The sequence below is a fragment of the Streptomyces sp. NPDC005820 genome, from assembly GCF_040630255.1.
Lineage (GTDB): Bacteria > Actinomycetota > Actinomycetes > Streptomycetales > Streptomycetaceae > Streptomyces.
On sequence record NZ_JBEXXE010000018.1, the window covers coordinates 1 to 57,671 of the forward strand.

44 protein-coding genes and 1 pseudogene (1 of these 45 running past the window's edge) are annotated in these 57,671 nt (G+C 69.1%); 36 read left to right on the forward strand and 9 right to left on the reverse strand.

The window, feature by feature from the left end; translation table 11 throughout:
• Window positions 1-93 (forward strand): annotated as a pseudogene (locus ABZ464_RS22530) (RNA polymerase subunit sigma-70); the annotation flags it as partial.
• Between the two features lie 46 nt (window positions 94-139).
• Here ABZ464_RS22530 and ABZ464_RS22535 read toward each other — a convergent pair.
• Window positions 140-1,132 (reverse strand): hypothetical protein, encoded by a 993-nt coding sequence (locus ABZ464_RS22535; RefSeq protein ID WP_359279417.1) that lies wholly within the window; start codon window positions 1,130-1,132, stop codon window positions 140-142.
• 135 nt (window positions 1,133-1,267) lie between these two features.
• Here ABZ464_RS22535 and ABZ464_RS22540 point away from each other — a divergent pair, with 135 nt between their 5' ends.
• From ABZ464_RS22540 to ABZ464_RS22600, 13 genes are all read left to right on the forward strand, one after another.
• Window positions 1,268-3,892, forward strand: a complete 2,625-nt coding sequence (locus ABZ464_RS22540) for a valine--tRNA ligase (protein WP_359279418.1) — start codon at window positions 1,268-1,270, stop codon at window positions 3,890-3,892.
• A 104-nt stretch (window positions 3,893-3,996) separates the two neighbouring features.
• The gene (locus ABZ464_RS22545; protein ID WP_359279419.1) at window positions 3,997-5,481 is read left to right on the forward strand and encodes a folylpolyglutamate synthase/dihydrofolate synthase family protein; all 1,485 of its coding nucleotides are present in this window, start codon (window positions 3,997-3,999) and stop codon (window positions 5,479-5,481) included.
• 11 nt (window positions 5,482-5,492) lie between these two features.
• Window positions 5,493-5,831 (forward strand): DUF4233 domain-containing protein, encoded by a 339-nt coding sequence (locus ABZ464_RS22550; RefSeq protein WP_359279420.1) that lies wholly within the window; start codon window positions 5,493-5,495, stop codon window positions 5,829-5,831.
• Window positions 5,832-5,938: 107 nt separating this feature from the next.
• Window positions 5,939-6,352, forward strand: coding sequence for a nucleoside-diphosphate kinase (ndk, locus tag ABZ464_RS22555; protein ID WP_020940057.1), 414 nt, complete (start codon window positions 5,939-5,941; stop codon window positions 6,350-6,352).
• 228 nt (window positions 6,353-6,580) lie between these two features.
• A complete protein-coding gene (locus ABZ464_RS22560; protein WP_030779466.1) occupies window positions 6,581-7,600 on the forward strand; it encodes a rod shape-determining protein in 1,020 nt (339 codons plus the stop codon).
• A gap of 163 nt (window positions 7,601-7,763) precedes the next feature.
• The gene (mreC, locus tag ABZ464_RS22565) at window positions 7,764-8,699 is read left to right on the forward strand and encodes a rod shape-determining protein MreC (RefSeq protein WP_359279421.1); all 936 of its coding nucleotides are present in this window, start codon (window positions 7,764-7,766) and stop codon (window positions 8,697-8,699) included.
• Window positions 8,700-8,714: 15 nt separating this feature from the next.
• Entirely contained in the window at window positions 8,715-9,386 is a 672-nt protein-coding gene (mreD, locus tag ABZ464_RS22570) for a rod shape-determining protein MreD (protein WP_359279422.1), read from the forward strand.
• Between the two features lie 137 nt (window positions 9,387-9,523).
• On the forward strand, window positions 9,524-11,809 hold the full coding sequence (gene mrdA, locus ABZ464_RS22575; protein WP_359279423.1) for a penicillin-binding protein 2: 2,286 nt from the start codon (window positions 9,524-9,526) through the stop codon (window positions 11,807-11,809).
• Entirely contained in the window at window positions 11,806-13,005 is a 1,200-nt protein-coding gene (rodA, locus tag ABZ464_RS22580; RefSeq protein WP_359279424.1) for a rod shape-determining protein RodA, read from the forward strand. The genes mrdA and rodA overlap by 4 nt, the downstream gene beginning before the upstream one ends.
• Before the next feature lie 93 nt (window positions 13,006-13,098).
• On the forward strand, window positions 13,099-14,601 hold the full coding sequence (locus ABZ464_RS22585) for a CYTH and CHAD domain-containing protein (protein WP_359279425.1): 1,503 nt from the start codon (window positions 13,099-13,101) through the stop codon (window positions 14,599-14,601).
• 111 nt (window positions 14,602-14,712) lie between these two features.
• Entirely contained in the window at window positions 14,713-16,665 is a 1,953-nt protein-coding gene (locus tag ABZ464_RS22590; RefSeq protein ID WP_359279426.1) for a TIGR03960 family B12-binding radical SAM protein, read from the forward strand.
• Window positions 16,666-17,320: 655 nt separating this feature from the next.
• Window positions 17,321-17,638 carry a trypco2 family protein gene (locus tag ABZ464_RS22595; RefSeq protein ID WP_359279544.1) on the forward strand — a complete coding sequence of 106 codons (318 nt, stop codon included), beginning with the start codon at window positions 17,321-17,323 and terminating at the stop codon, window positions 17,636-17,638.
• A gap of 73 nt (window positions 17,639-17,711) precedes the next feature.
• Complete coding sequence (locus ABZ464_RS22600; RefSeq protein ID WP_359279427.1) at window positions 17,712-18,962, forward strand: serine protease; 1,251 nt, start codon at window positions 17,712-17,714, stop codon at window positions 18,960-18,962.
• A 544-nt stretch (window positions 18,963-19,506) separates the two neighbouring features.
• On the opposite strand, the gene ABZ464_RS22605 is transcribed toward ABZ464_RS22600, so the two are convergent.
• Window positions 19,507-22,167: a hypothetical protein gene (locus ABZ464_RS22605; RefSeq protein ID WP_359279428.1), complete on the reverse strand. Its 2,661-nt coding sequence runs from the start codon at window positions 22,165-22,167 to the stop codon at window positions 19,507-19,509.
• A gap of 460 nt (window positions 22,168-22,627) precedes the next feature.
• Here ABZ464_RS22605 and ABZ464_RS22610 point away from each other — a divergent pair, with 460 nt between their 5' ends.
• Window positions 22,628-23,542, forward strand: a complete 915-nt coding sequence (locus tag ABZ464_RS22610; protein ID WP_359279429.1) for an aminoglycoside phosphotransferase family protein — start codon at window positions 22,628-22,630, stop codon at window positions 23,540-23,542.
• A 3-nt stretch (window positions 23,543-23,545) separates the two neighbouring features.
• Here the strand turns inward: ABZ464_RS22610 and ABZ464_RS22615 are convergent, their stop codons facing one another.
• The gene (locus ABZ464_RS22615; RefSeq protein WP_359279430.1) at window positions 23,546-24,919 is read right to left on the reverse strand and encodes a sporulation protein; all 1,374 of its coding nucleotides are present in this window, start codon (window positions 24,917-24,919) and stop codon (window positions 23,546-23,548) included.
• Window positions 24,920-25,130: 211 nt separating this feature from the next.
• Between ABZ464_RS22615 and ABZ464_RS22620 the strand changes: the two genes are divergently transcribed.
• Window positions 25,131-25,691, forward strand: a complete 561-nt coding sequence (locus ABZ464_RS22620) for an ATP-binding protein (protein ID WP_359279431.1) — start codon at window positions 25,131-25,133, stop codon at window positions 25,689-25,691.
• Between the two features lie 309 nt (window positions 25,692-26,000).
• Window positions 26,001-26,306 carry a hypothetical protein gene (locus ABZ464_RS22625; RefSeq protein ID WP_359279432.1) on the forward strand — a complete coding sequence of 102 codons (306 nt, stop codon included), beginning with the start codon at window positions 26,001-26,003 and terminating at the stop codon, window positions 26,304-26,306.
• A gap of 410 nt (window positions 26,307-26,716) precedes the next feature.
• Here ABZ464_RS22625 and ABZ464_RS22630 read toward each other — a convergent pair whose 3' ends face one another.
• The gene (locus ABZ464_RS22630) at window positions 26,717-27,496 is read right to left on the reverse strand and encodes a GntR family transcriptional regulator (protein WP_359279433.1); all 780 of its coding nucleotides are present in this window, start codon (window positions 27,494-27,496) and stop codon (window positions 26,717-26,719) included.
• A 167-nt stretch (window positions 27,497-27,663) separates the two neighbouring features.
• On the opposite strand from ABZ464_RS22630, the gene ABZ464_RS22635 reads away from it, so the two are divergent.
• From ABZ464_RS22635 to ABZ464_RS22655, 5 genes are all read left to right on the forward strand, one after another.
• Window positions 27,664-28,014: a hypothetical protein gene (locus ABZ464_RS22635; protein ID WP_359279434.1), complete on the forward strand. Its 351-nt coding sequence runs from the start codon at window positions 27,664-27,666 to the stop codon at window positions 28,012-28,014.
• A complete protein-coding gene (locus ABZ464_RS22640) occupies window positions 28,014-29,315 on the forward strand; it encodes an FtsK/SpoIIIE domain-containing protein (protein WP_359279545.1) in 1,302 nt (433 codons plus the stop codon). The genes ABZ464_RS22635 and ABZ464_RS22640 overlap by 1 nt, the downstream gene beginning before the upstream one ends.
• On the forward strand, window positions 29,312-29,509 hold the full coding sequence (locus ABZ464_RS22645) for a hypothetical protein (RefSeq protein WP_340377378.1): 198 nt from the start codon (window positions 29,312-29,314) through the stop codon (window positions 29,507-29,509). The genes ABZ464_RS22640 and ABZ464_RS22645 overlap by 4 nt, the downstream gene beginning before the upstream one ends.
• 242 nt (window positions 29,510-29,751) lie before the next feature.
• Window positions 29,752-31,164, forward strand: coding sequence for a replication initiator (locus tag ABZ464_RS22650; RefSeq protein ID WP_359279546.1), 1,413 nt, complete (start codon window positions 29,752-29,754; stop codon window positions 31,162-31,164).
• A gap of 185 nt (window positions 31,165-31,349) precedes the next feature.
• On the forward strand, window positions 31,350-32,129 hold the full coding sequence (locus ABZ464_RS22655) for a hypothetical protein (RefSeq protein ID WP_359279435.1): 780 nt from the start codon (window positions 31,350-31,352) through the stop codon (window positions 32,127-32,129).
• Here ABZ464_RS22655 and ABZ464_RS22660 read toward each other — a convergent pair.
• Entirely contained in the window at window positions 32,126-33,745 is a 1,620-nt protein-coding gene (locus ABZ464_RS22660) for a recombinase family protein (protein WP_359279436.1), read from the reverse strand. The two genes, ABZ464_RS22655 and ABZ464_RS22660, sit on opposite strands and share 4 nt — an antisense overlap.
• Before the next feature lie 138 nt (window positions 33,746-33,883).
• On the opposite strand from ABZ464_RS22660, the gene ABZ464_RS22665 reads away from it, so the two are divergent.
• The 14 genes from ABZ464_RS22665 (at window position 33,884) to ABZ464_RS22730 (ending at window position 53,179) form a co-directional block, all read left to right on the forward strand.
• Window positions 33,884-34,366 carry a hypothetical protein gene (locus ABZ464_RS22665; protein WP_359279437.1) on the forward strand — a complete coding sequence of 161 codons (483 nt, stop codon included), beginning with the start codon at window positions 33,884-33,886 and terminating at the stop codon, window positions 34,364-34,366.
• 82 nt (window positions 34,367-34,448) lie between these two features.
• Window positions 34,449-35,318: a GNAT family N-acetyltransferase gene (locus ABZ464_RS22670; protein ID WP_359279438.1), complete on the forward strand. Its 870-nt coding sequence runs from the start codon at window positions 34,449-34,451 to the stop codon at window positions 35,316-35,318.
• On the forward strand, window positions 35,204-35,551 hold the full coding sequence (locus ABZ464_RS22675) for a GNAT family N-acetyltransferase (RefSeq protein ID WP_359279439.1): 348 nt from the start codon (window positions 35,204-35,206) through the stop codon (window positions 35,549-35,551). Before ABZ464_RS22670 ends, ABZ464_RS22675 begins: the two co-directional genes overlap by 115 nt.
• 163 nt (window positions 35,552-35,714) lie before the next feature.
• Window positions 35,715-36,644 (forward strand): VanZ family protein, encoded by a 930-nt coding sequence (locus ABZ464_RS22680; RefSeq protein ID WP_359279547.1) that lies wholly within the window; start codon window positions 35,715-35,717, stop codon window positions 36,642-36,644.
• Between the two features lie 156 nt (window positions 36,645-36,800).
• Window positions 36,801-37,814, forward strand: a complete 1,014-nt coding sequence (locus tag ABZ464_RS22685) for a polyphosphate kinase 2 family protein (RefSeq protein ID WP_359279440.1) — start codon at window positions 36,801-36,803, stop codon at window positions 37,812-37,814.
• The gene (locus ABZ464_RS22690) at window positions 37,811-40,549 is read left to right on the forward strand and encodes an HAD-IC family P-type ATPase (RefSeq protein WP_359279441.1); all 2,739 of its coding nucleotides are present in this window, start codon (window positions 37,811-37,813) and stop codon (window positions 40,547-40,549) included. The genes ABZ464_RS22685 and ABZ464_RS22690 overlap by 4 nt, the downstream gene beginning before the upstream one ends.
• Window positions 40,550-40,592: 43 nt before the next feature.
• On the forward strand, window positions 40,593-40,949 hold the full coding sequence (locus tag ABZ464_RS22695; protein WP_359279442.1) for a carboxymuconolactone decarboxylase: 357 nt from the start codon (window positions 40,593-40,595) through the stop codon (window positions 40,947-40,949).
• A gap of 82 nt (window positions 40,950-41,031) precedes the next feature.
• A complete protein-coding gene (locus ABZ464_RS22700; protein ID WP_359279443.1) occupies window positions 41,032-42,144 on the forward strand; it encodes a hypothetical protein in 1,113 nt (370 codons plus the stop codon).
• Between the two features lie 48 nt (window positions 42,145-42,192).
• Complete coding sequence (locus ABZ464_RS22705; RefSeq protein ID WP_359279444.1) at window positions 42,193-42,942, forward strand: TIGR03936 family radical SAM-associated protein; 750 nt, start codon at window positions 42,193-42,195, stop codon at window positions 42,940-42,942.
• A 307-nt stretch (window positions 42,943-43,249) separates the two neighbouring features.
• The gene (locus ABZ464_RS22710; RefSeq protein ID WP_359279445.1) at window positions 43,250-47,575 is read left to right on the forward strand and encodes an Rne/Rng family ribonuclease; all 4,326 of its coding nucleotides are present in this window, start codon (window positions 43,250-43,252) and stop codon (window positions 47,573-47,575) included.
• A gap of 497 nt (window positions 47,576-48,072) precedes the next feature.
• Window positions 48,073-49,188, forward strand: coding sequence for a DegT/DnrJ/EryC1/StrS family aminotransferase (locus ABZ464_RS22715; RefSeq protein ID WP_359279548.1), 1,116 nt, complete (start codon window positions 48,073-48,075; stop codon window positions 49,186-49,188).
• The gene (locus ABZ464_RS22720; protein WP_359279446.1) at window positions 49,185-50,210 is read left to right on the forward strand and encodes a Gfo/Idh/MocA family oxidoreductase; all 1,026 of its coding nucleotides are present in this window, start codon (window positions 49,185-49,187) and stop codon (window positions 50,208-50,210) included. Before ABZ464_RS22715 ends, ABZ464_RS22720 begins: the two co-directional genes overlap by 4 nt.
• 32 nt (window positions 50,211-50,242) lie before the next feature.
• Complete coding sequence (locus tag ABZ464_RS22725; RefSeq protein ID WP_359279447.1) at window positions 50,243-51,886, forward strand: glycosyltransferase; 1,644 nt, start codon at window positions 50,243-50,245, stop codon at window positions 51,884-51,886.
• Window positions 51,887-51,895: 9 nt separating this feature from the next.
• Complete coding sequence (locus ABZ464_RS22730; RefSeq protein WP_359279448.1) at window positions 51,896-53,179, forward strand: nucleotide sugar dehydrogenase; 1,284 nt, start codon at window positions 51,896-51,898, stop codon at window positions 53,177-53,179.
• 77 nt (window positions 53,180-53,256) lie between these two features.
• Here the strand turns inward: ABZ464_RS22730 and ABZ464_RS22735 are convergent, their stop codons facing one another.
• The 4 genes from ABZ464_RS22735 to wecB form a co-directional block, all read right to left on the reverse strand.
• Window positions 53,257-54,387 (reverse strand): acyltransferase, encoded by a 1,131-nt coding sequence (locus ABZ464_RS22735; protein WP_359279449.1) that lies wholly within the window; start codon window positions 54,385-54,387, stop codon window positions 53,257-53,259.
• 11 nt (window positions 54,388-54,398) lie between these two features.
• On the reverse strand, window positions 54,399-56,060 hold the full coding sequence (locus ABZ464_RS22740) for a hypothetical protein (protein ID WP_359279450.1): 1,662 nt from the start codon (window positions 56,058-56,060) through the stop codon (window positions 54,399-54,401).
• Window positions 56,057-57,328 (reverse strand): glycosyl transferase, encoded by a 1,272-nt coding sequence (locus ABZ464_RS22745; protein WP_359279549.1) that lies wholly within the window; start codon window positions 57,326-57,328, stop codon window positions 56,057-56,059. The genes ABZ464_RS22740 and ABZ464_RS22745 overlap by 4 nt, the downstream gene beginning before the upstream one ends.
• A 205-nt stretch (window positions 57,329-57,533) precedes the next feature.
• A protein-coding gene (gene wecB, locus ABZ464_RS22750; protein ID WP_359279451.1) for a UDP-N-acetylglucosamine 2-epimerase (non-hydrolyzing) crosses the window boundary here: on the reverse strand, window positions 57,534-57,671 show its end. It continues 939 nt past the right edge of the window; 138 of the gene's 1,077 nt are visible here — the last part of the coding sequence; its start codon lies beyond the right edge, outside the window; its stop codon occupies window positions 57,534-57,536.

A 57,671-nucleotide genomic window follows, 5' to 3' on the forward strand; every position in this document is an offset into this window, starting at 1 on the left:
CACGACCTGTTCGCGGTGCCGTTCGACGAGATCGGCCAGATCCTCGGCAAGTCCACCGCCGCCGCCAAGATGCTCGCCAGCCGCGCCCGCAGGAACCCCGGTCGACCGACCGGGGCCCCCGCGCATGTCCTGCCTGGGGTCACGCCTTGACGCGGACCTCGTCACGCAGCTTCGTGGTGATGTCGGCCGCCACGTCCTTGGTGATGCCCTGTGTGACGTCACCCGGCGAGACCATGGCGATGGTGCTGTAGTCGGCCCAGGCGCAGAACCAGTCGGTCTTCTCCTGCTTGGTCACCGTGTTCGTGCCGGTGGCCGCCTGGCACTTCATGACCGCGCCGTCGAGGTCGACCTCCTCGGGCTCGCCGACCAGCTTGGTGTCCGAGCCGCTGCTGCTGGAGGAGGAGCTCTCCTGCGAGGACTTCTTGAAGTTGGCGAAGAACGTGTCCAGCGCCTTCTCGGGGTCGGCGATCGTGCCGTAGGCGCCGGCGAAGGTGATGCCCTTGGCCGTGGCGAGCTCCGCCGCGTCGGGCGCGGTGCTCGGGTCGGAGGGGTCGTACCCGCTCAGGTCGGCCGTCGAGTAGACGCCGAGCACGGTCTTGCCGCCCTTGACGCCGCTCTTCTCCAGCTCGGCCGCCGAGTCGTCACCGGCGCTCGCGCCGTCGTCGGAGGCCCGCTTGTAGTCCGAGAGCACGGTGGCCGGGGTCTCCAGCTTGTGCGCGCCGTCGTCCTCCAGGCCGCCCGCCCCGCTGCCCGTGCCGAGGACGAAGAACGCGCCCACGCCGATCGCCACGACCACCGCGACCGAGCCGAGGATGATGCCGACCTTCTTGCCGCCGCCTCCGCTCGGCGCCGGGGGCTGCGGGACGCCGTAGGGGGCCTGCCCGTACGGGGGCTGCTGGCCGTAGGCGGCGACGGTCGGCGGCTGCTGGCCGTACGCCGGCTGCTGGCCGTAGGGCCCGGCCTGCGGGGGCTGGGTCGGGTAGCCGTAACCGGGCTGCGGGGCCGGGGGCTGCTGGGGGTAGCCGTAGCCGGGCTGGGGCGCCTGCGGCGGCTGGCCGTACGGGCCGGGCTGGCCGTACGGTCCGGGCTGCTGGGGCTGCCCGCCGTACGGGCCCGGCTGCTGGTGACTCATTCTGGGTTCCCCTCCAGATGCTTATGTGATTTTCACATCCTGGCTTAAACCCAGTACCTGCTAGGCGGCGGGGGCCCGACCGTTACAAGGCAAACACGTTTCGGGACGGCCCCGTGACACCCCTAAACTGGCCCCGTGACCGAGAACGCTCATCAGCAGCCATCAGCGCCCCACACCGAACTGCCGACCCAGTACGCGCCGGCCGATGTAGAGGGGCCGCTGTACGAGCGCTGGGTGGAGCGGGGTTACTTCGAGGCGGACGAGAAGAGCGACAAGCCGCCGTACACCATCGTCATTCCGCCGCCGAACGTCACGGGCAGCCTGCACCTGGGCCACGCCTTCGAGCACACCCTCATCGACGCCCTCACCCGCAGGAAGCGCATGCAGGGCTTCGAGACGCTGTGGCAGCCCGGCATGGACCACGCCGGCATCGCCACCCAGAACGTCGTCGAGCGTGAGCTGGGCAAGGAGGGCAAGTCCCGCCACGACCTCGGCCGTGAGGCGTTCGTCGAGCGCGTCTGGCAGTGGAAGGGCGAGTCCGGCGGCCAGATCAGCGGCCAGATGCGCCGCCTCGGCGACGGCGTCGCGTGGTCGCGCGAGCGGTTCACCATGGACGAGGGGCTGTCCCAGGCCGTCCAGACCATCTTCAAGCGGCTCTACGACGACGAGCTCATCTACCGCGCCGAGCGCATCATCAACTGGTGCCCGCGCTGTCTGACCGCCATCTCGGACATCGAGGTCGAGTACCAGGACGACGACGGCGAGCTCGTCTCCATGAAGTACGGCGAGGGGGACGACACCATCGTCGTCGCCACCACCCGCGCCGAGACGATGCTCGGTGACACGGCCGTCGCCGTCCACCCCGACGACGAGCGCTACAAGCACCTGATCGGCAAGCTGATCCGGCTGCCGCTGACGGACCGTTCCATCCCGGTCGTCGCGGACACCCACGTCGACCCGGAGTTCGGCACCGGCGCCGTCAAGGTGACCCCGGCGCACGACCCGAACGACTTCGAGATCGGCCAGCGCCACAACCTGCCGTCCCTCACCGTCATGGACGAGCACGCGGTCATCACCGCCCACGGCCCCTTCCAGGGACTGGACCGGCTCGAGGCCCGCTCCGCCATCGTCGCCGCCCTGCGAGCCGAGGGCCGGATCGTCGCCGAGAAGCGCCCGTACGTCCACAGCGTCGGCCACTGCTCCCGCTGCAAGACGACGATCGAGCCGCGCCTTTCCATGCAGTGGTGGGTCAAGGTCGGCCCGCTCGCGAAGGCCGCCGGTGACGCGGTCCGCGACGGCCGCGTCAAGATCCACCCGCAGGAGATGGAGAAGCGCTACTTCGACTGGGTCGACAACCTCCACGACTGGTGCATCTCACGGCAGTTGTGGTGGGGCCACCGCATCCCCGTCTGGTACGGGCCCGAGGGCGAGGTCGTCTGTGTCGGACCGGACGACGAGCCCCCGAGCGGCGAGGGCTGGCGTCAGGACACCGACGTCCTCGACACCTGGTTCTCCTCCGGCCTGTGGCCCTTCTCGACCCTCGGCTGGCCCGAACAGACCGAGTCGCTCGCGAAGTTCTACCCGAACTCCGTCCTGGTCACCGGCTACGACATCCTCTTCTTCTGGGTCGCCCGGATGATGATGTTCGGCCTGTACGCGATGGACGGCACCCCGCCGTTCCACACCATCGCCCTGCACGGCATGGTCCGCGACCAGTTCGGCAAGAAGATGTCGAAGTCCTTCGGCAACGCGGTCAACCCGCTGGACTGGATGGACAAGTACGGCTCCGACGCCCTGCGCTTCACCCTCGCCCGCGGCGCCAACCCGGGCGTCGACGTCCCGATCGGCGAGGACTGGGTCCAGGGCTCCCGCAACTTCGCCAACAAGATCTGGAACGCGACCCGCTTCGCCCTGATGAACGGCGCGACGGTGGACGGCCCCCTGCCGGACGCCTCCGCCATGTCGGCGACCGACCGCTGGATCCTCTCCCGCCTCAACTCGGTCATCGCCGAAGTCGACGCGTTCTACGAGGACTTCCAGTTCGCCAAGCTCTCCGACGCGCTGTTCCACTTCGCGTGGGACGAGGTCTTCGACTGGTACGTCGAGCTCTCCAAGACGACGTTCCAGGCGGGCGGCGAGCCGGCGGAGGTCAGCAAGCGGGTCCTGGGCGAGGTCCTCGACGTCACCCTGAAGCTGCTCCACCCGGTGGTCCCGTTCGTCACCGAGACCCTCTGGACCACCCTGACCGGCGGCGAGTCGATCGTCATCGCCGACTGGCCCACCGACTCCGGCTTCCGGGACCTGGCCGCCGAACAGGAGATCGAGAGCCTGCAGTCGGTCGTCACCGAGGTCCGCCGCTTCCGCGCCGACCAGGGCCTCCAGCCCGGCCAGCGCGTCCCGGCCCGGCTGGAGCTGGACGGCACGCCGTTTGCGGCGCACGAGGCGGCCGTCCGCCAGCTGCTCCGCCTCCAGCCGGAGGGCGAGACCTTCTCGGCGACGGCCACCCTCCCGGTCGCCGGCGCCACGGTCGCCCTCGACCTCTCCGGCACGATCGACGTGGCGGCCGAGCGCAAGCGCCTCGCGAAGGACCTCGCCGCGGCCGAGAAGGAGAAGGCCCAGGCCGACGCCAAGCTCGGCAACGAGGCCTTCCTGGCGAAGGCCCCGGACAACGTGGTGGACAAGATCCGAGGCCGCCTGGCGAAGGCGGAGGAGGACATCACGAGGATCCAGGCCCAGCTGGAAAGGCTGCCCCAGCAGTAGCCAACCCAGGGGCGCGGGGAACTGCGCGACAAGCCACACACTCCCCGCGCCCGCCCTACGGGACCAGCCGTCCCCCTCCACGGGCGCAGTCATAGACTGACCCCGTGACTGAAAGCGACCCGTTCGACGAGATCATCGAGGCCGAGACCGACCGCGACCCGGATCTCGCGGTCATCGAGGCCGGCAGCCGCACCCTCCGCACCCAGGGCGGAGCCCCGAGCGCCGACGTCCCGACCCGCCCCGAGGACCCCGAGGTCGACAAGGCCCTCCGCGCGGTCGAGGCCGACCTGGCCACCCGCTGGGGCGAGACCAAGCTGGAGCCCTCGGTCAGCCGGATCTCCGCGCTGATGGACGTCCTCGGCGAGCCGCAGCGCTCGTACCCCTCGATCCACATCACGGGCACCAACGGCAAGACCTCCACCGCCCGCATGATCGAGGCCCTCCTCGGCGCCTTCGAACTGCGCACCGGCCGCTACACCTCCCCCCACGTGCAGTCCGTCACCGAGCGCATCAGCCTCGACGGCGCCCCGATCACCGCCGAGCGGTTCATCGAGACGTACCAGGACATCAAGCCGTACATCGAGATGGTCGACGCCCAGCAGGAGTACCGGCTCTCCTTCTTCGAGGTGCTGACCGGCATGGCGTACGCCGCCTTCGCGGACGCCCCGGTCGACGTCGCCGTCGTCGAGGTCGGCATGGGCGGCTCCTGGGACGCCACCAACGTCATCGACGGCGATGTCGCCGTGGTCACGCCCATCGACCTCGACCACACCGACCGGCTGGGCGAGACCCCCGCCGAGATCGCGGGGGAGAAGGGCGGGATCATCAAGCAGGACGCCACGGTCATCCTGGCCCAGCAGCCGGTCGACGCGGCCCAGGTGCTGCTGAAGAAGGCCGTCGAGGTCGACGCCACGGTGGCCCGCGAGGGGCTGGAGTTCGGTGTCGTCGGCCGGCAGGTGGCCGTCGGCGGACAGCTGGTCACCCTGCGCGGGCTGGGCGGCGAGTACCCCGAGGTGTACCTCCCGCTGCACGGCGAGCACCAGGCGCACAACGCGGCCGTCGCGCTCGCCGCCGTGGAGGCGTTCTTCGGCGTCGGCTCCCAGCGGCCCGAGCCGCTCGACGCCGACGCGGTCCGCAAGGCCTTCGCGGCCGTGACCTCGCCGGGCCGGCTGGAGGTCGTACGGCGCTCCCCGACCGTCGTCCTGGACGCCGCCCACAACCCGGCCGGCGCACGGGTGACCGCCGACGCCATCGGCGAGGCCTTCGACTTCAGCCGGCTGATCGGCGTGGTCGGGGCCAGCGGCGACAAGAACGTCCGCGGGGTCCTGGAGGCCTTCGAACCGATCTTCGCGGAGGTCGTCGTCACCCAGAACTCCAGCCACCGCGCCATGGACGCCGACGAGCTGGCCGCGATCGCCGTGGAGGTGTTCGGCGACGAGCGCGTCCAGGTCGAGCCGCGGCTGCCGGACGCCCTGGAGGCGGCGATCACGCTCGCCGAGGAGGAGGGCGAGTTCGCCGGCGGCGGTGTGCTGGTCACCGGTTCCGTCATCACGGTCGGCGAGGCCCGGCTGCTCCTCGGGAAGGGCTGAACACACCCGCCATGCGTACGCTCTGTTCCTCGACCCTGATCGGCGAGTTCTTCATCATCGGATTCGCCGGTCTGGTCGCCATGAAGGATCCCGACCTGTCCATGACCACGGTGTGGACGGTGTGCGGGATCGCGATGTTCCTCAGTCTGCTGCTGTGCGGCATGGTCACCCGGCCCGGGGGCGTCGCCCTCGGCTGGGCGCTGCAGATCGCGCTGGTCGCGTCCGGTTTCTTCGTCCCGATGATGTTCGTCGTGGGGGTGCTGTTCGCCGGCCTGTGGTGGGCCTCCGTGCACTATGGCCGCAAGATCGACGAGGCGAGGGCCCGCTTCGCCGCGCAGGCCGGGACCTGACCGCCGATCCTGCTGACGCTGTGTGACAGGTTCACGGACACGCCCTGTAATCTCGTCCCACCGCACCCCGGCAGTAGTGCACCTCAGCAGTCCATAAGGAGTCTCCCGTGAGCCAGCGCACCCTCGTCCTCCTCAAGCCCGACGCGGTCCGTCGCGGCCTGACCGGCGAGATCATCAGCCGTATCGAGCGCAAGGCCGGCTGGCGGATCACCGCGCTGGAGCTGCGCACCCTGGACCAGGACACGCTGGAGCAGCACTACGGCGAGCACAAGGGCAAGCCCTTCTACGAGCCGCTGGTGGAGTTCATGGCGTCCGGTCCGGTCGTCGCGCTGATCGTCGAGGGCGAGCGGGTCATCGAGGGCCTGCGCGCGCTGGCCGGCCCGACCGACCCGATCGCGGCCGCGCCCGGCTCGATCCGCGGCGACTACGGCGTCATCGTCCGCGAGAACCTGATCCACGCCTCCGACTCCGAGGAGTCCGCCGAGCGCGAGGTCAAGATCTTCTTCCCGGGTCGCGCGTAACCGCCGAGAGACGACTGAGACGGGCGATCGAGGGAACGTGATTCCCCGAACGCCCGTCTCCAGAAGCGAACCCACACAGCATCTGCTGACAATGGCCAGGACCCTTCCGCAGTGTCCGTGAAGGCGCGTCTACGATGGAAGCCTTCACGTCACAGCACCCACTTCGCCCTACCTGAAAAGCCCTCAAAAGCTCATGGGAAGGCCAGTCGAATCCTGATGGGGAACTCAATGTCGTTCATCGGCCGTGACATGGCTGTCGACCTCGGGACCGCCAACACGCTGGTGTACGTCAGGGGTCGCGGGATCGTACTCAACGAGCCGTCCGTCGTCGCGATCAACACCAACACCGGTGGCATCCTCGCGGTCGGCGCCGAAGCGAAGAAGATGATCGGGCGCACGCCGGGCAACATCGTCGCCGTGCGGCCGCTGAAGGACGGCGTGATCGCCGACTTCGAGATCACCGAGCGGATGCTCCGCTACTTCATTCTGAAGATCCACAAGCGGCGGTATCTGGCTCGTCCGCGGGTCGTCGTCTGTGTGCCCTCGGGCATCACGGGCGTCGAGCGCCGTGCCGTCATCGAGGCGTCGACCCAGGCCGGCGCCCGTCAGGTGCACATCATCGAGGAGCCCATGGCCGCGGCCATCGGTTCCGGCCTGCCGGTCCACGAGGCCACGGGCAACATGGTGGTGGACATCGGCGGCGGCACGACGGAGGTCGCGGTCATCTCGCTCGGCGGCATCGTCACCGCCCAGTCCATCCGCGTCGCGGGCGACGAGCTGGACAACGCGATCATCCAGCACATCAAGAAGGAGTACAGCCTCCTGCTGGGTGAGCGCACGGCCGAGCAGATCAAGATCACCATCGGCTCGGCGTACGACCTCGACTCCGACGAGCACACCGAAATCCGCGGCCGGGACCTCGTCTCCGGGCTGCCCAAGACCGTCGTCATCTCGGCCGCCGAAGTACGCAAGGCGATCGAGGAGCCCGTCAACGCGATCGTCGACGCCGTCAAGACCACGCTCGACAAGTGTCCGCCGGAGCTGTCCGGCGACATCATGGACCGCGGAATCGTTCTGACCGGCGGCGGAGCACTGCTGCGCGGACTGGACGAGCGGCTGCGCCGGGAGACCGGTATGCCGATCCACATCGCCGAGGACCCGCTGGACAGCGTGGCGCTCGGTTCCGGCAAGTGCGTCGAGGAGTTCGAGGCGCTCCAGCAGGTTCTGGACGCCGCGCCCCGCAGATGACATAACGCTTCGGTTCCGCCGTACGGGATGATCGCCTCTCGTGCGGCGGATCGTTGATATTCCGGCATAAGCTCCCACAAAGCGCCCTTGGTCATCCTGACCCGGGGCTACCCGAATTCCTGTGTAGTGATTTCTCTATCGAGGAAGGGCACGGCCGCCGCACGTGAGGGACACACGAGAGAGCCGGCTGCTCCTGGTGCTGCTGATCGCCATCGCGTTCGCACTGATCACGGTGGACATCCGCGGTGGTGAGGACTCCCCGGTCGACGGTGCCCGGCAGGCCGCGGCCGCGGTCTTCGGCCCGATCGAGGAGGGGGTGTCCTCGGCGGTGGACCCGGTCGGCAACGCCGTCTCGGCGGTCCGCGACTCCGGTGAGCGCCACGACCGGATGGCGCAGCTGGAGAAGGAGAACGCGGCTCTCAAGGCGAAGCTCGGCAGCGACGACCGCAACCGCAGCCGGCTGGCCCAGCTCGACAAGATGCTGAAGATCGCGGGCGAGGGCCAGTACGGCATCAAGGGCGCCGAGGTCATCGCGATCGGAGCGGCCCAGGGCTTCTCCTGGACGATCACCATCGACGTCGGCGCGAGCGACGGCATCAAGCGCGACATGACCGTCCTCAACGGCGACGGGCTCGTCGGCCGGGTCACCACCGTCGGACCGAACACCGCGACCGTGCTCCTCGCCAACGACCCCGACTTCACCGTCGGCACCCGGATGGAGGGCAACGACGAACTCGGCTTCGCCTCCGGGCAGGGCGACAGCCCGCTGCGCGTCGAACTCCTCAACGGCAAGGCGGACGTGAAGAAGGGCGACCGCCTGGTCACCTTCGGCTCCCAGGCCGACAAGCCGTTCGTGCCCGGCGTCCCGGTCGGTGTGGTCTCCCGCGTCGACCCCTCCGGCGGCGACCTCACGCGCACCCTCTACGTCACGCCGTACGTCGGCTTCACCAAGCTCGACGTCGTCGGCGTGGTCGTCGAGACCCCGAAGAAGGACCCGCGCGACACGGTGCTCCCGGCCAAGCCCAAACCGGTACCCACCCCGACGGTCACCGTCACCGTGACCCCGAACGCCGACGGCCAGCAGCAAGAGCAGCAGTAGGAGCTGACAATCCCCATGCGCGTCAACCGGATCCTGCTCTCCGTCCCGCTGATCGTCGTCGCCCTGGTGATCCAGGTGAGCGTCCTCGCCCGCCTCCATCTGCCGGGCGCGGTACCCGACCTGCTGCTCCTCACCGTCCTGGGCCTCGCCATGGTGTACGGCCATGTCGGCGGCGCCCTCATCGGCTTCGGCGCGGGCCTCCTCGCCGACCTCGCGCCGCCCGCCGACCACGCGGCCGGGCGGTACGCCCTCGTGCTCTGCGTGATCGGCTATCTCGCCGGGCTGGTCAAGCCGGAGAACGGGCAGATCAAGTCGGCCACCGGCCCGATGCTCGTGGTGGTCGCCGCGGCGGCCGGCTCCACCCTCCTCTACGCGGGCGTGGGCGCCCTCGTCGGCGACACGGCGGCCCGTCATGTCGGCCTGACCGGGCTGCTGTTCTCGGCCGCCCTGTACGACCTGCTGCTCGCCCCCTTCGTGGTGCCGGGGGTGATGTTCCTGGCCCGGCGGGCCGAGAACGACCCGCTCGCGGAGACCAACTCCGCGGCGAAGGCCTCGGACATCTCCTCGGGCTGGCTGTCCTCCGGGACGGGCCTGAAGATCGGCGGCCAGCGTGGCGGCCTGAAGCTGAGGGCGGCGAAGTCGCGGGCGACCCGGGCCGGGCGCATCAAGGGGGTCAAGCGGCTGTGAGCAGGGGCAAGTTCGGCAAGTTCACCCGAACGGGTCACTTTCGGCGGAACGCGGCCTCACAGGCTGATCGTTCATCATTCGTACGCACGCACAGCCGCGCACAGTCGTTCGTGGACTGAGAGGGGGAGGCAGCCGCAGTGACCAACATTCCCGAGACCGGTCGGACCCCACGCGTCCAGATCCGGCTCGTCGTGATCCAGATCCTCGTCCTCTCCCTCCTCGGCACCCTCGGCGGCCGGCTGTGGTACCTCCAGATCCGCGAGGGCGCGGCGTACGCCAAGGAGGCCTCCGGCAACCACGTCCAGCAGGTCGTCGAGCCCGCCGTGCGCGGCTCCGTCCTGGACGCGCGCGGGGTGCCCCTCGCGGACAACGAGACACGGCTGGTGGTCTCCGCCTCCCGTACCGATCTGCTGAAGCAGCCGGACGACGGCAAGGCCGTCCTGGCCAAACTCGCGGGCGTCCTCGGCATGGACCCCACGGAGGTCATGCTGAAGGTCCGGCTGTGCGACGCGAAGACCCCCCAGCCCTGTTGGAACGGCTCGCCGTACCAGCCGATCCCCATCACCGACGAGGCCACCGCCAAGCAGGCCCTGCAGATCCGTGAGCGCGCCGAGGACTTCCCCGGCATCACCGCCGAGCCGGAGGCCGTACGCCGCTACCCCGCGCCCGGCAAGTCCAACACCGCCCAGGTCCTCGGCTACCTCTCGCCGGTCACCGACGACGAGATCACCAAGGCGCAGGACACCGACTCGCCCTATCTGCGCTCCGACCAGGTCGGCCGCTCCGGCCTGGAGCGCCAGTACGACAAGGAGCTGCGCGGCAAGGCCGGCGTCACCCGCTACGAGGTCGACAACCTCGGCCGGGTCATCGGCCAGGCCGAGGCCACCCCGGCGGAGCCCGGCTCCAACCTGGTCACCAGCATCGACTCCCGCGTGCAGCGCGTCGCCGAGTACGAGCTGACCGAGGCGATGAAGACGGCCCGTCAGCAGTTCGACAAGATCACCGGCACCAACTACAAGGCCGACTCCGGCGCCGTCGTCGTGATGGAGGCCAAGACCGGCCGGATCGTCGCGATGGCCTCCGCCCCCACCTACGACCCGAACGTCTGGGTGGGCGGCATCTCCGCCAAGGACTACAAGAAGCTCACCGGGAAGAACTCCGACTACCCGCTGCTGAACAGGGCCATACAGGGTCAGGCCGCACCCGGCTCGACCTTCAAGGTGGTCTCCACGGCCGCCGCGGTCGAGGCCGGCTACGTCTGGGACGGCGGCTACCCGTGCACCAGCTCGTACTCGGTGGGCGGCCAGGTCTTCAACAACTTCGAGGGCGAGAACTTCGGCCCGATCTCGCTCGGCCGCGCCTTGGAGGTCTCCTGCGACACCGTCTTCTACGCCCTCGCGGACCGGGAGTGGAAGAGGGACGGCGGCATCAACCCGAAGAAGGGCGAGCCCAAGGACTACTTCTACAAGGCGGCCCACCAGTTCGGCCTCGGCAAGGAGACCGGCGTCGACCTGCCGAACGAGGTCACCGGCCGCGTCCCGGACCGCCAGTGGAAGGAGTCGTACTGGAAGGCCAACAAGAGCGCCTGGTGCAAGTCCGGTAAGAAGAACGGCACCTACGTCGAGAAGATCGCCTACGAGAACTGCCTCGAGGGCAACAAGATGCGCGAGGGCGACTCGATCAACTACTCCATCGGCCAGGGCGACACTCTCGTCACGCCGATCCAGGAGGCCGTGATCTACGGCGCCCTCGCCAACGGCGGCACCATGTACCAGCCGTCCATCGGCAAGGCCATCGTCAGCGCCGACGGCAAGACCGTCACCGAGATCAAGCCCAGGAAGGCCGGCAAGCTGCCCATCAGCAAGGCGACCCTCGCGGGCATGGACGACGCGCTCGCGGGCGTGGTCACCCGGGGTACGGCGGCCTGGAAGTTCGGCGGCTGGCCGCAGGACGAGATCGAGCTGCACGCCAAGACCGGAACCGCCGAGGTCTACGGCAAGCAGACCACGTCCTGGCTGGCCACCTACAGCAAGGACTACACGGTCATCATGACCATCGCCCAGGCCGGTACGGGTTCGGGCGCCTCCGGTGAGGCCGTGCGCCACATCTACAACGCCCTCTACGGCGTCTCCGCGGACGGCTCGATCGACAAGAAGAACGCCCTGCTGCCCACCCCGCAGAAGGGCCTGCCGACCGTGCAGACGGACGGCACGATCAAGGCCCCGAAGATCGCCAAGGACCCGGCCAAGGACCAGCGCGCCAGCCAGCAGGGCACCCCCGAGCCGGACGCCTCGCAGCCGGCCGGGACCGCCCAGCAGAACACCACCAACCAGGACACCCGCCGACGGCGACGACGGCGGGGGCGGGCCGGATGCGGGGGCGCCGCAGGCCGGCGGTCGGTCGGCAGGAGGTCGCTCGCATGACCGGCGTGAACAGCTTCTCCGTCTCCGGATACGGGCCCGCGCGGGCCGGCTGGACCAGGGTCCTCGCCCGGGACTCGCTGGCCCGCCGGCTGGACTGGCCGATACTGCTGGCGGCGATCGCCCTCTCCCTGATCGGCTCGGTGCTGGTCTTCTCCGCGACCCGCAACCGCACCGAGATCAACCAGGGCGACCAGTACTACTTCCTGATCCGCCATCTGATGAACACCGGCATCGGGATCACCCTGATGATCGGCACCGTCTGGCTCGGCCACCGCACCCTGCGCAACGCGGTACCCGTCCTCTACGGCCTGTCGCTGCTCGGCATCCTGCTGGTGCTGACCCCGCTGGGCTCCACGGTCAACGGCGCCCACTCCTGGATCGTGCTCGGCGGCGGCTTCTCGCTCCAGCCCTCCGAGTTCGTGAAGATCACGATCATCCTGGGCATGGCGATGCTGCTCGCGGCCAGGGTCGACGCGGGCGACAAGCCCTACCCCGACCACCGCACGGTCGTCCAGGCGCTCGGCCTCGCCGCCGTCCCCATGCTGATCGTGATGCTCATGCCCGACCTCGGCTCGGTCATGGTGATGGTGATGATCGTGCTGGGAGTGCTGCTGGCCTCCGGCGCCTCCAACCGCTGGGTCTTCGGCCTGCTCGGCGCGGGCGCGGCCGGCGCGGTCGCCGTCTGGCAGCTGCACATCCTCGACGAGTACCAGATCGCCCGCTTCGCCGCGTTCGCCAACCCCAGCCTCGACCCGGCCGGTGTCGGCTACAACACCAACCAGGCGCGCATCGCGATCGGATCCGGCGGACTGACCGGCGCGGGCCTGTTCCACGGCTCGCAGACCACCGGCCAGTTCGTCCCCGAACAGCAGACCGACTTCGTCTTCACCGTCGCCGGCGAGGAGTTGGGCTTCGTCGGCGCGGGCCTGATCATCGTGCTGCTCGGCGTGGTCCTGTGGCGCGCCTGCCGCATCGCGCGCGAGACGACCGAGCTGTACGGCACGATCGTCGCCGCCGGGATCGTGGCGTGGTTCGCGTTCCAGTCGTTCGAGAACATCGGGATGACGCTCGGGATCATGCCGGTGACCGGCCTGCCCCTGCCGTTCGTGTCGTACGGCGGCTCGTCGATGTTCGCGGTGTGGGTGGCGGTGGGCCTGTTGCAGTCGATCCGGGTGCAGCGGCCGATGTCCGCGTAGCCCTGCCGTCGCCCGGCGTTTCCATGGCGTCAACGAGCCATTCGGGCCTGGTTGGCCCTGCCCTCCAGGTCCGAATACGACTAGATTCGTTGCATGGCGGAGACGAAGCGGGAGATCGAGCGCAAGTACGAATCCGACGACAGTGGGCTTCCCGACCTGACCGGAGTCGCCGGAGTGGCGAACGTCCTCGACAAGGGCACCGACCGACTCGACGCGACCTACTACGACACCTCTGACCTGCGCCTCGCCGCGGCCTCCAGCACACTGCGCCGCCGCACCGGCGGCCCGGACGCCGGCTGGCACCTCAAACTCCCGGTCGGCCCCGGCATCCGGGACGAGATCCGGGCGCCCCTCTCCGACGACGTCCCCGACGAACTGGCCGCCCTGGTGCGCGCCCGGGTCAGGGAGGGCCAGCTGGTGCCTGTCGTCCGGCTGCGCACCGCGCGGGACGTCCGCGACCTGGTCGACGCCGACGGCAAGCTGCTCGCCGAGGCCAGTCTGGACGCCGTTCGGGCGGACCGGCTGTTCGGCGGCAAGGGCAAGGCCGAATGGACCGAGATCGAGGTCGAACTGGCCGACGGCGGTGACCCGGGCCTCCTCGACAAGGTCGAGAAACGGCTCCGCAAGGCAGGCGTACGGCCGTCGGCGTCCCCCTCCAAGCTGGCGCGGGCGCTGGCCGAGACCAAGGGCGGCCATCCGCGGCCGATGAAGGCGCCCGCCGAGCCCGTCACCGCGGGCGACCACGTTCTCGCGTACATCAGGGCCCAGCGGGACGCGATCGTCGACCTCGACCCGGCCGTACGCCGGGACGCCGAGGAGTCCGTGCACGACATGCGGGTCGCCACCCGGCGGCTGCGCAGCACCTTCCGCTCCTTCCGCAAGGTCCTGGACCGCGAGGTCACCGATCCGATCGCCGAGGAGCTGAAGTGGCTCGCCGGCGAGCTGGGCCTCGGCCGCGACCAGGAGGTGCTCGCCGAACGCCTCACGGCGGCCTTCGACGACCTGCCCGCCACGCTCGTGCACGGTCCCGTCCACGAGCGGCTGGAGCGCTGGGCGGGGGCCGGCCGCGGCGGCGCCCGCAGCCACCTCATCGGCGTCCTCGACTCCCGGCGCTACCTCGTCCTCCTCGACACCCTGGACGCCGTGGTCGCCGATCCGCCGCTGCTGAAGGCCGCGGCGAAGAAACCGAAGAAGGTGCTCGCCAAGGCCGTACGCAAGGACTTCGGGAAGGTGTCCGCGCTGATGGAGGAGGCCATGGAGCAGCCGCCCGGCGCCGACCGCGACCTCGCGCTGCACGAGGCCCGCAAGAAGGCCAAGCGGACGCGGTACGCGGCGGAGACGGCCCGCCCCGTCCTCGGCGGTCCCGCGAAGGACCTGGTCAAGTCGATGAAATCGCTCCAGAGCCTGCTCGGCGACCACCAGGACAGCGTGATGGCCCGCACGACCATCGGCGAGCTGTCCGCCGTGGCGCACGCGGCGGGGGAGAGCGCCTTCACGTACGGGGTGCTGTACGCCCGTGAGGAGCGGCGCGCGGAGAAGGTCGAGGAGGCCGTGCCGGGGGAGTGGAGGAAGACCAGCGGCTCGATGGAGGTTTAGATCGCGGTGCTCGCGGGCGGGGGAGTGCTCCGGGGGCGTTAGGCTTGATGGTCACCCTCCCCGGCCTCCGGCCGGGGGTGCCCCCAGTCAGCTCACGAAGGTAACGCCGCGATGTCTGTCGAGTCGGTCTTCCCGCAGCTCGAAGCCTTGCTCCCGCACGTGCAGAAGCCGATCCAGTACGTCGGGGGCGAGCTCAACTCCACGGTCAAGCCGTGGGAGTCCTCTGACGTCCGCTGGGCGCTCATGTACCCGGACGCGTACGAGGTCGGTCTGCCCAACCAGGGCGTCATGATCCTCTACGAGGTGCTGAACGAGCAGGAGGGCGTCCTCGCCGAGCGCACGTACAGCGTGTGGCCGGACCTGGAGGCGCTGATGCGGGAGCACGGCGTCCCGCAGTTCACGGTGGACAGCCACCGCCCGGTGAAGGCGTTCGACGTGTTCGGCCTGTCCTTCTCCACCGAGCTCGGCTACACCAACATGCTCACGGCCCTGGACCTGGCGGGCATCCCCCTGGAGTCCAAGGACCGTACGCTCGACGACCCGATCGTCCTGGCCGGCGGGCACGCGGCCTTCAACCCCGAGCCGATCGCCGCCTTCATCGACGCGGCGGTCATCGGCGACGGCGAGCAGGCCGTGCTCGACATGACGCGGATCATCAAGGAGTGGAAGGCCGAGGGCCGCCCCGGCGGCCGCGAGGAAGTCCTCTTCCGCCTCGCCAGGACCGGGAACGTCTACATCCCGGCGTTCTACGACGTCGAGTACCTCCCCGACGGCCGCATCGCCCGTGTGGTCCCCAACAAGTCGGGCGTCCCGTGGCGAGTGTCCAAGCACACGGTCATGGACCTCGACGAGTGGCCCTACCCCAAGCAGCCCCTGGTCCCCCTCGCCGAAACCGTCCACGAGCGCATGTCCGTCGAGATCTTCCGCGGCTGCACGCGCGGCTGCCGCTTCTGCCAGGCGGGCATGATCACCCGCCCGGTGCGTGAGCGCTCGATCACGGGCATCGGCGAGATGGTGGAGAAGGGCCTCAAGGCGACGGGCTTCGAAGAGGTCGGTCTGCTGTCGTTGTCGAGTGCGGACCACTCGGAGATCGGCGACATCGCCAAGGGCCTGGCCGACCGCTACGAAGAGGACAAGATCGGCCTCTCGCTCCCCTCCACCCGCGTCGACGCCTTCAACGTCGACCTGGCGAACGAGCTGACGCGCAACGGCCGTCGCTCCGGCCTCACCTTCGCGCCCGAGGGCGGCTCTGAGCGCATGCGCAAGGTCATCAACAAGATGGTGTCGGAGGAGGACCTGATCCGCACCGTCTCGACGGCCTACGGCAACGGCTGGCGCCAGGTGAAGCTCTACTTCATGTGCGGCCTCCCCACGGAGACCGACGAGGACGTCCTCCAGATCGCCGACATGGCCGCGAACGTCATCGCCAAGGGCCGCGAGGTCTCCCGCGCCAACGACATCCGCTGCACGGTCTCCATCGGCGGCTTCGTCCCCAAGCCCCACACCCCGTTCCAGTGGGCCCCGCAGCTCTCGGCGGAGGAGACGGACGCGCGCCTGGAGAAGTTGAGGGACAAGATCCGCGGCGACAAGAAGTACGGCCGTTCGATCGGCTTCCGCTACCACGACGGCAAGCCCGGCATCGTCGAGGGCCTGCTCTCGCGTGGCGACCGCCGCATCGGCGCCGTCATCCGCGCGGTCTACGAGGACGGCGGCCGCTTCGACGGCTGGCGCGAGCACTTCTCGTACGACCGCTGGATGGCCTGCGCCGACAAGTCCCTCGCCCCCTTCGGCGTGGACGTCGACTGGTACACCACCCGCGAACGCACCTACGAGGAAGTCCTTCCCTGGGACCACCTGGACTCGGGCCTCGACAAGGACTGGCTCTGGGAGGACTGGCAGGACTCCCTCGACGAGACCGAGGTCGAGGACTGCCGCTGGACTCCGTGCTTCGACTGCGGAGTCTGCCCCCAGTACGACACATGGCCACAACTGAGCAACAGCGGCAAGAAGCTGCTGCCGCTCACGGTCAAGAAGGACGCCGCGACCAGCGGACACGAGCACTGAGGTGAGCGAGGCGCTGCGGCGGATGGCTGAGGCTGTGACGGAGGTCACGGAGGATGAGGTGGCCGCAGCGCTGGGCACACTCGGAGTGCTGCCGGAGCGGCAGACTCAGGCGCGGGACGCCTCCAGAACGCCGCTGCCGCCGCCTGGGGGTTCGCCGGGGATCGTGTCCGAGGTGGAATGGGTCTGACCGCCGGACACCCCCAGGCGGGGCCCTGTGAACTTCTGAGCCCCCTCCATGATTGGGAGGGGGCTCAGTCGTGTCTGATCAGCTCTGGCAACCGCAGCCCGACGCTGTCTTGGCCGCACTGACGCTGAAGGACGGATCAGCCGGCGTCTCGGCCTCGGTGCAGCCTGCGTTCACTCAGAGCGGGTGTCGGCCGACGTGGCCGCGCGTATGCCGGGCTGCGAAGTCGTCGGCTTGGAGGCGCGGGCGATCGCGGAATCGACTGTGTGCTTCGGAATGATCTCGACGTCTACGAAACCCGTCGCTTCCAGTCCTGCGTGATACTCCGCGAAGGAGAGGGTACGCGCGATGCATCCCGCAAACTCGCCGATTGTATTTGCCGTGTTTTTGACCACCTCGCCGTTTCATATGATGCGCCCAAAGAGTCAGCGCCGTAGAATAGAAATGAGGCATACCTACCAGGTGGTGACTATGGCTGACGAGTGGGCTCCGACTCTGGCGGACGCAATCGCTCAAGTGCGCGCCGAGTTGGAGGCGGCGGTGCAAGCGGGGGAGGGTCACGCTGTGCGTTTCGGTGTGGGCGAGGTGGAGCTGGAATTCCTGGTTGAGACGCGCCACAAATATGGCGGGGACGCGGGAGTACGATTCTACGTTGTCTCGTTGGGAAGTAAGGCGGAAAGAGGGCGCGGTGAGACAAGCCGGGTCCGGGTTTCCCTCAAACCGGTTTCTACAAATGGGCAGCCGTTGAAGATCGCTGCGACCGGCATCCCTAGACCACATGGCAAGTAGCAAAGGGAGTCACAATCCGCCACCGAAAGAAAAGTCCAGACCCTTAGACAGCGGGTAGGCGGGGTGAGGGCGGATGGAGCGCGTACCGGAGCGGCTCGTCGAAGTGTGGGCCGGTGATGATCGGCACGGCGGGCACTTGGCGTCTGGCTGGGTAGTGGGTGTTCGAGGGGTGCTCACTGTTTGGCATGTGGTGGAGCCGTACGACGGGCCAGGCAGAGCACTCCTGGCCCGGATGGGTAGGTCACAGACGGATGGGTGGTGCGATTGTGAGCTCCGGTGGCACGCTCCGGAACTGGATGTGGCTCTCCTTGAGATAGTGGATGGACGCTGGAGGGTCCCTGTCCGTGCTGGCGCGCTGGCGCGCATCGGTGATCAGCCGTTGAGTTGCAATGTGGTGGGGTTCCCGGATGCGGAACGCCAGCAGGAAGCCGCGCGGAACACTGAGCAGGCGCAGGGCGTGCTGCTGCCAGCTGGCGGAGCCCGGGGCGGAGGTGTGAGGTTCGATATCGACACCAGCACGCCGGAGGATTCTGCGGCGTGGTCGGGTATGTCTGGCGCGCCCGTGCGCGACAGCGAGGGGCGTCTAGTCGCGATCATTACCGAGGCACACCCTGAGCGCCAGCAGCGTAGGTTGCATGCCGCAGCTGTCCTCGACATTGTCACGGAGCCCGGGTTTCGTGAAGCAGCGCGCAAGCTGGGCCAGGACTCAAGCCTTGAGGACGCCAGCATGGCGGTGGGCTGGCCTGGCCGGACACGCAAGCAACTTGGTCCGATCGGACGCTCGATCGGCGAGCTGACCGGTCCCTTCGCCTTGGAAGTGCTCCGGTGGATCAACAAAGACAGGCAAGACTCGCGCATACCTGAGCCAGAGGCCCCAGAGGACCGACACAAGGCCATGCAGTCCCGCGAAGACGTCAAGCCTGCCGCGCAGACGGACAGGCATGCGGAACGCGATTTGCGAGGGCAGCAGGAGCCTCAAATCGCTACACCTCCCGCGCCCTCACCTCCAAAACGAAAACGTTTTACCAGAGGGGGCAGTAGTGGGGAATGGGAAGTCGCGCAGCGTGGAAGCTTCTATTCTTTGGATGTTTTGCATAGAAGCTACGTCCGTACTTTTTCGGACCCGGGATATTTCGCCCCCAACCTGACTGGGCGGGTTGACTTGTCTCTTGGTCAACCAAGACTTCCCGAGATGGTGACCGCCGGGTACTACGTTCGTCAGACCGGAACTTCGCGGTGCAGCGTCTTTCCATTGACGAAGCGCGGCTGGATGGAGGCTTGGAATTTGTTTTGGTTGCTTGAAGAGGAAGCGCAGCGCCCCTAGCAATTTGACCCGGCCGGAGCACGTGAGTGGAGCACGTCGGTCAGTGCACTGACTGTCCGTCAGAGGTTAACCATCGACATCTCCGAAGTCCGGATCCAGGACGGCGTATGCCCCCCGTACGCCACATGGCCACAACTGAGCAACAGCGGCAAGAAGCTGCTGCCGCTCACGGTCAAGAACACTGCTCCGACCAGCTGAAACGGGGGAGCGGGGGTGAGTGAGGCGCTGCGGCGGATCGCTGAGGCTGTGGCGGAGGTCGCGGAGGATGAGGTGGCAGCAGCGCTGGGTTCTCTCGGGGCTCTGAACGCGCGGGCGGGTTACCCCAGAGCTTCCGAGAACGCCACTGCCGGCGCCAGAAGCTCCTGAGCGGCCGTTGCCGTGGCCCCTGGCCTCGCGCTGGGAAGAGGGCGTTCCTCATGATGCGGCCTGGAGGGACGTGTGCTTGATGGGCCGAGAACGCCCCTGCTGCCGTGTAGGGCTGCTTGGGGATCCAGTCCGAGGTGGAGCGGTCTGGAAGGTTGTCGGGCGTCAGGAGTGCGGATGACTACCCTTGGTTTTTTGGTGCCGGCAGTTGTCTCAGAGCCTTAATGAAAAACCGGAGAGCCTCGCCATGGTCTGAAGCGTCATTCAGGTCTAGAACGTCGCGAAGTGTTTGCCAGGTCGCCGCGTAGCGATCACAGATCGTCTGTACCATAACGCGGTCCATTACCAGCCCTCCCGCCGCATCAGCCGCTTTGGCGAAGCGGATCCAGTCGCTGCTGCGTCTAACAGGTGATGGAAGATGGTTTTTCCCTGCAGCAAGTTCTCCAATCCGTGTGAGCTGCCCGTCTAGCAAGTTGATGAGATCCCTTGCTTTCGTGGGATCGCACCATCCCTCCTCCTTGTCCACGATGTCATTGAATTCCGGTACCCTGGGGGGCACGTCAATCATGAGCTCCGGATCGGCGATATTCCGCACCGTCTGAATTAGGCGCTCGCGATCTGGCCAATTACGTGCCTGACTGCTTGCGATGTTAAGGAGCTGCTCCCAGGCAGTTTTTTCGTATTCGAACCATGTGATCGCCTCGTGGACATCTACGATAACGTGTGAACGCCTCTTATGCCATGTGCGCTCCATGGCCAGAGCAAGATTCCTTAGTAGCTGACTGTTGCTCATACACATTTCGATGTGTATAGGACGTGGTTCCCCGAAACGCCTTCGGTCGGGTGTGGGGCGGGGGTACGCCTCACGTTCAAAGCGTGCCAGGCGGGCGTACTGATCTTTTTCCCTCAGTTGGGCAAGGTCGGGATCCTCGGCGAGCAGCCAGGAGCGCCTCAGTGTTATAGAACCCCCTGCAGCCGCGCAGCGTACGGCGTCCTCTAGCTCCCTGAAGGCAAGCCGAGCGAACTCTGTCCGGCGATGGTCATGCTGCGCTTCCATTGATACGGCATACACGCAGGCGGCGTTATAGTGTTCCTGCCATCCGGCGTGACGTTCGAAGATGTGTCGTGTTCTGGCCTGCTTTACCCGTTTGAACAGATCTTCTGGGACCCAACTATCCTTGCTGCGAGGCCATTTTCGCCCTCCCCTAACCCAGTAACGCAGAGGCCTTGTCTCAGGCGTGAGCGACCTGCCGGGAAGAGCGGGAAGTCCCTTGTCATTTTTTCTGGATAGCTGATCTGCCACCCAGGCCAGCCTCAATGGGGCCCATACGCTCCAGGTAATCTGGAGCGCAGGGCGGGTGAATAGTTTCCTTTCCCTCCGCATTCCGGGATAGAAAGTAGCCAATGAATAATCGCGGAGGAGGCGGTCCACTTCCTGGAGGCAGGCCAGTTGGAAAATTAGCTGAACGTATGGCTTTTCTTTTCTTCCTGCGACTTCAAGCTTATTTATCATCCATCGCCGGGCGCCTTTCACGTTGGTGATTGGCGTGCCGTACTCGTTTTCGATTTCCTTTGGCTCGGTATCAACTGCTTCAATGAATCCCGAAACCTCGGCTATAGTGCGCTTATAGCGCTCCGCCAATGGAGTCGTTAGTGCTTGGCGAATCTCATTGCGGGCGTTGGCGCGGCGGGGATGGGTTTTATCGTCGGGAGTATGGCACCATTGATCGGCCGTCTTTTCGGACGTGCCCAATATCGCGGTGTATCGGTAGCGTGTCAGCAAGGTTCCGGGGCGCCCCGTCCAGTGCCTTAGGTAGATTGCTCGCAACACCCGTGACCGCCACCAGAGCCGCTCGTCCTCTTGATCCGTGCTCAGGTTACCTAGCGTGAGTGCTCCGTGGTAGGTCTCGAGAGCGTCTATGTACAGACCGAGTTTTTCTTGAACGGCGCCTATCTGGGTGCGCAGATAGAGGTTCGTCGGATCCTGGCGGACAGCTTTGTAAAATTCATCCAACGCTTCATCGAATTTTCGTTCACGGCTTAGTTTCTGCCCCTTTTGGTAAGCCGCGAACAATTCAGGCTCGATCCTTCTGCCTGCCCAGGACTGCCAGGGAGGCATCTTGCACGCCCGTGTGACCGGCAAAATGGCGGCCATTATCCAGTTGCCTGCCTCATGCACGGCCTCTTCCCAGGTGGCCTCCCATGTTGTGTGGGCGCAGCTGCCACGTGTCGCGTATGCGGTGATGGTCACAGTTACGCCGCAGCAACGCTCCTTGTCGTTTGCGGAGTGCTGCAAGACGCCGGTAACCCGATAAGCGATCTTCGGCTGCAACCTGCTGAACAGCCTCAGTAGGCTTGTACCCATCTTCCCTGATTCCAAGTTAATATCACCTAGGAGATCCAGGAAACTACTGGCGGCTGGTTCAGCTGGAAGTGCTGTTGGCGGATACAAATCCGTTTCGGATATGTGTTTTCGAAGCTTGACTGTCAAGTCCTCTATGAGTGGCTTAGGGATATTGTCCGGTGTTGCATCGACCAAACGCTGCACATCAACTGGACCCGGCTGGGCGGCAAAATGTGCAAGAAAAGTCCGCCTTAGCAAAAATATAAGGAAGATTAGGAGCGCCAAGCACCAAAGCCTGACACTCATTGGAGCCCCTGTGTCCTTGAGTGTAATGACCTGGGAGAGGCCATCGAATACCCTTACCATCGCATTTCGGATGTGTTGAAATCCTCCAAATGTGTGATCGTCGACGTTCCATTTTGATTGCTTGTCATTGGGTGGGTAATCGACCCCGACGCGACCAAGGGTCCAGAGGAGGAGGAAGGTGGTGGCGATCAACCCTGCGAGCCAGCGCCGAGGTCTGCATAGAGGTAGGAGCGAACGCTCAGCCGTTGTTGGATGTCCACGACGGAAAGGCATATGAGCCTCCGGGTGTGTACGTCCGTACTGCCGACTCTGGCGTGCCTCGGTTGCATATCCCGAGGCGGCTCAGTCCATCATCATATGGCTGCGCGAAGAGCGCAAACCAAGAGCGAAGACGTTGATTCGTCAATAGATCAGTATCGAGATTTCATGAATCGGCGTAATTGAAAATTGGTTGACTGGTGAACTCTGTGAATTCAGCGCGGCTTGCGCTTGGAGACAGTCGCTGCAGGGTGGGTAAGAGATCTTGACCAGTCCTGCACTCCCCCACAAGCATCCTCTGTGTACGGTCATCGTCGTGTCCGGCGCGCGTCGGGTTGGTCACCCGTGGGCGTGCGCTGGTTGATCGCGCGCGACTAGGGGAGCTGGTACGGGCATGGTGGTTGACGCTGCTCGCACGGATGATGGGTTCACGTCGGCTGGGGCTGCGCGGGTGTTACGTGCCGCGTGCCGGACGGCGGGGCTTGATGACAGGGGCGCGGAGCTGATCCGCTTCGGGGAGAACGCGTTGTTCCGTCTGGCCTCGGTGCCGGTGGTCGTGCGTATCGCGCGGGGCGAGGAGTGGGTGTCCACGGCTCGTAAAGAGGTGGCCGTTGCGCGGTGGCTCGCGGCTGAGGGGTTCTCGGCTGCTCGCATCGTTGAGGATGTGGAACAGCCTCTTTTGATCGACGGGCACCCCGTGACGTTCTGGCATCTGATCGGGGAGGGGGATCGCAAAGCGACGTATGGGGAGCTGGGTGGCATCCTGCGGGATCTGCACTCGCTGACCGTTCCTGCCGGCCTCGCTCTGCCGTCGTTCGATCCCTTCGGGAAGCAGGAACTGCGGATCGACAAGGCTGCGATCCCGGAGGATGACCGGGCCTTCCTGCGGAAGCGGTGGCGGGAGCTGCGGGACAAGTACTCGGAGCTGCGGTTTGAGTCGCCCAAGGGGCCGGTGCACGGGGATGCGCACGTGCAGAACCTCATGGTGGACGACCGGGGGCGGGTGGTCCTGATCGACTTCGAGGCGTTCTGTTTCGATCATCCTGAGTGGGATCTGATGGTGACGGCTGTGGAGCATCACAGTCTCGGCTGGCAGACCGACGTGCAGTACGGCGATTTCGTCGCGGCGTACGGACGGGATCTGTACGACGGGCACGGGTACGAGACCCTGCGTGGGCTGCAAGAGTTCGGGATGACGACGTGGCTCATGCAGAACGTTCGGGAGAACGAGGAAACAGCGGCTGAGTACCGGCGGCGTATCGCCGGCCTCCGGGATGATCAGGGGCCTCGGGACTGGCGGCCCTGGTAGTCGTTACTCATCGTCGTCCAGGCGGGCGAACGCGTCGCGCACCTTCTCGTTGAAGGTGGCCACGGCCGGGCTCGTGGCGTGCGCGCCGATTTCGTGTTGGAAGTCGGTGACGTAGCGCTGGAAGCGGGAGGACTGGAGGGAGTCGCCGCCCTCGACTGCGAGGCTCGCGGTGGTGACGGCGGCTTCCAACTCGCCGTTGAGTAGCTGGCTCTGGGCGAGCACCATGCGGCAGAAGCCGAGGGTGCGGGCGTACTTCGGATCGGTGCTGTCCACGGCTCGCTGGGCCTGGTCGACGGCTTCGCGTCGCATCTTGAGGTCGCGGAAGCAGTGGCAGAGTTCGCCCATGAGTTCGGCTTCGTCGAAGTAGGCGAGCCATGCCGGGTCTTCGGCGGTGTCGGCGGCCTCGAAGTGTCGTGCGGCCTCGTTCATCGCGCGGGTGGCTGCGATGCGGTCGCCGGCGTTGGACAGGGCGCGGGCCTCCATGGCCGAGTAGTTGGCCATGGCGCGTGGGGTGGCTCGTCCCTTGGCGCCCTCGACTGCGGCGCGGGCGAGCTGGATGGCCTGGGTGTGGTTGCCCAGGTAGTTCGCCTGGTGGCTGAGGTTGCCGAGGATGCGGGCGCCGAACATGCGGTCGTCGATGACCTGGGACAGGCGCAGAGTGGATGTGAGGTAGCGGTGGGCGAGTCGGTGGTTGCCGGTGTCGTACGCGGTCCACGCCAGTAACTGGGAGACCTCGGCTGCGGCGCCGAACAGGGCCGTTCCCACCTTCGCGCTGTAGCTCACGCTCAGCAGGGGCAGGACCTCGTAGCGGAAGTAGTGGCGTAGTGCCCGGTGGCCGTGGCCTCCGCCGTATTTGAAGTCGAGCTGCATGAAGGTGGCGGCGGCGTCTCTGATCGCGCGCACGTCGCGCATGCCGACGCGCTGTTGTGCCGGCCGGTCAGCCTCGATGCCGTCGGGGCGGGCGATCATCCATGACAGGACTGCTGAGCTGAGGTCGGCGTCCGCGACGATCAGCCGGTCTGTGGTGGTCGCGTCGGCTCGCTCCTGGGCGAGTCCGTCAAGGACGGAGAGGGCTTCGGGAAGCGTGCTGGGATAGCCGGTCGGCTCTGGCGTGCTGGCCTTGGTGTGGTCGAAGAAGCCGAGATCGCCGGGGGAGATTCGGCGTCCGAGCTTGGCGGAGAGAACGTCGGCCATGATCGCCGCTGTCTCTGGCTTGATGCCTGAGCCGTCGCGCCATCGCTGCACTGCGATGTGTGTCGTGCCGAGACTGATGCCGCGTTGGGCGGCGGCGTCCTGCATGCGCTTGGCCAGTCCCTTGTTCGAGACCTGGGCTTCGGCCATGGCTGCGATTAAGTGCGCGTTCGGCTCCCGGTTCATGCTCCCCTGCCCACCCGAGAATGACGGCGAGTGTTCATCCTGTCACAGGAGTTTCACTCAAGGGGGTTCATTGGTGAACCCCCTTTGCCTTTGCCGGTGTTCATGTGAACCCCCTGGTGAACGCTCCCGGTCCCGCTCGTGTGCCCGTGTACTGGCTTGCGTGATGCAAGCGGTGCCATGAGGGGTCGTACCGGGCCCGGAGAGGGACGTGATGGAGGCAAGAAGAGCTGAACGCCTTGCACGTGAGCTGGACGCGTTCGACCACTGGTTCGCGGCGCCGAATCCGTCGGACGGCGGGCACTTCCTCACGGCCACGCTGTTCGCCGAGTCGCCCAATACGGGGCGGGTCGCCCGTGACATGACGGCCGTGTTCCTGAACGATGCCGGCGCGGTCGAGATCGTTGAAGACGCCCGGCTGGTCGTCTCCGAACTCGTCGGCAATGTGGTGAACCACGTGGTGCCGGAACGCGGCCTCGCTCGTCCTGGAGGCGCTCGGCGCATCGACATGACGTTCAAGGTCTGGCCCAAGTGGGTGTTCATCGGCGTCGCGGATGAGGACTCCTCGCCCCCGCTCCTACCGCTGGGAGACGCGTTCTCGCCCGGTCTGGCGGGTGAGCTGTCGGAAGCGGTCCTGCCCGACAACGGCCGTGGACTGTTCATCGTCCAGCGGCTGGCCTCGTCGGTCTGGTGGCGGCCCGGTGATCAGGGCGGCAAGACCATCTGGTGCCGCTTCGACCGTGACGGCGGTGCCACCGAACGAAAAGCCTGCTGATCTCCGGGCCGTCAACCTTGCCCTCCCATGCGATCGGGAGCGGACGACGGCCCGGCCTCCGGCTGGAGATGACCACTCCGGCCAAGAGGCGCGGCCCCTCGCCGGGGCTCTCCCAATCCCCCTGAGCCGAGGGGCCGCGCTTCACAACCTCATACCGAGACCGGGCCACCCCATCAGCCCTGGAAAGCGAAGGGTGGCCCGGCTGGGAACACGGCGGTTCCCGGTGCCTGATGGTACCGGGGCCGTCGTGCTGCATTTCTGCCCCGGTCAAAGGAAGTTGACGATCCGTTATCTAGATCGGGGTCTGTGGTGAGCGAGGCAATCGGTACTGGTGAGAACGGGCCGGATGACGGCCTGAACGTGATAGGGGAGGACTTCGGCCTGTGGGTGCCCGGCGTCGACTACCTGGCGGGCTGGCGGGCAGCACGTGATGTTGCGGACCGGCTGAACCGGGCCTTACTCGGCGTCGGGGTGGAGCTGTCGGAGGCGCGAGCCATCGCGTCGACGAATGACGACGGTTGCGGTGTAGTGCGGTTGGTCGGACCGCCCGGCGCCATGGACCGACTCGCCGGGCTCCTCGAGGCGCACACTGACGGCGACGGCGGTGCGTGGTGAGGAGTGTTTCCGCTGGTGAGTCGCGCGCGTTCGCACGTCGCCGGCCGGAGAGACTTTGGGCGGGAGCTGCCATGGGGCGAGTGAACAGGGGGCCTTACGCTCGCCAGGCGAATCGGGCAGGTGGTGCACCTGCCCGCGGTTGTGCCCGATTGGCCCCCTGTTCTTCGAGGCTCGCCCCATGGTGGCTGCCTAAAGTCTCGGAGGTCGGCGACCCCCAGCCCCGTGGGCTCCGGCCCTCGGCTGCGGGTCGTCGCCTCGACTTCTCGGGCGTGCTGCGGTGTGGGGCGTCCGGCGCTCGGCCGGGACCGGCGGTCACGCCGCACGCCCGGCCGGGGCGGCCGGGCGACCCGGCGCGCCGCAGGCGCGCCCTTGAGGAAGTGAAGGCTGTTTCGACCGATCCGGCTCGCCGTTCAGGCTCGGGTGCGTCGGTTGGGCTGTTTGCTGGCGGTGATCCGGTAGGCGACTTCGGCGCGGTCGGCGCTGAGGCGCAGCTCTTCGAGGATCAGCGGGTGGTCGTCGTTGCCGTGCGTGATGCGGGTCAGGTGGAGAACCGGTGTCGCGTCGGGTGCTTGGAGGGTGGCGCGCTCGTCGGGGAGCGGCATCCTGGCGCGTACGGTCTCGAACCACGACAGCGTGTGTCCGGCCTTGGTGAGCAGGGCGTAGATGCGGTCCGGCTCGGTGTCGGGGTGCTCGGCGAGTTCGGGTACCTGCTCGGCGACGGCGAACGGGATCAGTACCCGGTGCAGTGCTCGGGCACCGGTGGAGGCGTCGGCCAGCAGCCGGTCACACGCGAAGAGCGCTTCCTCTTCCTCCAGGTACAGCAAGGGCCCGGTGATGGCCGTGGTGCGGGCGCGGGAGACGCTCGGGTCCTCGACCTGGTCCCATGCCGCGCCGGTGTGCGTGGTGAACTCGCCGGTGCTGGTGTAGGTGACCTGGCGTCCGAGGATGACTCCGGGGCGGCTTGTGGAGCGTACGAAGCTGCCTTTGCCGTGCCGGACGTCGATGAGTCCTTCCGCGCGGAGGGCGGCGACCGCGTTGCGGACGGTGGGGCGCGATACGCCGTAGCGGGCCATGAGCTGGGCTTCGGACGGCAGCAGGGTGTCAGGTTCGTACTCGCCCTTGAGGATCGCTTCGCGGATGGCGGCGGCCACCTGCTGATAGAGGGCTCCGGGGCGCTGGATCTCCGACATCTGGGCATCTCCGACGGGTCGGGGTCGTAGGCACGTCGCACGCGCGGCGTCACTCGTCAGCATAAGTAGTTGCGCACTTGCCGTACAGCACTCCACACTCATCACTCGTAAGGACAAGTGACGTCAGGAGAAGTCTGGCGTCGTGACTGGCCAGGGAGGCCAACGAAATGCAGTCCATTCCCGTGGACACGGCGCGACTCGGCGTACTGCGGTGCGCCATCGCTCCGGAAGTGAAGCTCAGCAACTCCGAGACACAGGAGGTGAAGAAGGACCGGGAGGGCAACCCCGTCTACACGGTCGCGGTGACCGTGCGGCAGGACCGGCGGCGGATCTCCGTCATCGAGATCGCCGTCAGCGGTGAGCCGACCGGGATCGAGGAAGGACAGATCGTCAAGGTCACCGGACTGGTGGCGTTCATGTGGTCGATGGGCGACCGGCACGGCGTCAGCTTCCGCGCGGATGCCATCACGCCCGTGCACGGAACGCCGGCGGCGGCGCGCAAGGGCGGTGAGGCGTGATGGAGCCGTACATCATCGCCCTCGCCCTGGCCGTGCTCGCCTGGATGCTCGTCGCCGGTGACCTCGTGCGCCGGCACCGCCCGCTCTGGCACTGGTACCTCGTCGGCTACCCGCTCACCGCCTGGCGGGTGGTCTCCACCTGGCGGCGCGTCGCTGTCCTCAACGACCTGGCCGTGTCTCGGCTCCCGGCGCGCACGCTCGTCGGTCACCTGCTGGTCAAGGGTGACCCGGTGCGGCCGGTGGCGCCGCGCTGCTCCTTCCCGCACGTCACCCCCATGGGGCTGTCCGTGCTGGTGCGGCTGCACGCGGGCCAGACCCCGGCTACCTACCTGAAGGCGGCGGACGCGTTCGTGCACGCGTGGAAGGTGCACGCGGTGCGGGTCACCTCTCCTGAACGCGGCCTCGTGCTGCTGACCGCCATGGCAAGTGATCCGTTGGAGCGGCCGGGGTTAGCCACGGCTCCGGCCGAACTCCTCTCCGCGCTGATCGGTGCGCTGGAGACGGGCGGGGCGTGGGTGATGAACCTGCGGCTGGTCCCGCACTGGCTGATCACCGGGGCCACCCGCTCGGGCAAGTCCACGCTGCTGGCCCGGCTCATCACCCAACTCGCCACACAGCGCGTCGCCCTGGTCGGCATCGACTGCAAGGGCGGCATGGAACTCGGCCTGTTCACCGCACGCCTCACCGCGCTGGCCACCTGTCGCCGTGAGGCCGTGGCTGTGCTTTCCGCGCTGGTGGTCGACATGCAGGACCGGATGAGCGCATGCCGGTCGGCCGGGGTCCGCTCGATCTGGGAGCTCCCGGACAAGCTCCGCCCCGTGCCGGTCGTGGTCCTGGTCGACGAGATCGCGGAACTGTACCTGTCCGACGGCACCCGCGAGAGCAAGGCGGAAGCCGAACAGTGCTCCACGCTGCTGCTGCGGCTGGCCCAGCTCGGTGCCGCCCTCGGCATCCATCTCGTGGTGGCCGGCCAACGTGTCGGTTCCGACCTCGGGACCGGCGTCACGGCCCTGCGGGCCCAGCTTGGCGGCCGTATCTGCCACCGGGTCAACGACCCCGGCACGGCGGAAATGACCCTCGGCGACCTCAACAAGGACGCCGTGGCCGTTGCCCAGGCCATCACGGCAGAGGAACGCGGTGTGGCCGTGTGCACCGGTCCCGATGGCGGCTGGAGCCGTGCGCGCTCTCACCTCACCCCCACTGATGAGGCTGTGGCCACGGCCCGCAAGTACGGCGTGATGACCCCGGAACTACCCCTCGTCACCCGCGCACTGGTGGTGCTGGAAGGAGAGTCGAAGTGATCAGCGAAGGTACGGCGTTCACATTCGCGGTGATCTTCGGGATCATCACCGTCCTCCTCGTCCGCTCCCGCGACGTCCGCGCCTGGGAAGCGGTCTGCGTCGGCCTCTTCGGCGTCTACCTCGGCCAGACCCCTGTGATCTTCACCATCCACGGGCTCGTGACCTGGTTCATCAGCGGCTTCTCCCACACCTGAGCAGAAAGGACACCCCAGTCATGCCCATGCCTCGCGTGAGGTGCCCCCACTGCAAGGGCGACGGAGCCCGCCGCACCTGGACCGGACGGATCCGGCGCTGCCGCGTCTGCCGGGGAACCGGCACCATCCGCTGACCCCCGCCACACCCGACCCACCTGCAAGGGAGCGATCCCCATGACCGACGACGCGTCACCAACCCACATCCGTGCCGCTTCGGCGGCCCACCCCGGAAGGTCACCACCATCACCCCGGAGTACACCCCGGCTGACCGGCGCGCCGCCCTCGACCGCGCTGCGCGCCTCCGTCAGCTTCCCGAAACCGACCGCGACGCCCTACGCCTCGCCCAAGACCCCAAGTTCCCCCGCTGGCTGGAGCAGATCACCGCCACCGGCGGCTGCGCTCACCCCGTCCACCTCTCCGGCTCCACCACCACCTTCGACGGCACGACCGGCGAGATCCTCCGCCACTACGACACTCGCGACGAACCCGGCGAACGCCTCCTCGTCCGCTGCCGCAACCGCCGCGCAACCGTCTGCCCGGCCTGCTCCCGCCTCCATGCCGGGGACACCTTCCATCTCGTCCGCGCGGGTCTCCTCGGCGGCAAGAACGTTCCCCCGTCGGTCCGCCACCGGCCGCGGCTCTTCGTCACTCTGACTGCCCCGTCCTTCGGAGTCGTCCACCGGGCTGGGGAAGTCTGCCGACCTCGCCGCGGCGGCGGCACCTGCGAGCACGGCCGTCCGCTCGGCTGCGGAGCCGTCCATGCCCCGGACGTGTCGATCGCCGGCCAACCGTTGTGTCCCGAGTGCTACGACTACACCGGCCACGTCCTCTGGCACGCGCACGCATCCAAGCTGTGGGACCGATTCGTCATCGACGTCCGGCGGCGCCTCGCCTCCTCGGCTGGCCTCGTACAGTCGCGCTTCGCCCAACATGCCCGGCTCTCCTTCGCCCGCGTCGCCGAGTACCAGAAGCGGGCGGCCGTCCACGTCCATGCCGTCGTACGCCTCGACGGTCCGGCCGGACCCGACGACGAGCCTCCAGCCTGGGCCACCACAGACCTCCTCACCGACGCCGTACGCGCCTCCGCCCGACGCGTCCACGTCCACACACCCCACACCCCCGCCGTGGGTGGGCTGGTCCTGAGCTGGGGTGACCAGGTCGACGCCCGGCCACTGCACGCAGATGGCGACGGCCCGGATGACGACGCCGTAGCCGCGTACGTCGCCAAGTACGTCACCAAAGGAGCCAGTGAAACCGGCACCGGCCTCGATTACACGCTCACCACCTGGGCCGACATCGCCAGGGCGCCCGTCAGCACACACGTCCGCACCCTCATGCGCGCCTGCTGGCGCCTCGGCGGCCTCCCGGAATACGAACCCCTGCGCCTCCGGGCCTGGACTCACACGCTCGGCTATCGGGGCCACATCCTCACCAAATCCCGTGCCTACTCCACCACCTACGCGGCGCTGCGTGCCGAACGCGCTGACTTCAGGGGCCACGACAACATCCCCGACGCGGTCACGGAGCGATATTGGCGCTACGTCGGCTCCGGCCACACCCCTGGCGCGGCCCCCATCGCGGCCGGAGTCGCCGAAGACCTTGCTGAGTCTCGGCGGCTTGCTGTGGAGGCAGGACGAGAGGGGGGATGGCTCTGACGACGGTTCTTCCCAAGCGCGGTACTCAGCACGTCAGCCCCTTGCCCTCGCCGGGGAACGGTACAGCCGCCATGATCGAAAGTGAGATCGTGATCGTGGATGAGGACGGGACGGAAGAACCGTTTGATCCGGCATCGTGGTTCCAACCCACTTGATGCTGGACTGAGCGGCGCTATGGTCACGACATGCCCGAAGTGAATGAGGAGAACATCGAAGAGGGGCCTGACTCGCTTGATACCGATCCGCTCCCCCTCTGGGGACGTGTGACGGCGGGTTTTGTTGGGATCCCCATGGTGGGTGCTGGGTCAGTCGCCGTCTTCCTCTCGGACAACCAGGCGGGCAGCGCCGTTCTGATCCTTGCCGGCGTCATTCTGGTGTTCATGCTGATCAGCGGAAATCCTCTGAACAGCCTCGGGCATGGTGAGACACAGGTGCAGTTTGCCCGTGCCCGAAGACGACAGGTGCTCGTCGATGCCCGGGACGCCCCGCCGGAAGAGGCGCAACGCGTAGTCGAAACGCTCACGACGGTCGATCCCGCCGCTGAGCGAGATCCAGCTGTGCGTGAGTTCTCGCGTGAGCTGTACGAGCGACGCGTCCATGAGGCGATGCTGCGTTGTGTAGACACAGGCGTCGCCATCACGCAGACGTCGTATGACTACGGCAACGACTACCTCATCCACATGCCAATAGACCGCGTGATTGCGGTCGCTGTGCTGGCGCACCAGCGACAGGACGCTGCGATATCCCTCACGAGGGTCCGAGAACTCGTTGGTAGAGCAGCCTCCTCCTCGGCACCTCTGTTGGTCGTATCGAACGCCCGCCTCGGTCCGCATGGGGCTCGTGCAGCGGCCGAGGCTCGCGACAACGGCGTCTTGATTTCTGTCGTGCGGTGGCGTGATGAGGAGGATGACGACCGGCTTCGCACTGCGATTGCCTCGCTGGCGTCCAGGGGTTCGCCAGATTAGAACGCCTCCGCGAAGTCGTCTTCCTTGATTATCAGGCGGTCCCGCACGTCCTTCGGGATCATGAGCTTCATGTGGATGTGCGGGGCGCGTACCCCCTTCACCTTGGTGCGCTTGATCCTGCACTTCACGCCCACGCGGAGAAGATCGGCGCCCATGGCCTCCATGCCGCCCTCCTCCCACCGTTCCCGGAACGACTTGCCGTTGTGTACGGCCACCCACCGGTCCTGCGTCGACTCAGGGTCGATGGCCTCCAACTGCCTGATCAGGTCGTCCATGGTCTTCTCGGCCTGCTCCCTCGTGAAGCGGGTCTTCGTGAAGCGCCCCTCGGGTTCGAGACCGGTCATGTAGTAGCTGATGGACTCTTCAAGGCGCTTCTGTTCCTTGCGGGCTTCGGCGCCCTGGCGGTACTCGCGCACCATGACGGGGTCGTCCCCGAGAACCTTCAGGACGTCTTCGACGAACTTGCTGTAGATGTGGTGGGGGTTCGGTGCGCCGTGGCCCCCGCTCTTGCACATGCCGCATCGCAGGTACTCGTAGTGCCTGCCCTTGTGTGTGGTCTTCTGTACGGTCATGTTGCTGCCGCAGTCGTCGCAGAGCAGGACGCCCAGGAACCTCGTCGCACCGCCGGGGGCACGGGTGGGCTGGTTCTTCCCTCGCCGGTCCAGGGCCGCTTGCAGGCTCTCGAACTCCTCCTCCGTGAAGATCGGATCCGCCACGCGGATGGGCTTCCCGTCGTTGCCCAGCACGATCTTCGAGCGGCGTACGCCTCCGACCTTGTTCTCCTCCACGCGGTACCCCATCAGCCCGGGGTTCCTGAGCCGGCGGAGCATCGTCGACGTGGTCAGGCCTGGTCCGCAGATTCCGGCACGGATGAGCACCCTGGACATGCGCCGCGCGGATGCTGGCTTCGGCCTCAGGGCGGCGCGGCGACACCAGTGCAGTGCCCTGTACGCCTCTTCATTGATGGCGAGGACGACCCTGCCGTCCTCGTTCTCCGTCGTCTCGTAGCCGTACGTCGGCTTGCCCACGACCCAATCCGTCTGAGTCCTGGCGTAGTCCCACAGGCTGGTGACGCGTGTGCTGGTGTTGGCCGCCTCGATCTCGGCGATTCCACCGATGATCGTGACCATTATTTTTCCGGTCGTCGTGGTCAGGTCGATCGAGTCGTGCTTGGACAGGAGGTTCTTCCCGTACTTCAGGCACCAGTCGATCATGGTGCTGAGGTCCGTGAGGCGCCGTACGAACCGGTCCAGCTTCCAGAACAGGATCTCGTCGAACTCCGGCGCGCGGTTGTTCAGCCAGTCGCCCAGCTCCTTGCGCTTCCATGGCGGGACCTTCGTCGCCGACACGTTCAGGTCGCTGGCGACTCCGACGACTCGGCGGCCTCGCTCCAGGGCGAGTTTTCGCAGATCGAGTTCCTGCCGGATGGGGGAGGTCGTCTCGTCGGTGAGGACCGACAGGCGGATGGAGAGCAACGCCCTGGGGGCGTCGTCCGGCAACAGGGCCTCGGCCTTCTTCAGGTCCTCCAGGACCGCCAAGTCTGCTGCGGTCCACTCGGTCTCGACGTCGTACGTCTGTAAGTGAGTTGGGGTGCGCTTCCTGGATCGGGTAGCCATGGCGGCACCGTACTGGATTTAGGGCTGTTGGTGTATGCCCCGCCATGGACACGACAATCCAAATCGGCCCGACAGGCAAGAAGCTGCTCCCCCTGACGGTCAAGCAGGACGCCACGACCAGCGGGCACAGCCACTGAGGTGAGTGAAGCGCTGCGGCGGATCGCTGAGGCTGTGGCGGAGGCCACGGAGGATGAGGTGGCCGCAGCGCTCGGGGGCGGTATGGGCGTGGTGTGGGCGACGACGTCGCCGGAATCGGGACGGTTCGTCGCGGGCGAGAGACGTTCGGACGTGAGCGATCTGACGGACCGCTTCGGCGAACTGCGTTCCCGTGGGCAGGGCTACCTCGAGGTTCGGTTGCCGGACAGGGAGTTTCCTCGGGTGAGCCTCGGCTTCCGAGGTGATCACGCGGTGATCCATCTGATCGATGAGGCTGAGGTGCTGTCTCTTCTCGTGGGGGATGGCACCGTCCCCGTGGGTGCCGTGGTCGATGTCCCGATCATGGATGACCCGGCAGAGTTCACCGGCGACTTCGTCCTGGGCGTCGACCGCGCATGGTCTCTCATCAGCAGCTTCATCCGGCCGGGGGCGGCCGGCGATCTGGGCGTGTGGTGTGTGGTGTAGCCCGAGGTTCACCGGTCGCCTCCCTCGTTCCGAAGACTCGCTGCGTACGCTCCTTCCATCCTTGGCCGAGAGGAGTTGCCGAGTGGCCCGGTTGGATGGACCCGTTCTGCGCACCCAGCGGCTTGTGATGGAGCCGATCCGCCACGAGGACAGCGACGATCTCTTCGAGGCTGTGGTCAGTCAGGACAGCGTCATGCGATGGCTGGCGACCGGGCGGGCGGACAGCCGGTCTGCGGCTGAGGCCATGTGCGACGATCACGTCGCCCACTGGACCAGACACGGCTATGGCGACTTTGCGGTCAGAGATGCTGCAACGCACGAGTTTCTGGGCCGTGTGGGACTGCGTAATCGCGCCCGGTACGGCGTTGACCTCGGTTTCGCCCTGCACCCACGGGCCCAAGGGCGTGGGATCGCCGGCGAGGCGGGCCGTGCGTGCCTGGGCCTGGCGTTTCGCAGCCTCTCGCTCCCTGCCGTTTTCGCGTTCGTCCTGCCCGGCAACGCGGCCTCCATCGCGGTACTGCGCCGCTTGGGCGCCCAGCCGGACGGGGCTGTCGAGTCCAGTGGTCTGCAGTGTCTGCGCTATCGGTTCGACCCCGCCGCCGGAGGCGCTGCGGAGCATGTGGTGGACGACGGTCGTGCGGACCTCCGGCTGGTCCATGCGCTGCGCCCTGGTTCTCCAGACCCTGGTTCTCCAGACCCTGGTTCTCCAGATGGTGAATACGCACTCCGCGCCGGCCTGCCTGACCCCTTCGGCGTAGACGGGATCGGTCCGGTGTGGGCCGACAAGGCGCACACCCTCGTGGCCGTGTCCGAAGGCAGGCCGGTTGCTTCCGTGGGATGGCTGCTGCGGGACGTGTCCTTCGATGGTCTGCCGCGCCGCGCCGCGCTGCCGGGCTGGGTGGTGTGCTGGTGCACCCCGACCATCGGGGCCAGGGCATCGCCCGGACGGTGATCAGCGTTGCGGTCGAACACGCACGAGTGGGCGGCGCCGAGACGGTGCTGCTGCTCTGCCGTCCGGACCTGGTCCCGCTCTGCACCCGGCTGGGATGGAGTCGGCTCTCGGTGCCCGTCACCTTCCGGCAGCCCGACGGCGCTCGGACCTCGCCACTGGCCACCATGATCTACGACCTGGTCGGTCTGCCTCATCCAACCGTCAGCGTGGACCTGCGGGGCCTGCCCCTCTGATGGAAGGCCCCACGTGATCGAAGCGTCCGTCTCCGCCGTACCGGGGCTCATCGTCTCCTTCTTGGTCCTTGCTGTACTCGTCGCGGGGCCTACGGCGCTGGTGGCGAAGGCGAGGGGGAAGCCGTGGCCTCTGAGGACGGCCCTGGCGGCCTACTTGGTCGGCATGGTGGCTGTGACTCTGTTGCCGGGTGATGCCGGTATGGGGCCCTGGCAGTGCGACACCGGGACGCCCACCCACCTGTTCACGTCGGCGAGTTCTCTGCTGAACATCGCGCTCTTCGCGCCCGGCGCGTTTCTGGCCGTCCTGCTCTTCAGCAGACCGGTGACGGTCGCGGCTGCCTTCGGCGCTCTCAGCGGCGTGGTGGAACTCGCCCAGTCGGCGGGGCATCTGGGGCGCTCGTGCAGTGTGACGGACCTCGCGGCCAATGCGAGTGGTGCGGTGCTGGGGGGCGTGGCAGGAGCTGTATGGCTGTATCGGCGGCGGCAAGCGCCGGCCAAGCCCGTACGGGATCTCGTGTGGGGTGGGTCTCTGGCGGTGGTGGGCGTGCTGGCGGTCGGGGGCGTCTTCCAGTTGCGGATCGATTCGGTCGACGTGGTCGCGATGGATGATCAGCGGCGCGATCTCGCCGAATCCGCCGTGCAGGCCGACGAGTGGATCGCCACGGCGGCCGAGGGCGTGTTCGGGAGCGACACCGAGGTGCGGGGGACCGCGACCGAGAAGGACGGAAGCCGCCTGAAGATCACCGCCGAGACGAACCGCGGCACCATTTCCGGCACGTGGCCGGAGAAGACCCTGGAAACCGCCTGGTCTTCGAACACCCGCGGAGACGAGGGCAGCCTCAGCGAGAGGGAAGTCGCGGCGGCCGCCGAACGGTTCGCTCGCAGGTGGTTCCCGCAGATCGTCGCGGGGAGTGATCAGCGCATCCGCTCCGTCGGCGACGGTCCGACCATGGTGTACACGGTCGTGTACCGGCGCTACGCGGACAGGGCCATGACGCCCATGCGCCTCGACCTCACCGTCACCACCACCGGACGGATCATCGGATTCACCCGACAGGCCGGACCGGTCGGACCGGCCGCCATCTCCCCTTGACCTGCTGAGCGAGGCGGAGGCGCTCACGCGTGGTCGGCAATGGCCGAGCTGGTCAGAACGCCTCGGGAACCACCCGTGGAGGGTGAGGTCGGTCGGGGGTGGTGAAGGGATGCTGCTGGGGGACCGGGGACACGGCGGTGAAGGGACGGGCGGGCGATGGGCGACGAGAGGGCCGGGCGGATCGCTGAGTTCGTCAGTCCGTTGCGGGTCGAGCCCGGCAGCAAGGTGCGGCTGTGGAAGGACTTCGATCCGCGGTACAAGGCGGGGATCCGGAAGAAGAGGGATGGCGTCGAGCTGCTGCAGAGCGGGGTCGAGCTGCTCGCCGACTATCAGCAGCGGCTGGCCGCGCAGGACACCCACGGTGTGCTCGTGTGTCTGCAGGCGCTGGACGCCGGCGGCAAGGACGGCACGATCCGGCATGTGATGAGCGGCGTCAACCCGCAGGGCGTACGGGTGGCCGGCTTCAAGGTGCCCTCGGACGAGGAGCTCGACCACGACTTCCTCTGGCGCTACCAGCGTGAACTGCCCCGGCGCGGGGAGATCGGCATCTTCAACCGGTCCCACTACGAAGAGGTCCTGGTGGTGCGGGTGCACCCGGAGAACCTCCAACGCCAGAAGCTGCCCGACGCGGCCCGTGGCCCGGACGTGTGGGAGCGCCGCTACCGGGAGATCAACGACTGGGAGCGTTATCTGACCGACAACGGCTTCACCGTGGTCAAACTCTTTCTGAACCTGTCGAAGGAAGAACAGCGCGTCCGCTTCCTCAAGCGCATCGACGTCCCCGAGCGGAACTGGAAGTTCTCACCCGCCGACGTCCGCGAGCGCGCCCGCTGGGACGACTACCAGAAGGCGTTCTCCCAGATGCTGTCGGCGACCAGCACCCCGTGGGCGCCCTGGTACGTCATTCCCGCCGACCGGAAGTGGTTCGCGCGGGTGTGTGTGAGCGCGGTGCTGGCGCACACCCTGATCGGCATCGACCCCCGCTATCCGGAGGTCGGTGAGGAGACCCGGCGGGAGCTGGCCGAGGTCAAGCGCGAGCTGGAGCGGCAGGCCCCCGAGGGCGAGCCGGCCGACCCCTACGCCGCCAAGGGCAAGGCAAAGGGGAAGGGCAAGGGCAAGGGAAAGGGCAAGGGCAACAAGAGGAGTGAGACGCATGGGGGGGCCGGATGAGCGCGCCCGCCCGTGACCCGCAGCCGCAGGCGCGGGCGCGGGCGGCCGGCGGTCGGGCCTGGTACGCGCTGTCCCCGGACGAGGTCGCCGTCGCCCTCGGGGCGGAGCCGGGCCGTGGGCTGTCCGTCGGCCGGGCGGCCGAGCTGCTCCGCGCGAACGGGCCGAACGCGCTGCCGGAAGAGAAGCCCGTGCCGGGCTGGCGCCGCTATCTCGCCCAGTACCGCAGCTATATGCAGCTGGTCCTGGTGGCCGCCGCTGTGGTCTCCCTGGTGATCAAGGAGTGGAGCACCGGGGTGCTGCTGCTGGTCCTCACGGTCCTCAACGCGGTCGTCGGGATGCGGCAGGAGGGCAAGGCGGAGAGCGCCATGAACGCCCTCAAGTCAATGATGAAGGCGTCCGCGCGGGTGCGCCGGGACGGGGTGGAGTCCGAGGTCCCGGCCGAGGAGGTCGTCGTAGGGGATGTGGTGCTGCTCGCGGCGGGGGACGAGGTGCCGGCCGACGGGCGGATCGTCACGGCGAGCGCGCTGCAGATCGACGAGTCCGCGCTGACCGGCGAGAGCGTGCCCGCCGTCAAGGATCCCGGGACGCTGACCGGGGCGGATCTGCCGCCCGGGGACCGCACGAACATGGCGTTCATGAACACCCCCGTCACCCACGGCAGCGCGACGGTGATCGTCACGGCCACCGGGGCCGACACCGAACTCGGCCGTATCTCGGGGATGTTGTCGAGCACCAGCCGGGAGGCCTCCCCGCTGACCCGGGAACTGGACCGGCTCACCCTGTGGATCACGGGGACGGCCGGGCTGACGATGATCGTGATGTTCGTGCTGGGGCGCAGCCGCGGTACGGCGTGGGACGCGCTGTTCGTGAGCGCGGTCTCGCTGGCGATCGCCGCCATCCCGGAGGCCCTGCCGACGGTGACGCAGACGATCCTGTCGATCGGCGCGGTCGACCTGGCCAAGCGCGAGGCCATCGTGAAGGACCTGCCGTCGGTGGAGTCGCTGGGGTTCACCTCGGCGATCAACTCCGACAAGACCGGCACGCTCACCATGAACCAGATGACCGTGGTGGAAGTGCTCGATCCGGGCGACCGCTACACCGTCTCCGGCACCGGCTACAGCCTGGAGGGCAGGATCCGGCACCCCGTGGGCTCCGCGCCCGACATGGAGGACGCGATCCTGCCGTACCTGGTGGCCAACGACGCCACGCTCGTCGGCGGCGAGGTGGTCGGCGACCCCACCGAGGGCGCGCTGCTGGTGCTCGGGCACAAGGCGGGGCTGGACATCGACGCCACCCGGGAGCGGCTGCCCCGGCTGGCCACGCTGCCCTTCGACCCGTCGTACAAGCTGATGGCCACCTTCAACCGGGCGACGGACGAGACGGGCCGCCCCGTCGTGCGCTGCTTCGTGAAGGGCGCCGCGCCCGCCGTGCTCGCCCGGGCCGCGACGGCGCTCGCGAGCGGGAAGGCGGTGCCCTGGAACGAGGACGCCGACGCTCGGGCGCAGACCCATGTCGAGCGCATGGGCGGCGAGGGCCTGCGGGTGATGGCCGCCGCGCGGCGTGACCTCGACCCGGCGGACTTCGACGCCGACGGCGACCTCCTCTCGTATGTCACCGAGCTGCAGATGACGAGCCTGGTCGGCATGGTGGACCCGCCCCGGGAGGAGTCGCGGGCCGCGGTGGCCGACGCTCAGGCGGCCCACATCCGGGTGCGGATGGTCACCGGCGACGACGTCGTCACGGGTGCCGCGATCGCGCGGCAGCTCGGTATCGAGGGCGAGGCGGTGCTCGGCGCCGACTTCGCCGCGCTGCCGGAGCGGGAGCGGCTCGCGCGGATCGAGGACATCGGCGTGGTCGGGCGGGTCGCCCCCGAGCACAAGGTGCTGCTGGCCGACACGCTGAAGGCGAAGGGGCATGTGGTGGCGATGACCGGGGACGGCGTCAACGACGCCCCCGCCATCAAGGCCGCCGACGTCGGGATCTCCATGGGATCCGGCACCGAGGTGGCCAAGAACGCCGGACGGATGGTGCTGGCCGACGACAACTTCGCGACGATCGTCTTCGCCGTCGAGCAGGGCCGCAAGATCTACGACAACCTCACCAAGTACATCCGGTTCGTGCTGGTGCTGCTGGTCGTGTTCGTGCTGACCTTCCTCGGCGCGACGCTGTTCGACATCGCGGCGGGGGAGCCGTTCACCCCGGCGCAGGTCCTGTGGATCCACTTCTTCGTCAACGCCGCCTTCGGCTTCGCGCTCGGCTTCGACCGCCAGAGCCCGGGACTCATGGCGCGCCGGCCCCGCCCGCGCGGCGAACCGGTGCTGACCACGGGGGTGATGGTCACGGTCGGGCTGTCCGGTCTGGCGATCACGATCGGCCTGCTCTGTCTGATCCAGCTGGGCACCTCGCGCTTCGACAGCGTGGAGACCGGCCAGTCCATGGCGTTCACGTCCTTCGCGCTCTGTCTGATCGTGGCCGCGCTGGAGTGCCGCAGCCAGACGGACACCGTGCTGACCACCGCCAGCTTCGACAGCAAGCAGATGAACATCGCGATGCTCGTGGAGTTCGTGCTCGCCGTGCTGGTGACGCAGATGGACGGCTTCCAGCGCCTCCTCGGCACGACCGAGCTCGATCTGGAGCAGTTCGGCTGGGCGCTGGTGCCGGCGGTGGCCCTGCTGGCGCTGTGGGAGCTGGGCAAGGTCCTGGTCCGTAAGAACTTCCCGAAAACCATCGGGTGAGAAGGAAGACAGACAGGTGAGAACAGAGAAAGGTGATTCCGACATGGCAACCGCATCCGAGACCCCCGTTCTGGACACCATCGCCGCCATGACCATCGACTCCGTCGAGCGCTGTCACATGGACGATCGGACGCTGATCCTCACCCGTATCGCCGCGCTCGTGGCCGTCGATGCGCCGGCCATCTCCTACCTGGCGCACATCGACCCGGCGGTCAAGGCCGAACTGACCGTCGAGGAGCTCCAGGACGTGCTCGTCGCCATCGCGCCCGTCGTGGGCAGCGCCCGCGTCATGTCGGCGGCCGGCCACATCGCGCAGGCCTTCGGTGTCGCCATCGCGCTGGCGGAGGCGGAGGCGGAAGCCATCGCGAACGCCGAGGCGCAGAGCCGCGGCACCACCTGAACCACCCACGCCGGGCACACTTTTGTCATCCGTCCGGCTGATTCCGTGCATCCAGTGAGCGGTCCGCGGCGTCTACACCGGTATGGACCTGCAGAAACCGCCCGCCGAGCCGCATCAGCCGGAGGGATGTCTCGTCGTCGCGATCCGGCTGCCCGTGCGGATCGTGGTGCTCGTGCTGGTCGTGCCCGTGCGGATGGCCTGGGACGCGCTGGTCGTCACCGGCCGCTTCCTGCGGGACGCCCTGCTCCGGCCGCTGGGCCGCGCCCTGTTGTGGCTGGGGCGGGTGGCGTTCGTGTGGCCGCTGGTGGGGCTGTGGCGGTACGTCCTCGTCCCGGCCGACCAGGCACTGGCCTGGCTCGGGAAGGTGCTCCTGGTCGTCCCCGCCGTCGCCCTGTACCGGTACGTCCTGACTCCGGTCGGGCAGGCCGCCGTATGGCTGGCGCGGGGCGTCGGCGCGGGGTGCGCGTGGCTGTACGCGCGCGTGCTGACCCCCGCCGGGCGCGCCGTGCTGTGCCTGGTGCGGTACGCGGTCGTCGTCCCCGTGCTGTGGCTGGTCCGGTACCTGGTCGTCGTCCCCGCCCGCGGGGTGTACGAGTGGATCCTCGCGCCGGTCGGACGGGCGGCCGCCTGGTGCGCGCTGGGGCTGTGGAGGCTGCTCGGGCTGCTGATGACGGGGCTCGGGGTGGCCGCGTACTGGATCGCCCGGGTGCTGCTGGTGCTGCCCGCGCTCGCGCTGTGGCGCTGGGTGCTCGTCCCCGTCGGGCGCTTCCTCGGCGTCCTCGCCCGCGAGGTCGGGGACGCGCTCGGGCACGCCTGGCGGATCGCGGGGCATCTCTCGCGCGCCGTCGGACGGTTCCTCGCCACAGTGTTCCGGTGGCTGTTCGTGGAGCCGGTGCGCTGGGTGTACCGGACCGTCCTCACCCCGGTGGGACACGTCGTCCGCGACCTCATCCTCAAGCCCGCCGCGCAGGCCGCGCGCGCCGTGGGCCGGGCGACCCGGCAGGCCCTCGCCTCCGCGCGCGAGACCGCCCGGCAGGCACGGGCCGACGTACGGCGGATGCTGTTCGGCGAACCCGGTGAACGTCTGGTACCGCCCCGGGAGAGGGAAGCGGTGCTCCGGCGGGAACCGACGCCGCTCGGCGCACGTACTCTTGATAGCAGTACGACCGCTCTCACGAACCTCACGAAGGACTGAACGACACTGGGCAAGCGACAGCCCGAAGGCCCGCCGCCCGCACCCGCGGTGCAGCGCATCCGACTGCGCTACACCAAGCGCGGCCGCCTCCGGTTCACCAGCCACCGTGACTTCCAGCGCGCCTTCGAGCGCGCGTTGCGCCGTGCCGAGGTGCCGATGGCGTACTCGGCGGGGTTCACGCCGCACCCGAAGGTGTCGTACGCCAATGCCGCACCCACCGGCACGGGCAGTGAGGCGGAGTACCTGGAGATCGCGCTCACCGCGGCGCGCGAACCGGAGACGCTGCGTGCGCTCCTCGACGAGTCGCTGCCCGCCGGGCTCGACATCGTCGACGCGGTCGAGGCCCGCACCTCGGGTCTCGCCGACCGGCTCACGGCCTCCGTGTGGGAGCTGCGGCTCGACGGAGTCGACCCGGTCGACGCCGAACGCGCCGTCCAGGCCTTCCAGGCCGCCGAGTCCGTCGAGGTCCAGCGCATGACCAAGAACGGCATGCGCACCTTCGACGCCCGCCCGGCGGTCGTCCACCTCGCCACACTTCGAGAAACGCAACAGAGTGAAGCGGCTGATAGGCCGACCGACCGGCCCTGTGCGATACTGCGGCTGGTTGTTCGGCACGTGACGCCTGCCGTACGACCCGACGACGTCCTGTCCGGTCTCCGCGCCGTGGCCGACCTGGCGCCGCCGGTCCCCGCAGCGGTGACCAGGCTGGCGCAGGGGCTGCTCGATGAAGAGACCGGCGCCGTGACCGACCCGCTCGCGCCCGACCGCGAGGCAGCCGAGGCCCTCACAACGGCCTAGCGACTGCCGCCGCGAAGGCGTCGACGCACGGAAGGTTCCGCATCGGGACGAGCGTCGTAGCGCCGCCCTCGTACTCGGGAGCCACCTGGGTCGGGCAGCGCGCCCACCAGAAGACTTTCGCCAGGCCGTACGCAACAGGGCTACGGAACCGGCGAGACAGGACACAGAGAGCTCCCGTGCGGCGGCCGCGCCCCGGACGGCGGCAACGCGCAGGTGCGCGAGCCGCGGACGTCAACGGCGACCGATCCCTCGTGATCGGCGCCGGGCCCGGTGCGGCGCCCGGGAGCCTGACGGGAGATACACCCGCATGCTCGAACCGACCGAACCCACCCAGGGTTCCGAAGAACAGAACAACACCCCCAGCGACACCCTGCCGCCGCGTCGTCGGCGCCGTGCCGCTTCCCGCCCGGCCGGGCCGCCGAGCGGCGCCGCCGAGGCCCCGGCCGAGATCACCGCGCCGGCCATACCGGCCGTGGAGACCGCCGAGCAGTTGGCGGACGAGGTCGTCGAGACCGAAGAGATCGCCGTGACCGAAGAGATCGAAGAGATCGAAGAGACCGAAGAGAGCAAGGCTGTGGCGGAGAAGGCCGAGGAGGCCGCTGCCGCGCCGCGTACGCGTCGTCGGGCCACTCGTCGGGCGTCCGCGCCCGCTGGTGCGCCGGTTGAGGCGGAGGTTGTTGCGGAGACGGTGGTGCCGGTTGCGGCTGCTGCCGCTGAGGCCGAGGTCGAGGCTGTGGCGGAGAAGGCCGAGGAGGCCGCTGCCGCGCCGCGTACGCGTCGTCGGGCCACTCGTCGGGCGTCCGCGCCCGCTGGTGCGCCGGTTGAGGCGGAGGTTGTTGCGGAGACGGTGGTGCCGGTTGCGGCTGCTGCCGCTGAGGCCGAGGTCGAGGCTGTGGCGGAGAAGGCCGAGGAGGCCGCTGCCGCGCCGCGTACCCGTCGTCGGGCCACCCGTCGGGCGTCCGCGCCCGCCGGTGCTCCCGCCGAGACCGCGGTGAGCGCGGAGGCGTCCGGTGAGGCCGAGGCGCCTGCCGTGGTCGCCGAGACGCCCGCCGAGGCCCCGGCAGCCGCTGCGGAGGCCGCCGAGGAGGCCGCGCCCGCGCCGCGCACCCGGCGTCGCGCCACCCGCCGGGTGACCGCGCCCGCCGGTGCCGCCGCCGAGAGCGAGACCCAGGGCGCGACCGAGTCCGCCGCTGCCGAGGCGAAGGCCCCCGAGGCCGTCGAGGCCGCCGAGGCCGTCGTGGAGCAGCCCGCGCAGGCTCCGGCTTCCACCGCTCGTACCGCCGCCGCCCAGGCCCCGGCCGTCGAGGCCACCCCCCGGACCCCGGCCGTCGCCGAGGCCCCCGCCGACGAGGAGGCCGGTACGCGGCGCGCCCGTCGGCGGGTCGTGCGCCGGGCCGCCGGTGGGTTCTCCGAGCCCGCGGCCGTGCAGAACGGCGAGGGCGACGCACCGCGCCGGCCCGCGCGGCCCGCGGTCGCCGTGTTCCAGGCGCCCGTGTTCGCCGAGCCCCAGTTCCAGACGCCGCAGCGCGCCGCCGCCGAGGCCGCCGCCGCCTCCGTCGAGGAGCCGGTGGAGGCCGAGGAGACCGAGGCGATCGAGGCGATCGAGCAGGCCGAGGGCCTTCCCTCCGACGAGCTTCCCACCGAGGAGCAGACCGGCTCGCGCCGTCGCCGTCGCCGCCGGGGCACCGCCTTCGCGGAGGAGACCGAGGCCGCCGAGCGGACCGGCACCGCGCCCGCCGCCGAGGACGAGACCGAGCCGGAGGAGGCCGACGAGGCCGCCGAGGACGGTGTCGAGGGCGACGAGGAGAACGAGGAGACCGGTTCGCGCCGTCGCCGTCGCCGTGGCGGGCGTCGTCGCCGCCGGGGCGAGGCCGCCGACGAGACCGAGGGTCCGGACGCCGAGTCCGACGAACTCGCCGCCGAGCAGGCCGCGCAGGACGCCGAGGACACCGCCGAGCAGACCGAAGAGGACGCCGAGGACGCCGAGGACGAGGCCGGTGGCTCCACCGCCGGTAGCCGTCGCCGTCGTCGCCGCCGTCGGCGCGCCGGGGACGGCGCCGCGGACAGCGAGCCGGGCGAGGGCGACCCCGAGCGGACCGTCGTCAAGGTCCGTGAGCCCCGCAAGCCCTCCGAGCCGTCCGACGAGGTGCAGTCCATCAAGGGCTCCACGCGTCTGGAGGCCAAGAAGCAGCGCCGCCGCGAAGGCCGTGAGCAGGGCCGCCGACGCGTCCCGATCATCACCGAGGCCGAGTTCCTGGCCCGCCGCGAGGCCGTCGAGCGCGTGATGGTCGTCCGCCAGAGCGGCGAGCGCACGCAGATCGGCGTCCTGGAGGACGGCGTGCTCGTCGAGCACTACGTCAACAAGGAGCAGTCGACCTCGTACGTCGGCAACGTCTACCTGGGCAAGGTCCAGAACGTGCTGCCGTCGATGGAGGCCGCGTTCATCGACATCGGCAAGGGGCGCAACGCCGTCCTGTACGCCGGTGAGGTCAACTTCGAGGCGCTCGGCATGGCCAACGGGCCGCGCCGTATCGAGTCCGCCCTGAAGTCCGGTCAGTCCGTGCTCGTCCAGGTGACGAAGGACCCGATCGGGCACAAGGGCGCCCGTCTGACCAGCCAGGTCTCCCTCCCGGGCCGCTACCTCGTGTACGTCCCCGAGGGCTCGATGACCGGCATCAGCCGCAAGCTGCCCGACACCGAGCGGGCCCGGCTGAAGACGATCCTCAAGAAGATCGTCCCCGAGGACGCGGGCGTCATCGTGCGCACCGCCGCCGAGGGCGCGAGCGAGGACGAGCTGCGCCGCGACGTCGAGCGTCTGCAGTCGCAGTGGGAGGACATCCAGAAGAAGTCGAAGAACGGCAACGCGCCGACGCTGCTGTACGGCGAGCCGGACATGACCGTCCGGGTCGTCCGCGACATCTTCAACGAGGACTTCTCCAAGGTCGTCGTCAGCGGCGACGACGCCTGGTCGACCATCCACGGCTACGTCTCGCACGTCGCGCCCGACCTCGCCGAGCGGCTGTCGAAGTGGACCTCCGAGGTCGACGTCTTCGCCACGTACCGGATCGACGAGCAGCTCGCCAAGGCGCTGGACCGCAAGGTCTGGCTGCCCAGCGGCGGTTCGCTGGTGATCGACCGGACCGAGGCGATGGTCGTCGTCGACGTCAACACCGGCAAGTTCACCGGCCAGGGCGGCAACCTCGAGGAGACGGTCACCAGGAACAACCTGGAGGCGGCCGAGGAGATCGTGCGCCAGCTGCGGCTGCGCGACCTCGGCGGCATCATCGTGATCGACTTCATCGACATGGTGCTGGAGTCCAACCGGGACCTGGTGCTGCGGCGCCTGCTGGAGTGCCTGGGCCGCGACCGTACGAAGCACCAGGTCGCCGAGGTGACCTCGCTGGGCCTCGTGCAGATGACCCGCAAGCGGGTGGGCCAGGGTCTGCTGGAGTCCTTCTCCGAGACCTGCGTCCACTGCAACGGGCGCGGTGTCATCGTCCACATGGAGCAGCCGACGGCCGTCGGTGGCGGCGGCAAGCGCAAGAAGCGCGGCCGGGGCGGCGACGTCCACGAGCACGAGGCCGTGGCCGTCGAGACCGCCGAGCCGCTGGTGGGCGTCGAGGAGGAGGCCGAGAGCGAGGCCGAGGTCGCCGCCGAGGTGGCCGAGCCGGTCGCGCTGTCCGCTCCCGACTTCGCGCTCGACGAGGAGCTGTACAGCAGCGTCGCCGAGGCGGAGGCCGCGGCCACGCGGGGGCGCAGCCGTCGTAGGGCGAGCCGTCGGGCGTCCGCTCCGGCCGGTGCGCCGAAGGGCGCCGGGCGCCGGGGAGGCCGTGGCGAGGTGTTCGTCGCGGAGGAGCCGGCCGAGGAGCTCGCGGAGGCGTCCGTCGAGGCGTCCGTCGAGGCGTCCGTCGACACGCTCGCGCAGGTGCCCACCGCGCAGTCCGTGACCGCCGAGGCGGCAGCCGAGCGTCCGGTGCAGCCGGCCGAGGCCCCGGCCGCGCAGGTCGAGCCGGTCGCGGTGGAGGACCCGGTCGTCGAGGCCCCCGCTCCCGTCGAGGCCCCCGTCGAGGAGGACGCCGCGCCCAAGGGCCGTACCCGTCGTCGCGCCACCCGCAAGGTGTCCGCGCCGGCCGGTTCGCCCGCCGGTGCGGAGGCCGCCGTGGTGACGGTCGTCGAGCCCGCCGCCGTGGAGGCCCCGGCCGCTCCGGCGGAGCCCGCCGAGGCCGAGCCGGTCGCCGAGGCTGCCGCCGAGAGCGCGGCCCCGGCCCGCCCGCGGCGCCGTGCCGTGCGCAAGGCCACCGCGCCGACCGCGTCCGAGGAGACGGCCGTCGTGGTCGTCCCGTCGGCCGCGGAGGCCGAGTCCGTCGAGGCCGAGCCCGTCGAGGCGGAAGCCGTCGCGACGGAGGCCGCCGAAGCCGAGGGCGTCGTCGAGGAGGAGGCCGCTCCCGCCAAGAAGACGGCCGCCCGCAAGACGGCGAAGAAGGCCACGGCGAAGAAGGCCGCCACCAAGAAGACGGTGACGGCCAAGAAGACGGCCGCGAAGAAGACCGTCGCCAAGAAGACGACGGCCAAGAAGGCCGCCAAGGCGACGGTGGCGAAGAAGACGGCTGCGGCGCAGGCGACCGAGGACTGACCCCCTCGCCGACCGCCTCACCTGCGGTGAGACCACGGCGCGGGCGTCCGGTGCGAACCGGGTGCCCGCGCCGTCGCCCTGCCGTCGCCCTGCCGTCGTCCGTGCGCCCCGTCGGGCGTCCTCACCCCGCGTCGCACTGTGTTTACCGCAGGGTTACGCTGTGTCTTGCTTGTGATGGATGGCACCCAGGGTGGTGGTTTCTCTGTGGTAACGCTCGGGAAAATCGCCGTCCCCGTGCTGGTAACGTGCAGTCTGGTCCCGGTGGCCAAAGACATGCACACCGTGACCGCAGCCGATGAGCACATCCGGTCCCGTACCGGGTACGGCTGACTTCCCGCAAGGAACCCTCGGGGGGCGGGGTCCTGTGTACAAGCCGTCCATCCGCCTACAGGCGGCCATGGACAACCAGGGATGCGGCCGTGCTGAGCATCGACATGGCCCTTCCCGACCGCATGACGTGGTGCGCCTTCGAGGTCGCCGTAGAGGAGGGGATGTCGATGACCGACGCCCATGAGTTCATACCGGCCGCCAGACCTGTGATCGACGAGGACGAGATCGAGGCCGCGGTGCGCGTTCTGCGCAGTGGCCGGGTCGTCCAGGGTCCCGAGGTGGCCGCCTTCGAGGAGGAGTTCTCGGAGCTGGTCGACGGGCGGCACTGCGTCGCGGTCAACTCCGGCACCTCCGCCCTTCACCTGTCGCTGATGGCCCTCGGCCTCGGCCCGGGGGACGAGGTGATCGTGCCGTCGTTCTCGTTCGCCGCTTCCGCGAACGCTGTTCGACTGGTCGGCGCAGACGTGGTCTTCGCCGACATCGACGCCGACACCTTCTGTCTGGACCCCGCCGCGGTCGAGGCGGCCATCACCCCGCGCACCGCCGCGATCATGCCGGTCCACCTGTACGGCCACCCCGCGGCCATGGATCGGATCATGGCGATCGCCGAGCAGCACGGCCTCGCCGTCGTCGAGGACGCCTGCCAGGCCCACGCCGCCGCCCTGAACGGCACCCCGGTCGGCGCCTTCGGCGCCGCGGGCACCTTCAGCTTCTACCCGACGAAGAACATGCACAGCCTCGAGGGCGGCATGATCTCCACCGGTGACGCCGAGGTCGCCCGCACCCTGCGCCTGCTGCGCAACCAGGGCATGGAGCAGCGCTACGCCAACGAGATCGTCGGCGCCAACGTCCGTATGACGGACGTCTCCGCCGCGATCGGCCGCGTCCAGCGCGGCAAGCTCCCCGCCTGGACCGAGCAGCGCATCGCCAACGCCGCGTACCTCACCGAGCACATCAGCGCGCCGAACGTGGTCACGCCGAAGGTCGCCGAGGGCGCCCGGCACATCTACCACCAGTACACCGTGCGCATCCAGGGCGACCGCGAGGCCGCCATGGCGAAGCTCACCGAGGCCGGCATCGGCAACGCCACCTACTACCCGACCCCCATCCACCGGCTGAAGCCGTACTGGGAGCCGGACCAGAAGGCGGGCCGCACCTGGGACCTGCCCGAGACGGAGCGCGCCGCCGCCGAGGTCGTGTCGCTGCCCGTCCACCCCTCGCTGTCCGCGGGTGACCTCGAGCGGATCGTCGCCGCCGTGAACACGCTGGGGGAGCAGCTGTGAGCAACGGGAAGCCGCTGCGCGCGGGACTCGTCGGCCTCGGTTCCATGGGCCGCCACCACGCCCGCGTCCTGTCCGGTCTGGAGGGCGTCGACCTGGTCGGCGTCGTCGACCCGATGGGCGACAAGTTCGGCGCCGCCCAGGGCGCGCCGATCCTGGACACCGTCGAGGAGCTCATCGCCCTCGGCGTCGACTACGCGGTCGTGGCCTGCCCCACCCACCTGCACGAGCAGGTCGGTCTGGCGCTCGCCGAGGCCGGTGTGTGCGCGCTCATCGAGAAGCCCGTCGCGGAGACCGTGGACGGCGCCCGCCGCCTCGTCGAGGCGTTCGAGTCGCGCGGTCTGGTCGCCGGCGTCGGCCACATCGAGCGCTGCAACCCGGCGCTGCGCTCGCTGCGCGCCCGCCTGGAGGCCGGCGAACTCGGTGACGTCTACCAGGTCGTGACGCGCCGTCAGGGCCCCTTCCCGCACCGCATCGCGGACGTCGGCGTGGTCAAGGACCTCGCCACCCACGACATCGACCTCACCGGCTGGGTGACCGGACGCGAGTACGTGTCCATCGCCGCGCACACCGTCTCCAAGAGCGGCCGCGTCCACGAGGACATGGTGTCCGCGGTGGGCCGTCTGGACGACGGCACCATGGTGAACCACCTGGTGAACTGGCTGAGCCCGCTCAAGGAGCGCTTCACCTCGGTGACCGGCGAGCGCGGTTGCTTCATCGCCGACACCCTCACCGCCGACCTGACCTTCCACTCCAACGCCGCGGTCACCACCGAGTGGGAGGCCCTGCAGGCCTTCCGCGGGGTCTCCGAGGGCGACATGATCCGGTACGCCATCCCCAAGCGCGAGCCGCTCCTCGTCGAGCACGAGCTGTTCCGGGACGCGGTGCTCGGCAAGGACGCCGACATCTGCACCCTGCGCCAGGGAATGCGTACGGTTCAGGTGGCGGCGGCTCTGCTGGAGTCGGCCACGGAGAACCGCAGCATCTCCCTTCAGGCGGAGGACCTGGCGACTCATGGCAGCTGAGCATCACACCACGGGGGAACTGGAGCCGGAGAATGAGTGCTGCGCCTGACGTCAGCGTGGTCGTCGCGGTGTACAACACGATGCCCTATCTGACGGAGTGCCTGAACTCCCTGATCGGGCAGAGCATCGGCCGTAAGCGTCTGGAGATCGTCGCCGTCGACGACGGTTCCACGGACGACAGCGGCCGCGAACTCGACCGGTTCGCGGCGCTGTACCCGGACACCGTCAAGGTGATCCACCAGCCGAACTCCGGCGGCCCGGCCGCGCCCAGCAATCGTGCGCTGGACGTGGCCTCGGGCCGTTACGTCTACTTCATCGGCTCCGACGACTACCTCGGCGAGGAGGCGTTGGAGCGCATGGTGAAGTGCGCCGACGCCAACGATTCGGACGTCGTCGTCGGCAAGATGGTCGGCACCAACGGCCGGTACGTGCACCAGGCGCTGTACAAGGAGAGCGTCGCGGACGTCAGCCTGTACGACTCGGCGCTGCCGTTCACGCTGGCCAACACCAAGCTGTTCCGGCGGGACATGGTGGAGAAGTACCACCTGCGGTTCCCCGAGCACCTGCCCGTGGGCAGCGACCAGCCGTTCACCATCGAGGCGTGCGTGCGCGCCCGGAAGATCTCGGTGGTGGCCGACTACACCTGCTACTACGCGGTCAAGCGCGGCGACGCCAGCAACATCACCTACCGCGCGGACCATCTGGCGCGGCTGCGGGCGACGGCCGAGATCATGGACTTCACGGCCGGGCTGATCGAGGCGGGCCCGGACCGTGACGCCGTGCTGCGCCGGCACTTCACCTGGGAGCTGGCCAAGCTGGTCCAGGACGACTTCCCGTCCCTGGACCGGGATCTGCAGCGGCAGCTCTGCTCGGGCATCGGCCGGCTGGCCGACGTCTACTTCACCGACGGTCTGCGCGACGCCATGGACGTCAAGCGGCGGGTGCGGATCGCGCTGGCGCAGGCCCTCGCCATCGACGAGCTGGCCGAGGCGATCTCCGCGGAGAAGGAGCACGGGGCGCCCCCGTTCCTCGCCGAGGACGGGCGCGCCTACGCCCGCTACCCGGGCTTCCGCGACCCGCGCATCGGCCTCGCCGACCGGGTCTACGAGCTGGTCGGCGAGTCCGTCCCGGGCCGGCTCGCCCAGGGCACCGCGCTGCTGGCCTCCGGCTGGGAGCAGCAGGGCGAGGCGCTCACCTACACGGCGTCGGTGCGCGTACCGGTGCTGGGGGACGTCGGCGGGTCCGCGCTGCGGCTGGTCAAGGGCGCGATGCCCAAGTCGGCGGACAAGGCGGGTGCGCGCCGGCTGAAGGAGGGCCACGACCTCCCGCCCCTCGTCGGCACGGTGCAGGCCGAGCCGGCCGAGGACGGTGGAGCGAGCGTGCTGCACGCCCGTGTCCCGTTGGACCTCGTCACCGCCAAGCTGGGGGTGCGGGCGTATGTCGAGCTGGCCGGGTCGACGTACGAGATCCCGGTGCGCGGCGCCGGGCTGCCGATGCCGCTGGCCCGGCTGTGGGGTCCCGAGAAGGACCTGTACCGGGCGTCTGCCCTGGTCAACCCCAAGGAGCGGATCGTGGTCCACACGGCCCAGCTCCACCCTCCGAAGAGGACTGTGATCCGGCGGGCGCTCGGGTCCCTCGTGCGGAGACTGAAGTCCCGTTCCCAAAGGAAGAAGTAGCGACCCTCCATGAACATCTGTGTAGTAGCGCTCGGCAAGATCGGGCTCCCGCTGGCGGTGCAGTTCGCCTCCAAGGGCCACCGGGTCATCGGCGCGGACGTCAACGAGAAGGTCGTCGAGCTGGTCAACGCCGGTGTCGAGCCGTTCCCCGGTGAGTACGACCTGGACGTCAAGCTGAAGCAGGCCGTCGACGCCGGTCTGCTGAGCGCGACCACGGACACCGCGTCCGCGGTCGCCGAGTCCGAGGCCGTCGTCGTGGTCGTCCCGCTGTTCGTGGACGCCGAGGGCACCCCGGACTTCGGCTGGATGGACGCGGCGACCAAGGCGATCGCCCAGGGCCTGCGGCCGGGCACCCTCGTGTCGTACGAGACGACTCTCCCGGTCGGCACCACCCGCACCCGCTGGGCGCCGATGCTCGCCGAGGGCTCGGGTCTGACCGCGGGCGAGGACTTCCACCTGGTCTTCTCCCCGGAGCGCGTCCTCACCGGCCGGGTCTTCGCCGACCTGCGCCGCTACCCCAAGCTGGTCGGCGGCGTCGACGAGGCGTCGACGGCCCGTGGTGTGGAGTTCTACGAGCAGGTCCTCGACTTCGACGAGCGCGCCGACCTGCCGCAGGCCAACGGGGTGTGGGACCTGGGCTCCGCCGAGGCCTCCGAGCTGGCGAAGCTGGCCGAGACGACCTACCGGGACGTCAACATCGGTCTGGCGAACCAGTTCGCGCGGTTCGCCGACCAGAACGGCATCGACGTCAAGAAGGTCATCGAGGCCTGCAACTCGCAGCCGTACAGCCACATCCACCAGCCGGGCATCGCGGTCGGCGGCCACTGCATCCCGATCTACCCGCGGATGTACCTGTGGAACGACCCGTCCGCGACGGTCGTGCGCTCCGCCCGTGAGGCGAACGCGGCGATGCCGGAGTACGCGGTGGACCTGCTGGCGGCCGCCTACGGCGACCTGACCGGTGTGAACGTCCTCGTCCTGGGCGCCGCCTACCGCGGCGGTGTGAAGGAGACGGCGTTCTCGGGCGTCTTCCCGACCGTCGAGGCCCTCAAGGCGCGCGGCGCGGTCCCGTTCGTCTCGGACCCGATGTACACGGACGAGGAGCTCACCGCGCACGGCCTGACCCCGCACACGGGCGAGAAGGTCACCGCGGCGATCCTCCAGGCCGACCACGCCGAGTACCGCACCCTGACCCCGGCCGACCTGCCGGACGTCACGGTCCTGGTCGACGGGCGCCGCACCACCGACCCGGAGGCCTGGAAGGGTGTCCGACGGGTCGTCATCGGCGGCTGAGCGATCGCGTCACGCACGACTTTGGCCCCTGTCTCGTACGGAACGAGGCAGGGGCCGGACGCTTTTCGAGGGAGCGGCTACCGCGCGCTGACGGCCGAGGGCGAGCCGGGCTGCCGGGGCCGGCGGACGGAGGGGCCCAGCCGACGCAGCCAACGCTCGGCGGGATGTTCCACCCAGTGATAGGCGAGGGCCGCGGCGGCCTGGCTGACGACCAGCACACCGGCCCAGAACAACAGCGTCCCGCCGCCCGGCGCGGGCTTGCCCCAGTGGAAGAGGGCCGCCCGGATCACGATCTCGTGGAGCAGGTACCAGGCGAAGGACCAGTGGCCCAGCCGGATCATCCACGCCCCGCCCAGCCCGGTGCGCCGGCCGTCCAGGTCGGCGCGGGCCGCCGCGCAGATCAGGGCCGCGAAGATCGGCGCCGACAGCCACTGCGAGGCGGAGTAGGGGCTGTACCAGAGGGCGTCCGGCACCGCGTCCGACCAGGGGATCAGCACCAGGTGCCAGCCGATGACGAGCCCGGCGGCCACCGGCAGGGACACGGGAGGCCGCCAGCCGCGCTTGAGCGCGAGGCCGGCCACCACCCCCAGCAGGAACTGGAGGGAACGGGTCAGCGGAAGGTAGTCGAGCGCCCAGGTGCGTGTGGTCTGCGGCAGACCGGCCGTGGCGGGCCACAGGACGAGGGCGGCGCAGATGACGGCGACCGCCGTCCACGCCCAGGTCCTGGCGCGCCGGCCCGCGAGCAGCGCCAGCAGGGCGGGGAACATCACATAGAAGAAGGCCTCGTCGCTCAGTGACCAGGCCGCCGGGTTGCCCCCGGTGAACATGACCGGCTCGGGGAACCATGCGTGCACCACCAGCAGGGTCGCGGCCACCGCCGCGACGGATATGTCATGATTCATGACAGTCCACACCGCGACCGAGAGCGCCACGCTCACGGCGAGCAGCGGCCAGATACGGGCGAAGCGGCGCCACAGGAACACAGGGGTGGGGACCCGCGCGCCGTCGTACGTCCAGGCGAGCACGACACCCGACAGGACGAAGAAGAACGTCACCCCACTGCGGCCGTACCAGACGGTCTCACTGACGCCCGGGACGGTCCCGACCTGGCGGGAGAGGTGGTACAGGACGACCAAGAGGGCCGCCCAGAAGCGGAGCCCGGTCAGCGAGGGCAGCCGATCGCGACCGGGCGCCGGTATGGAGGTCAAGAAAGGGTCCTTCAGTGGTCGGGGAGCAGGAGGCGGTCGAACTCCTCGCGTACGACGGGCCAGTCCCAGGCCGCCAGCGCGTGCGCGGACGCCGCCCGGCCGGCCTTCGACCAGCCCTCCCGCGTCGCGGTGACCGCGAGGATCCGCGCCGCGGCCTCCTGCGGGGAAGCGACGACCCAGCCGGCGGGGAAGAGGGTGCGGGCGCCGTTGGTCCGGCCCGCGAAGAACGGCCAGTCGCGGCCCACCGGTACGGCCCCGCTGGCGGCGCCCTCGACGAACCCGCAGTGGAAGCTCTCCCGCACGGAGGAGCTGAGGATGACGCCGACCTCGGTCAGCGCGGCGGGGACGTCGTCCAGCTGCCCCAGCCTGCGCAGCGCCCCGGACGGTTCGAGCTCGGCCACGTCACGGCGGTACTGCCGGGCGTAGGCGCGGGACGCGGCGCTGAGCGTGGCGTCCACGTCCGCACCGAGCAGGAGGAGCCGGTACCGGGGGTCCTCGGCGCGCAGGATCCGCAGTACCTCGATCGCCCACCGGGGGTCCTTGGCCACCGACGAGATGCCGGTCAGGCCCAGGGTGAACCTGGCGTCCTCCGTCTTGGGGCGCACCTGACCCGCCAGGTCCATCGCGTTGGCGATGACATGCAGCCGCGGAGCGCGCGCGGACGACAGCTGCGGCACCACCGAGACCGTCAGGTCCCGCAGGTGAGCGCCGACGAACACCAGGTCGTCGACCCGGGAGAAGTCGACCAGGAACGGCCAGGGGCTGAAGGTCTCGGCGCTGTGCAGCCGTACGACGATCCGGGTGGTCCCGGGGTCGACCGAGGTGAGCACCGCGGCGGGGCCGACGCACCAGTCGACGAAGACGGTGTCCGCCCAGTCGAGGTGGGGGCGCAGGAGTTCCTCGGCCTGCCGGTCGAACTCCTCCTCGCCACCGAGGCGGTGGGCCGCCAGCCGGGTGAGGGAGGTGGCCAGCTTGTCGAGCGCCGGATTCTCCTTGAAGTCCAGGGACCGCAGCTCGACCTCGGGGTGGTCCGCGTAGTGGTCCCGGATCTGCTGGAGGAAGTTCGCGTTGCCCCGGGTGACGAACAGCAGGCGCAGCGGTCGTCCGGCCGGTGGTTCGGCGGGCGCGGCGGCCCGGCCGGCGCCCTTCGTCAGGGCGCGGACGACCTGGCTGCGGTGCACGGGCTCCAGGTACGCGGTCGGGTCCTCGGCGAGGGGCGAGGTGGTCCGGTCGAAGTGCAGGACCCGGTGGAAGGCGAGTTGCAGGGCCGCGACCGCGGAGGCGGCGGCCGCCTTGCTCTCACCGGCGGCCCACCGGGTGTCGGCGCACGCGAGTTCGGCGGCGACGGCGGCGGTCAGGACCCGGGGGGCCCGGCCGTGCGCGAGGTCCAGGCGCGCGGCCTCGCCGAGCAGATCGGCCCGGTGGCGGGCATCGGTCGTACGGCGGGCGGCGGCGCTCAGCGCCAGCACCGCGCCCTCGGGCCGGTTGGCCTTGGCCAGGCCACCGCCCACGCGCCGGGCGAGCCGGGAGCGGAGCGCGTCGGGGAGCCCGGGAGCGTCCACCACGAGCCGCCAGGTGCGGGCGCCCGCGCCGGTCCGCAGGACCCTCGGATGCAGGGCGCCGCGGACCACGGCCGCCGGCAGTCGCAGCACCCGCTGCTTGACCGTCGTCATCCCCGCGCGCTCCCCGTGAGGAGCGCCGGGCGGACGGCCTCGGTCAGCTGCCGGGCCGCCGGGGCCATCAGCAGGCCGCGGGTGAACCCGGCGGCATGGGCCCGGGCCTCCGCACGCCGCTCGGCCGTCGCCTCCACCGCCATACGGGCCGCGGAGACGAACGAGTCCGCGAGGCCCTCCACGTCGAGGCCGCAGGCCCCCGTCCACAGTGGATGGCCGGTCAGGACGTGGGAGGCGTCGTGGTCCACCTCGTGGGCGGAGACCACCGGCAGCCCGGAGGCCATGAACTCGTAGACCTTGCCCGAGGTGACGAAGCGTCCGCCGACCAGCATCAGGACCAGGGCGTCCCAGCGGCCGTAGGTCGCGGCGACCTCCGCCTTCGGAACCGGACCGCCGAAGATCACCCCGTCGGCCTCGGCCTGCCGGATGAGCGCCATGTGGGCGTTGGCCTCACGGCTGGCGCCCGCTCCGATGTGCCCCCGGATCTCGAACCGGGAGCGGGCGACGAGCGGGTCGCGTTCCCGGGCGGCCCGCCAGCCGTCCAGGACGGTGGCCAGGAACTCGGGCTTGAAGTTCACCGAGCCCAGGTAACCGAAGGTCAGGCCCTCCTGCGCGTCCGGAGCGCCGTGGGCGGCCGGCACGCTGTCCGGGTCGAACCCGTTGCGCACGACGTGCACGCGCTCGGCGAGCTGCGGATAGCGCTCCCGGTAGAAGTCGGCGATCGGGTCGTTGACGCACCAGACCGCGACGGCCTCCGCCAGCACCCGGTCCTCCCAGAGACCCGCCTCGGAGTCGCGGGTGAAGGCCTCGCCGCCGCCGATGACGTCGACCGACCAGCCGTCCCGGAAGTCGATCGCGTACGGGACCTTGTGGGTCTCCCAGAGCTTCCAGGCGGCGGCCAGGTTCACATACGGCGCGCAGCTCGCCAGCAGCAGGTCCGCCGGGAACTCCCGGTGGATGTCCAGGAGCCCCTGCTCGAGGTCCTGCCGCCAGCCGCCGAACACCAGCTCGGGGAAGTGCTCGAGGTGCCGCTCCCGCTCCAGCTTCGACCAGCGGGTCGGGTTCAGCGCCCGGTCCTCGGTGAACTCGCGGATGTCCGTCGCCAGGTCCTCGCGGGCGAGGGGGAGCTCGACGATCCGCACCCGCCGGTCCACCGCGTCGGAGAGGGTGTGATCGAGACCGTACTCACGCTCCCAGGACTCCTCCGCGATGGTGAGCACCGTGACGTCCCAGCCGAGCTCGACGAACTTGTTCGCCGTCTCACGCATCCGGTACGCACAGCTCTTCGCCGCCGGCGGGAAGCCGATGGCGAGGTAGATCAGGTGCGGACGGATCCCGTCGGGCCGGGGCCCCGTCGTCCTGGTGCCGGACGACGAGACCGTGCCCGTGCCCGGCGTCTTCAGTCGCTTGATCACGTTTCGCAAGGGAAGGCTCTCCGAGAGGCTGGTGGATCGGTGACGACGGTCTGCCGGATCAACTCTCCACGATCGCCCGGACGGCCCGCACCGCGGCGTTCCCGTCGCCGTACGGCGTGCCCTGCTCGGTCTCGGGCGCGGGACGCGTGGCGAGCTCGGCGAAGCCGGGGGTCTCGTGCGGGTCGGGCACCAGCAC

Coding starts and splice junctions, on each gene's coding strand:
- ABZ464_RS22535 (WP_359279417.1), bottom strand. CDS start 1,132: ATGAGTCACCAGCAGCCGGGCCCGTACGGCGGGCAGCCCCAGCAGCCC.
- ABZ464_RS22550 (WP_359279420.1), top strand. CDS start 5,493: ATGCGTACGCTCTGTTCCTCGACCCTGATCGGCGAGTTCTTCATCATC.
- ABZ464_RS22560 (WP_030779466.1), top strand. CDS start 6,581: ATGTCGTTCATCGGCCGTGACATGGCTGTCGACCTCGGGACCGCCAAC.
- mreD (WP_359279422.1), top strand. CDS start 8,715: ATGCGCGTCAACCGGATCCTGCTCTCCGTCCCGCTGATCGTCGTCGCC.
- rodA (WP_359279424.1), top strand. CDS start 11,806: ATGACCGGCGTGAACAGCTTCTCCGTCTCCGGATACGGGCCCGCGCGG.
- ABZ464_RS22585 (WP_359279425.1), top strand. CDS start 13,099: ATGGCGGAGACGAAGCGGGAGATCGAGCGCAAGTACGAATCCGACGAC.
- ABZ464_RS22590 (WP_359279426.1), top strand. CDS start 14,713: ATGTCTGTCGAGTCGGTCTTCCCGCAGCTCGAAGCCTTGCTCCCGCAC.
- ABZ464_RS22595 (WP_359279544.1), top strand. CDS start 17,321: ATGGCTGACGAGTGGGCTCCGACTCTGGCGGACGCAATCGCTCAAGTG.
- ABZ464_RS22600 (WP_359279427.1), top strand. CDS start 17,712: ATGGAGCGCGTACCGGAGCGGCTCGTCGAAGTGTGGGCCGGTGATGAT.
- ABZ464_RS22610 (WP_359279429.1), top strand. CDS start 22,628: ATGGTGGTTGACGCTGCTCGCACGGATGATGGGTTCACGTCGGCTGGG.
- ABZ464_RS22615 (WP_359279430.1), bottom strand. CDS start 24,919: ATGAACCGGGAGCCGAACGCGCACTTAATCGCAGCCATGGCCGAAGCC.
- ABZ464_RS22620 (WP_359279431.1), top strand. CDS start 25,131: ATGGAGGCAAGAAGAGCTGAACGCCTTGCACGTGAGCTGGACGCGTTC.
- ABZ464_RS22630 (WP_359279433.1), bottom strand. CDS start 27,496: ATGTCGGAGATCCAGCGCCCCGGAGCCCTCTATCAGCAGGTGGCCGCC.
- ABZ464_RS22635 (WP_359279434.1), top strand. CDS start 27,664: ATGCAGTCCATTCCCGTGGACACGGCGCGACTCGGCGTACTGCGGTGC.
- ABZ464_RS22640 (WP_359279545.1), top strand. CDS start 28,014: ATGGAGCCGTACATCATCGCCCTCGCCCTGGCCGTGCTCGCCTGGATG.
- ABZ464_RS22655 (WP_359279435.1), top strand. CDS start 31,350: ATGCCCGAAGTGAATGAGGAGAACATCGAAGAGGGGCCTGACTCGCTT.
- ABZ464_RS22660 (WP_359279436.1), bottom strand. CDS start 33,745: ATGGCTACCCGATCCAGGAAGCGCACCCCAACTCACTTACAGACGTAC.
- ABZ464_RS22675 (WP_359279439.1), top strand. CDS start 35,204: ATGGCTGCTGCGGGACGTGTCCTTCGATGGTCTGCCGCGCCGCGCCGC.
- ABZ464_RS22680 (WP_359279547.1), top strand. CDS start 35,715: ATGGTGGCTGTGACTCTGTTGCCGGGTGATGCCGGTATGGGGCCCTGG.
- ABZ464_RS22685 (WP_359279440.1), top strand. CDS start 36,801: ATGGGCGACGAGAGGGCCGGGCGGATCGCTGAGTTCGTCAGTCCGTTG.
- ABZ464_RS22690 (WP_359279441.1), top strand. CDS start 37,811: ATGAGCGCGCCCGCCCGTGACCCGCAGCCGCAGGCGCGGGCGCGGGCG.
- ABZ464_RS22695 (WP_359279442.1), top strand. CDS start 40,593: ATGGCAACCGCATCCGAGACCCCCGTTCTGGACACCATCGCCGCCATG.
- ABZ464_RS22700 (WP_359279443.1), top strand. CDS start 41,032: ATGGACCTGCAGAAACCGCCCGCCGAGCCGCATCAGCCGGAGGGATGT.
- ABZ464_RS22710 (WP_359279445.1), top strand. CDS start 43,250: ATGCTCGAACCGACCGAACCCACCCAGGGTTCCGAAGAACAGAACAAC.
- ABZ464_RS22715 (WP_359279548.1), top strand. CDS start 48,073: ATGACCGACGCCCATGAGTTCATACCGGCCGCCAGACCTGTGATCGAC.
- ABZ464_RS22725 (WP_359279447.1), top strand. CDS start 50,243: ATGAGTGCTGCGCCTGACGTCAGCGTGGTCGTCGCGGTGTACAACACG.
- ABZ464_RS22730 (WP_359279448.1), top strand. CDS start 51,896: ATGAACATCTGTGTAGTAGCGCTCGGCAAGATCGGGCTCCCGCTGGCG.
- ABZ464_RS22740 (WP_359279450.1), bottom strand. CDS start 56,060: ATGACGACGGTCAAGCAGCGGGTGCTGCGACTGCCGGCGGCCGTGGTC.
- ABZ464_RS22745 (WP_359279549.1), bottom strand. CDS start 57,328: ATGCGTGAGACGGCGAACAAGTTCGTCGAGCTCGGCTGGGACGTCACG.